Source organism: Streptomyces sp. MA5143a (assembly GCF_900290235.1).
In the GTDB taxonomy this organism is placed as follows: domain Bacteria; phylum Actinomycetota; class Actinomycetes; order Streptomycetales; family Streptomycetaceae; genus Streptomyces.
Map to the genome: position 1 here is coordinate 1 of NZ_OLMK01000036.1, position 57,671 is coordinate 57,671.

Annotated in this window: 42 protein-coding genes (1 of these 42 running past the window's edge); 13 read left to right on the top strand and 29 right to left on the bottom strand. The window is 70.9% G+C overall.

Annotated features, from left to right (window positions below; translation table 11 throughout):
* Both SMA5143A_RS17910 and SMA5143A_RS17915 read right to left on the bottom strand, forming a co-directional pair.
* Positions 1-1,599, bottom strand: a 1,599-nt coding sequence (locus SMA5143A_RS17910; RefSeq protein WP_146193913.1) for a TULIP family P47-like protein, incomplete at its 3' end; no start/stop codon positions are given.
* A gap of 148 nt (positions 1,600-1,747) precedes the next feature.
* Positions 1,748-3,442: a TULIP family P47-like protein gene (locus SMA5143A_RS17915; protein WP_181361909.1), complete on the bottom strand. Its 1,695-nt coding sequence runs from the start codon at positions 3,440-3,442 to the stop codon at positions 1,748-1,750.
* A gap of 543 nt (positions 3,443-3,985) precedes the next feature.
* On the opposite strand from SMA5143A_RS17915, the gene SMA5143A_RS17920 reads away from it, so the two are divergent.
* Together SMA5143A_RS17920 and SMA5143A_RS44575 are read left to right on the top strand one after the other, a co-directional pair.
* Entirely contained in the window at positions 3,986-4,969 is a 984-nt protein-coding gene (locus tag SMA5143A_RS17920; protein WP_181361910.1) for a Vps62-related protein, read from the top strand.
* Between the two features lie 168 nt (positions 4,970-5,137).
* A complete protein-coding gene (locus tag SMA5143A_RS44575) occupies positions 5,138-8,647 on the top strand; it encodes a BTAD domain-containing putative transcriptional regulator (protein ID WP_107463926.1) in 3,510 nt (1,169 codons plus the stop codon).
* 97 nt (positions 8,648-8,744) lie between these two features.
* Here SMA5143A_RS44575 and SMA5143A_RS17930 read toward each other — a convergent pair whose 3' ends face one another.
* The 7 genes from SMA5143A_RS17930 to SMA5143A_RS17960 form a co-directional block, all read right to left on the bottom strand.
* Positions 8,745-9,872 (bottom strand): ABC transporter ATP-binding protein, encoded by a 1,128-nt coding sequence (locus SMA5143A_RS17930; protein WP_107463927.1) that lies wholly within the window; start codon positions 9,870-9,872, stop codon positions 8,745-8,747.
* Positions 9,865-11,682 carry an ABC transporter permease gene (locus SMA5143A_RS17935; protein ID WP_258193587.1) on the bottom strand — a complete coding sequence of 606 codons (1,818 nt, stop codon included), beginning with the start codon at positions 11,680-11,682 and terminating at the stop codon, positions 9,865-9,867. The genes SMA5143A_RS17930 and SMA5143A_RS17935 overlap by 8 nt, the downstream gene beginning before the upstream one ends.
* Before the next feature lie 32 nt (positions 11,683-11,714).
* Complete coding sequence (locus SMA5143A_RS17940; protein WP_107463928.1) at positions 11,715-12,917, bottom strand: ABC transporter substrate-binding protein; 1,203 nt, start codon at positions 12,915-12,917, stop codon at positions 11,715-11,717.
* Positions 12,918-13,181: 264 nt separating this feature from the next.
* Entirely contained in the window at positions 13,182-13,967 is a 786-nt protein-coding gene (locus tag SMA5143A_RS17945) for an IclR family transcriptional regulator (RefSeq protein ID WP_107463929.1), read from the bottom strand.
* Between the two features lie 65 nt (positions 13,968-14,032).
* Complete coding sequence (locus tag SMA5143A_RS17950) at positions 14,033-14,875, bottom strand: fumarylacetoacetate hydrolase family protein (protein ID WP_107463930.1); 843 nt, start codon at positions 14,873-14,875, stop codon at positions 14,033-14,035.
* Positions 14,872-16,548 (bottom strand): bifunctional 3-(3-hydroxy-phenyl)propionate/3-hydroxycinnamic acid hydroxylase, encoded by a 1,677-nt coding sequence (locus SMA5143A_RS17955; protein ID WP_107463931.1) that lies wholly within the window; start codon positions 16,546-16,548, stop codon positions 14,872-14,874. Before SMA5143A_RS17955 ends, SMA5143A_RS17950 begins: the two co-directional genes overlap by 4 nt.
* Before the next feature lie 5 nt (positions 16,549-16,553).
* Positions 16,554-17,048: a VOC family protein gene (locus tag SMA5143A_RS17960; protein WP_107463932.1), complete on the bottom strand. Its 495-nt coding sequence runs from the start codon at positions 17,046-17,048 to the stop codon at positions 16,554-16,556.
* A gap of 221 nt (positions 17,049-17,269) precedes the next feature.
* On the opposite strand from SMA5143A_RS17960, the gene SMA5143A_RS17965 reads away from it, so the two are divergent.
* The 4 genes from SMA5143A_RS17965 (at position 17,270) to SMA5143A_RS17980 (ending at position 22,548) form a co-directional block, all read left to right on the top strand.
* Positions 17,270-18,898, top strand: a complete 1,629-nt coding sequence (locus tag SMA5143A_RS17965; protein WP_107463933.1) for an MFS transporter — start codon at positions 17,270-17,272, stop codon at positions 18,896-18,898.
* A gap of 204 nt (positions 18,899-19,102) precedes the next feature.
* Positions 19,103-19,534 (top strand): DoxX family protein, encoded by a 432-nt coding sequence (locus SMA5143A_RS17970; protein WP_107463934.1) that lies wholly within the window; start codon positions 19,103-19,105, stop codon positions 19,532-19,534.
* Positions 19,479-20,948: an aldehyde dehydrogenase family protein gene (locus SMA5143A_RS17975; RefSeq protein ID WP_107463935.1), complete on the top strand. Its 1,470-nt coding sequence runs from the start codon at positions 19,479-19,481 to the stop codon at positions 20,946-20,948. The genes SMA5143A_RS17970 and SMA5143A_RS17975 overlap by 56 nt, the downstream gene beginning before the upstream one ends.
* Before the next feature lie 40 nt (positions 20,949-20,988).
* Positions 20,989-22,548, top strand: a complete 1,560-nt coding sequence (locus SMA5143A_RS17980) for a carotenoid oxygenase family protein (RefSeq protein WP_258193588.1) — start codon at positions 20,989-20,991, stop codon at positions 22,546-22,548.
* A gap of 413 nt (positions 22,549-22,961) precedes the next feature.
* Here SMA5143A_RS17980 and SMA5143A_RS17985 read toward each other — a convergent pair whose 3' ends face one another.
* The 13 genes from SMA5143A_RS17985 to SMA5143A_RS18045 form a co-directional block, all read right to left on the bottom strand.
* The gene (locus SMA5143A_RS17985; protein WP_107463937.1) at positions 22,962-23,420 is read right to left on the bottom strand and encodes a PPOX class F420-dependent oxidoreductase; all 459 of its coding nucleotides are present in this window, start codon (positions 23,418-23,420) and stop codon (positions 22,962-22,964) included.
* A 33-nt stretch (positions 23,421-23,453) separates the two neighbouring features.
* Positions 23,454-24,854 carry a DUF6177 family protein gene (locus tag SMA5143A_RS17990; protein ID WP_107463938.1) on the bottom strand — a complete coding sequence of 467 codons (1,401 nt, stop codon included), beginning with the start codon at positions 24,852-24,854 and terminating at the stop codon, positions 23,454-23,456.
* Positions 24,855-25,128: 274 nt separating this feature from the next.
* Complete coding sequence (gene eccCa, locus SMA5143A_RS17995) at positions 25,129-29,124, bottom strand: type VII secretion protein EccCa (protein WP_107463939.1); 3,996 nt, start codon at positions 29,122-29,124, stop codon at positions 25,129-25,131.
* 145 nt (positions 29,125-29,269) lie between these two features.
* The gene (locus SMA5143A_RS18000; RefSeq protein ID WP_258193589.1) at positions 29,270-30,175 is read right to left on the bottom strand and encodes a type VII secretion protein; all 906 of its coding nucleotides are present in this window, start codon (positions 30,173-30,175) and stop codon (positions 29,270-29,272) included.
* A gap of 600 nt (positions 30,176-30,775) precedes the next feature.
* On the bottom strand, positions 30,776-32,158 hold the full coding sequence (eccD, locus tag SMA5143A_RS18005) for a type VII secretion integral membrane protein EccD (protein WP_107463941.1): 1,383 nt from the start codon (positions 32,156-32,158) through the stop codon (positions 30,776-30,778).
* A gap of 16 nt (positions 32,159-32,174) precedes the next feature.
* Positions 32,175-32,480, bottom strand: coding sequence for a hypothetical protein (locus tag SMA5143A_RS18010; protein ID WP_107463942.1), 306 nt, complete (start codon positions 32,478-32,480; stop codon positions 32,175-32,177).
* Between the two features lie 89 nt (positions 32,481-32,569).
* Positions 32,570-32,881, bottom strand: coding sequence for a pore-forming ESAT-6 family protein (locus SMA5143A_RS18015; RefSeq protein ID WP_055521555.1), 312 nt, complete (start codon positions 32,879-32,881; stop codon positions 32,570-32,572).
* A gap of 85 nt (positions 32,882-32,966) precedes the next feature.
* Positions 32,967-33,299, bottom strand: a complete 333-nt coding sequence (locus SMA5143A_RS18020; RefSeq protein ID WP_055521554.1) for a hypothetical protein — start codon at positions 33,297-33,299, stop codon at positions 32,967-32,969.
* 387 nt (positions 33,300-33,686) lie between these two features.
* Positions 33,687-34,076 carry a D-ribose pyranase gene (rbsD, locus tag SMA5143A_RS18025; RefSeq protein ID WP_107463943.1) on the bottom strand — a complete coding sequence of 130 codons (390 nt, stop codon included), beginning with the start codon at positions 34,074-34,076 and terminating at the stop codon, positions 33,687-33,689.
* Positions 34,073-34,987 carry a ribokinase gene (locus SMA5143A_RS18030; RefSeq protein ID WP_107463944.1) on the bottom strand — a complete coding sequence of 305 codons (915 nt, stop codon included), beginning with the start codon at positions 34,985-34,987 and terminating at the stop codon, positions 34,073-34,075. Before SMA5143A_RS18030 ends, rbsD begins: the two co-directional genes overlap by 4 nt.
* 107 nt (positions 34,988-35,094) lie before the next feature.
* Positions 35,095-37,047 (bottom strand): ABC transporter permease/substrate-binding protein, encoded by a 1,953-nt coding sequence (locus SMA5143A_RS18035; protein WP_107463945.1) that lies wholly within the window; start codon positions 37,045-37,047, stop codon positions 35,095-35,097.
* Positions 37,037-38,566 carry a sugar ABC transporter ATP-binding protein gene (locus tag SMA5143A_RS18040; RefSeq protein ID WP_107463946.1) on the bottom strand — a complete coding sequence of 510 codons (1,530 nt, stop codon included), beginning with the start codon at positions 38,564-38,566 and terminating at the stop codon, positions 37,037-37,039. The genes SMA5143A_RS18035 and SMA5143A_RS18040 overlap by 11 nt, the downstream gene beginning before the upstream one ends.
* Positions 38,563-39,582, bottom strand: a complete 1,020-nt coding sequence (locus SMA5143A_RS18045) for a LacI family DNA-binding transcriptional regulator (RefSeq protein ID WP_107463947.1) — start codon at positions 39,580-39,582, stop codon at positions 38,563-38,565. Before SMA5143A_RS18045 ends, SMA5143A_RS18040 begins: the two co-directional genes overlap by 4 nt.
* 270 nt (positions 39,583-39,852) lie before the next feature.
* On the opposite strand from SMA5143A_RS18045, the gene SMA5143A_RS18050 reads away from it, so the two are divergent.
* Complete coding sequence (locus SMA5143A_RS18050; RefSeq protein WP_107463948.1) at positions 39,853-40,650, top strand: SDR family oxidoreductase; 798 nt, start codon at positions 39,853-39,855, stop codon at positions 40,648-40,650.
* A 54-nt stretch (positions 40,651-40,704) separates the two neighbouring features.
* On the opposite strand, the gene SMA5143A_RS18055 is transcribed toward SMA5143A_RS18050, so the two are convergent.
* The gene (locus SMA5143A_RS18055) at positions 40,705-41,142 is read right to left on the bottom strand and encodes a glutaredoxin domain-containing protein (RefSeq protein ID WP_107463949.1); all 438 of its coding nucleotides are present in this window, start codon (positions 41,140-41,142) and stop codon (positions 40,705-40,707) included.
* A gap of 51 nt (positions 41,143-41,193) precedes the next feature.
* Positions 41,194-41,598 (bottom strand): ATP-binding protein, encoded by a 405-nt coding sequence (locus SMA5143A_RS18060; protein ID WP_107463950.1) that lies wholly within the window; start codon positions 41,596-41,598, stop codon positions 41,194-41,196.
* 180 nt (positions 41,599-41,778) lie between these two features.
* On the opposite strand from SMA5143A_RS18060, the gene SMA5143A_RS18065 reads away from it, so the two are divergent.
* Positions 41,779-42,618 carry a helix-turn-helix domain-containing protein gene (locus SMA5143A_RS18065; RefSeq protein ID WP_107463951.1) on the top strand — a complete coding sequence of 280 codons (840 nt, stop codon included), beginning with the start codon at positions 41,779-41,781 and terminating at the stop codon, positions 42,616-42,618.
* Positions 42,619-42,626: 8 nt separating this feature from the next.
* Positions 42,627-42,812, top strand: a complete 186-nt coding sequence (locus SMA5143A_RS18070) for a DUF397 domain-containing protein (protein WP_107463952.1) — start codon at positions 42,627-42,629, stop codon at positions 42,810-42,812.
* 79 nt (positions 42,813-42,891) lie between these two features.
* Here SMA5143A_RS18070 and SMA5143A_RS18075 read toward each other — a convergent pair whose 3' ends face one another.
* The gene (locus SMA5143A_RS18075) at positions 42,892-45,912 is read right to left on the bottom strand and encodes an MGH1-like glycoside hydrolase domain-containing protein (RefSeq protein WP_107463953.1); all 3,021 of its coding nucleotides are present in this window, start codon (positions 45,910-45,912) and stop codon (positions 42,892-42,894) included.
* A gap of 163 nt (positions 45,913-46,075) precedes the next feature.
* On the opposite strand from SMA5143A_RS18075, the gene recD2 reads away from it, so the two are divergent.
* Both recD2 and SMA5143A_RS18085 read left to right on the top strand, forming a co-directional pair.
* The gene (gene recD2, locus SMA5143A_RS18080) at positions 46,076-48,334 is read left to right on the top strand and encodes an SF1B family DNA helicase RecD2 (protein ID WP_107463954.1); all 2,259 of its coding nucleotides are present in this window, start codon (positions 46,076-46,078) and stop codon (positions 48,332-48,334) included.
* A gap of 271 nt (positions 48,335-48,605) precedes the next feature.
* Entirely contained in the window at positions 48,606-49,895 is a 1,290-nt protein-coding gene (locus SMA5143A_RS18085) for a citrate synthase (RefSeq protein ID WP_055540764.1), read from the top strand.
* 592 nt (positions 49,896-50,487) lie between these two features.
* On the opposite strand, the gene SMA5143A_RS18090 is transcribed toward SMA5143A_RS18085, so the two are convergent.
* The 3 genes from SMA5143A_RS18090 to SMA5143A_RS18100 all read right to left on the bottom strand — a co-directional run bounded on the left by SMA5143A_RS18090 (position 50,488) and on the right by SMA5143A_RS18100 (position 53,880).
* A complete protein-coding gene (locus SMA5143A_RS18090) occupies positions 50,488-52,761 on the bottom strand; it encodes a heavy metal translocating P-type ATPase (protein ID WP_107463955.1) in 2,274 nt (757 codons plus the stop codon).
* Positions 52,762-52,837: 76 nt separating this feature from the next.
* Positions 52,838-53,077, bottom strand: coding sequence for a heavy-metal-associated domain-containing protein (locus SMA5143A_RS18095; protein WP_107463956.1), 240 nt, complete (start codon positions 53,075-53,077; stop codon positions 52,838-52,840).
* A gap of 134 nt (positions 53,078-53,211) precedes the next feature.
* The gene (locus SMA5143A_RS18100; RefSeq protein WP_107463957.1) at positions 53,212-53,880 is read right to left on the bottom strand and encodes a TetR/AcrR family transcriptional regulator; all 669 of its coding nucleotides are present in this window, start codon (positions 53,878-53,880) and stop codon (positions 53,212-53,214) included.
* 160 nt (positions 53,881-54,040) lie between these two features.
* On the opposite strand from SMA5143A_RS18100, the gene SMA5143A_RS18105 reads away from it, so the two are divergent.
* Together SMA5143A_RS18105 and SMA5143A_RS18110 are read left to right on the top strand one after the other, a co-directional pair.
* Complete coding sequence (locus SMA5143A_RS18105) at positions 54,041-56,404, top strand: MMPL family transporter (protein ID WP_181361912.1); 2,364 nt, start codon at positions 54,041-54,043, stop codon at positions 56,402-56,404.
* Positions 56,405-56,520: 116 nt separating this feature from the next.
* A complete protein-coding gene (locus SMA5143A_RS18110; protein ID WP_107463958.1) occupies positions 56,521-57,573 on the top strand; it encodes a zinc-dependent alcohol dehydrogenase family protein in 1,053 nt (350 codons plus the stop codon).
* Positions 57,574-57,593: 20 nt separating this feature from the next.
* Here SMA5143A_RS18110 and SMA5143A_RS18115 read toward each other — a convergent pair whose 3' ends face one another.
* A protein-coding gene (locus SMA5143A_RS18115; protein ID WP_107463959.1) for a GNAT family N-acetyltransferase crosses the window boundary here: on the bottom strand, positions 57,594-57,671 show its 3' portion. Its footprint extends 513 nt past the window's final position; 78 of the gene's 591 nt are visible here — the last part of the coding sequence; its start codon lies off the right edge, out of view; its stop codon occupies positions 57,594-57,596.

Consider the following 57,671-nt stretch of genomic DNA (forward strand, 5'->3'; position numbering starts at 1 on the left):
GAGCTGGAAGGCTCCGTTGTGCAGCCGCACCTGCGCGGGCTTGAGCACATCGGCGTTGGTCCATGCGATCGGGAGCGTCGCGTCCTGCGCGAACGAGTCGGCGGTGGGCAGGTGGTCGAGGGCCTTGTTGACGTCCATCCCTTCCAGCCCGTCCATGAGGGCGAACACGCCGCCGAAGAGGATGCTGCCCAGCACCTTGAGCCCGATGTCACCCACCACACTGCGCAGCATGCCGCCGAGCCCGTCGGCGATCTTCCCGAGCCAGAGTTCGAAGTCGCCGAAGATGCCGTCGGTCGTCGTCCATTGACTGAGGTCCTGCTGAACCACCCTGTACGTCACACACGCCTGGCCCTTGGAGTTCTGGCCGAGCGTCGGCTGTATGGCGTACTCGATCTTGGCGTAGCCGTCGATGTGGCTGTTCACGGGGATGTGGAGCTGCATGTGCGTGGTGATCCTGTCGTAGTCCACGGAGACCGAGAACAGGGTCGCCACCGGCTGGTAGCTGTCGCCGTCGACGTCGATCTCGGCCATGCGGAACTCCGATGCCGCGGTGAACACTCCGTTCTTGACGGTGAGTTTTGCGTCCGGGAAGTGGTGCTGGAGCCCCGGCAGCACCATCTTGTGCATGAAACGGTCCTTCGAGACGGTGAATCCGGACCATTTCTGCTGGTCGCCCAGCATGGCACCCGGCGCGAGTTCCTGTGGTGCGTTGCCGGGGTCGCGGTTCTCGGTCATGCACAGCACGCCGAGGTAGGAGTCGTCCTCGTTCGTGCCGTTGATGTAGGCGTAGCTGGTGTGGGTGGGGACGAGCCAGGCCAGGTCGCCCATCGCCTCAGCCGAGTTGAGGTCGACGGCGGTGAAGACGTGCTGGAACTGGCCCAGGTTGGCCGGGGCGTTGAGCCATTGTTCGAGCAGGTACTTGAGAGTCTTGTTCAGCCATTCCCGGTCTTCGTCCGGCATGTCCCCGGCGGCCGGCTGAGCGAACGCCACGTCGGTGACCAGGGCCAGCTTTCCGTCGTCCGGGAGGGTGTCCACCCTCAGCTGCTGTGCGGGGTCGAACGCGAGGTCGACCTCGACCCCGGCGGTTCCTCCCTTGACGACGTAGTCCGTCTTGTCCTCGCCGTCGACGATCACCACCTCGGCGCTGAACGGGATCTTCATGATGACTTTGCTGCCGGTTCCCCCGGTGGTGAGGGTCCATGGCTCGAACTGTCCGGAGAGGGCGACCTCGGGACTGAACTTCGTTCTGCGGACAGTGCCGTCCCACGCGTGGGGCGAGGTGCCGTACTTGGCGATGGCGTTGTTGACGTCCGTCAGCGCGACGGCGGAGATGGTGTCCCAGCCGAGGGTGGTGAAGTCGTCCGTCGAGGGCGGGGTGTCCCCCAGCAGCCGGGTGGTCTTCAGCTTGTGCGCCGAGTCGGCGTCCACGTAGGACAGGTGAAGATGCTTGCCGCCGGGAATGGCCGGCAGCAGGGAGGGGGCGGCGGCCGCCCCCTCCGGCGGGGTGGCGGCACGGGCGGTCGCGGGGACGCCGAGAGCGGCGGCGGAGCCGAAGACGGCGCTCAGCGCGCCGCGACGGGAGAGAGCGGAGTGATCCATCGGAGATCCCTTTCCGGGGCGGGAGCGGGGCGGTGGGTGGCGCGTTCGCGCGCGGGCGCGCCAGGGTCCGGCCCGCCACCTGGGACGGGTGCGAGGCGTACGGGCGGGGTGCGGGACGTACAGGACGAGGTGCGAGGCCCCGGTGTGGCTACTGGCTGAAACAGTCTCCGCCGACCTGCAGACCACCGTTGATCATGGCTGCCTTGGGGTTGAAGGTCTTGGCGTCGGCCCATGTGATGGGAGCCGTCACCGCGTTCACCATCGCCAGGATGCCGGGCAGGTCGCCGAGCGCCTTGTCGGCGTTGAACAGCGGGATCTGTTCGAATATCGCCGGGAGAGTGGCGACGAGAGCCACGGCGGTCGCGATGACGACCTTCACGATCAGGCTCGCACCCTTGGCGGCCAGGGCGCCGGCAACGGAGGCCAGCACGAGGACGATGATGTCCACCGCGATCTCCACTCCCTCGAGCCAGTCCGCGACCGTGTGCCAGTGCTGGGAGGATTCTTCAACGACTTCGTACGCCAGGTTGGGCTCGCCCTTGTTGTTGTGCGACATCGTCGGCTGTACGCGGTACTTCATGGTGGCGTAGCCGTCGATCCCCGGCGAGATGGGGATGTGTACGTCCATCTCCACTTGGAGTGTCTGCCCGATGACGGAGAAATGGAAGGACGTCACCTTCGGGTGGTACTTGAGGCCACCCGCCTCGACGGTGTCGAGCGAGAACTCCCCCTTGGACACGATCTCTCCCGCCGTGAGGACGAAAGTGCCGTCAGGGAAACTGTGTTGCACCGCCGGCATGATCATCTTGTTGAGCACACGGTCGATGGAGATGGTGAACGTGGCCTCCGCTCCGGGGATGATGGCACCCGGCGCGAGTTCCTGTGCCGCCATGCCGGGGTCGCGGTTCTCGGTCATGCAGAGCACGCCGAGGTAGGAGGAGTTGGCGTCCTTGCCGTTGATGTAGGCGTACTCCCGGGTCGTGGGAGTGAGCCAGCTGAGCTCGCCCTGCGCCTCGGCTGTGTTCAGATCGATGGTGGCGAACACGTGGTCGAACCTGCCGAGGTTCGACATGTCGCCGGAGTCCCTGGCGTTGAGCCACTGTCCGAGCAGGGCAGTCAGGCTCCGGACCACCGCGGCCTTCTCGTCGGGGTTCTTGATGCCCGGCTTCTCGAAATCCAGATGGGTGATCATCGCGAGCGGCTTCGCGTCGTCGCCGTCCTGGTCCTCCTTGCCGCTGTCGCCGGGCGACGACTGGAGCTTCAGCTCCTTCACGTTGCCGTCCTTCGAGGAGGTGTGGTACTCCAGGTAGACCTCGACGTTCGCGCTACCGCCCTGGATGTCGTAGACGGCCTGGTCCTTGCCCGGGTTCACGACCAGGGTGGCGTGGAACGGGATCTTCATGAGGACGTTGCCGCCGGTGCCGCCGGGCGTCAGGCGCCAGGCGTCGAACCCTCCGGACGCCTCGACCGGAGAGCTGAAGGTCGAGCCCGGGATCTTGGCGCTCCACTCCTTGGGCGTGGTGGCGTTGTTGAGAATGGCCCGGTTCACATCCGTCAGCCTGACGGCGGAGACCGTGTCCCAGCCCATGGTCTCGTTGGGAATCGCTTTGTCGTCCGTCAGCCGGACTTCTCTCGTGGACCCCAGCGGCCGGTGGGCATGCTCGGAGTCCACCAGGGCGACCCGGAGAACCTTGCCCTTCGGGATGTCCGGCATGGGCTGACCGCCTGTTGCGGCACCGGCCTTCGAGGTGCTCGCGTGAGCCGTCACCGGGACGGCGAGTGCGGCGGTGCTGGCCATGGCGGCTGTCAGCGCGCCGCGTCGGGTGAGCGGAGAACGGTCCATTCTGTGCCCTTTCAGAGAACGCCGGGCATGCGTCCGGCAGGCGGCAGGCCGTGTACGGGAGTGCCGGGCCTCCGCTCGCGGTGCGGCCACGCTCCGCATGGTCACCGGAGCGCCTTCCGGCCCGATGGCCTGACTGTAGGGACAGAGGCGCAACGAAACTCTGTACCGTTTCTGGATCGCCGACCCGGGTCCGTTCCGCCTGGCTCAACCCGCTCCGACCTGCGGAAAGGCGTAACACTTCGGTGCCGGTGCGGACTTGCGGAGTCACCGTGCTGCCGGTCGTGTGCCGGTCGGCGCGTACTGCTGCCGGTTCTTGCCGGGTCGTCGTGTTCCCGGAGCCCGACGAGGAGTCTTTGCGCAGGTCGGGAAGATCAGCGGACTGAATCGGCGGACATGGAACCACTCCAGGGTTTCTTCCCCGGCGGTTCCTAGGGTGTGAGGCGCTGACTTCCGAACTCCGCATGAGGGGACCCGCGCATGTTCTCTTTACCCAGTGGTCGGTCGTTCTCGATCCGAAGATGGGGAGCCGGACTGATCGCGACGGTGTCTGCCGTCGCTCTCCTTCCGGTCCTGGCCGCCCGTCCGGCCGCCGCGCAGGGCGGCACGGCCTCGGCCGCGTCACTGTCGGCGCAGGATGCCGAACTCGCGCGCCGGTACGCTCCGTTGGTCCGCCTCGAACGCGACGAGGAGTACTTCCCGTCCGACGTCGAGAGTTTCCTGAGCAACACCCATGTCGAGACGCATCGTGAGGGCGACAACCCGAACCGGCAGTTCCGCGTGAGCAACCAACCGCTGGGCTGCGACTCCTGCACCGAGCCGGCGTTCCTCAGCGGATGGCCCGACAGGGCGACCCTCGACCAGGTGCCCGCCTACGCCGAAATCGTCCACCGCACCGACAACGGCAGCGCGACCGACATCACCGACATCAACTACTGGATGTTCTATCCCTACAACCGCGGCAAGCGCGTGTGCATGACCGTGTTCATCGCGAACAGGTGCCTGGGGGGCCTCTACTCCACGTTCGGCCATCACGTCGGCGACTGGGAGCACGTCACCCTGCGCCTCGTCGACAACGAGCCGCACCAGGTCTCCATGAGCCAGCACAACAGCGGGCAGACCGTCGCCTACGGCAGGGAGATCGCCGTGGACGGCACCCAGCCGCTGGTCTACGCGGCCTGGGGATCCCACGGCCTGTACCCCGCCCCCGGAGACCACACCTACCTGCGTCTCCCCAATGGCCACAGCCTCGTGGACCGGACGAGCAACGGCCCGCTCTGGGACACCCGCAAGGCCCTCAAGGTGTTCTCCTGGCAGCCCGCGGGCAGCTACACCGGCGATCTGTCCTGGCTGAACTACACCGGCCGGTGGGGCAATCCGAAGTCCGGCTGCGCCGTGGTCGAAGCCGTCAGCGGGGAGTGCATGCTGAACGCCGGCCCCGAGGGCCCGAACCTCAAGGAGGTGTTCGGGCCGCGGACGCAGCCCCTGGACAACGCGCCCGACCGTTCGGGCGGATCGGTCGCCGAGTGAAGGAGGGCGGCCCGCGCGCCCCGTGGGCCGATCTTTTCCGGCCGCCTGTTGGCGGACAATGATCTCTCCAGGCCACGATCCGGTCACGTACTGTGATGCCCTCGCATCAGCAGATCATGACCAGGTGAGGCCGACGCCGCAGTTCCGGCGACGGAGAATCGAGACACGTTGGGGCGTACGCCTGAGCAGTTCGGGGCCTGGATCCGTGGCCGACGGACAGGGCTGGGGCTGAGCCAGTCCCAACTCGCCCAACGTGCCGGAGTCAGTGTCCGCGGTATCCGCGAGATCGAGCACGGCCGGATCCCGTCGCCGGACAACCCCTCGGTGCTCCGGCTGAAAGCGGTACTGGGGCTGGACACCGAACCGGAACCCCGACCCGAGGCCGAGCCCGGCCGAGCACCACGGCTCCGGCTCGACATCCTCGGCCCGCTCACCCTCCACGTGGCGGGACGGCGGACCCAGCCCGGCGCGACGAAGCAGAGCAGCCTGCTGGCCCTGCTCGCCCTCCACCCCAACACGCCCGTGTCCCTGGAGGAGATCGTCGACATCCTGTGGGAGGACCACCCACCCGCCAGCTCCCTGAACATGATCCACACCTACGTGACCCGGCTGCGCCGCCTGCTCGCACCCGCGGCCCGCCCCGGAGAGCCGTCCGGCGGCGTACTGCTGCGCACCCGCGCCGGCTATCTGCTGGATCTGGCCGGGGGCGGACATGAGTCGGACGCGGCCCGGTTCACCACCCTGGCCTCCCTTCCCGAGGACGCGAATGAGGCGTACGCCCAGGCCGAGTCGGCGCTGCGGCTGTGGCGCGGCGCCGTCCTCCAGGACATGCCGTCCCGGCTGCGCGAGCACCCCTCGGCCGTCACCCTCACCCGGCTGCGGCTGACGGTGCTCCAGGCGTACGCCGACAGCGCCCTGGCCCGGGGCACGACGGACAACGCCGTCCACGAACTGCGTAGGACGGCCGATCTGGAGCCCCTGCACGAAGGGGTGCACGCCCGGCTGATGCTGGCGCTCGCGGCCTCGGGCGAACAGGCAGCCGCCCTGAGCCTGTACACGGCCCTGCGCGACCGCCTCGACGACCAGCTCGGCGTCCGTCCCGGTCCCGAGCTGACCGACGCCCATCTGCGGGTCCTGCGCGGGGACCTCCCACCACCCGCCACCGCCCGTACGACCGTGTCCCCGGCACCGGCACCCTCCACCCCGCAGGTCGTCCCCGCGCTCCTGCCCTACGACGCCGCGTACTTCACCGGACGTGCCGATCACCTGGCCCGGCTGGACGCCCTGCTGCCCGCTGCCGGGGAGGGTCCCGCCGGGGGGAGCGGGGTCTGTGCGCTGACCGGTGCCGGGGGAGCGGGCAAGACCGCTCTCGCCGTGCACTGGGCGCACCGGGTGCGCGACCGCTTCCCCGACGGCCAGCTCTTCGTGGACCTGCGCGGCCACTCGCCGGAGGGCCCGGTGCGCCCGGTGGAGGCGCTGACCCGGTTCCTGCTGGCGCTGGGTGTGGCCGCGGAGGCCGTTCCGGGGACGCCGGAGACCGCCGCCGACCTGTACCGGACGCTGGCCGCCAAGCGGCGGCTGCTGGTCGTGCTGGACAACGCCGTGGACGCGGAGCAGGTCCGGCCGCTGCTGCCCGGCGGCCCCGGCTGTCTGGTGCTGGTCACCAGCCGTGACCGGTTGGCCGGGCTGGCGGCCCGCGACGGCGCCCGGCGGATCGGGGTGGATGTGCTCAGCCCCGCCGAATCACGGCTCCTGCTGCATCGCACCCTCGGCGCGGAGCGTGTGGACGCCGACCCCCGGGCGGCTGCCGAGCTCGCCCATGCCTGCGGGCACCTTCCCCTGGCGCTGCGGATCGCCGCCGCCAACCTCGACCACACCCCCTGGCGCACGCTGGAGGAGCAGGCCGCCGAACTGCGTGACGGCGACCGGCTGTCCGCGCTGGCCGTGACCGGTGACGCGACCACCGCCGTACGGAGCGCCTTCGATCTCTCGTACCACGCCCTCGACGCCCCGGCCCGGCGGATGTTCCGGCTGCTCGCCCTGGTGCCCGGCCCGGAGACGGGTCTCGACGCCGCCGCGGTCGTCGCGGGCGTCGCCCCCGCGGAGGCCGCCGCGCTGCTGGAACGGCTCACCGCCGCCCATATGCTGCGGGAACACCGGGCGGGCCGGTACCGCCGCCACGACCTGGTCGCGCTGTACGCGGCCGAGCGGTTGCGTCTGGAGGAGACCGCCGCCGACCGCCGCGCGGCCTCCGAGGCCCTGTACACCTGGCTCCTGACGGCGACGGGCCACTGCGCCCGGCTGCTGTACCCCGGCCAGCCACCCCTGCCTCCCACCGGCACCGACGGCGACGGCGACGGCGGCCGCGCTGACGCCGTGCCCCCGCCCCGCATCCCCGACGCCGCCGCGGCGATCCGCTGGCTCGACGACGAACTGCCCAACCTCGCCGCCGCCGTCCAGCAGGCCGCCGCCGAGCGCCACCCCGCCTCCTGGCGGCTCGCCGACGCTCTGCGCGGCCACTCCTGGACCCGCAAGACCGCCGTGGACTGGGCGGCACTCGGCCGGGCCGCCCTGGACGCCGCCCGTGCCGCAGACGAGCCCGTTGCCCAGGCCGCCATGCACAACCTGCTCGGCGCCACGGAACTCCACCAGAGCCTCCCCTATGCGGCCATCCCCCACTTCGAGCAGACGCTCGCCCTCTCCGAGGTGGGCGGCTGGCCGGAGGGTACGGCTGTGGCGCTCACCAACCTCGCCAGTGTGAACTGGCTCGTCGGCCGGCTGACACGCGGTGCGGAGTACCTGGAGAAGGCCACGGAGATCGACCGGCGCAACGGCATGCCGGACGGCCACCCGGTCGTCCTGCTCACGCTCGGGATCACGCTGCGCGATCTGGGCCGGCTGACCGAGTCGCTGGACCGTCTGCGGTGGGCCGAGCGTGCTCCGCGCAACCTCGACTCCCAGCACAACCGGATCCTGACCCACGCCAACCTGGGACGCACCCTGTACCTCCTCGGGGAGCCCGCGCGGGCGACGCACCACCTGGCGACCGCCCTGACGATGGTCCGGGAGAGCGGCGAACAGGGCAGCGAGGCGTACGTGCTGCGCTTCCAGTCCTCCGTCCACCGCGACACCGGTGACCTCACCACCGCCCTGGACATGGCGACGACCGCCACGCGTCTCTTCGACGAGGACGGCGAGGAGTACTACCGCGCGGACGCCCGCATCGCCCTCGGCAGCGTCCTGCTCGCCCTCGACCGCCCCGACGAGGCGGAGGTCGTCTACCGGGAAGCGCTCAAGTTGGCCGAGGAACGTGGCGCGGACGAACTGCGGGCCCGCGCCCTGCTCGGCCTGGCCGCCGTGACGGACCCGCCCGACCGGGAACAGGTCTGCCGCGCGCTGGACATCGCCCGCGGCACGGAACACCTGCTGGTGGAGGCGGAGGCCCTGACCGCCCTGGCCGGTGCCGAACTGCGGCACGGCGAGGCGGCCACCGCCGCCGCCCACGCCCGCGAGGCCTTGGCGGTGCACCGTGGCACCGGCCACCGCAAGGCCCAGGCCGAGGCCCTCGACATCCTCGGCCGCGCCGTCGCCGCGACCGGGGAGGAGGACCCGGCCCCGTACCGTCAGGAGGCCGGCGAGATCTTCCGGGCCCTCGGCATCCCGGTTCAGCGGCACTGACCGGGCCGCCCCGCCGGGGAGGGGGCTTTCCGGCTCACCGCCGCCTCTCCTCCCTGGGGGAGGGGAGACGGCTTCAGAAGCCGGCCTTACCCGACCGTCATGACGCGACGGTCAGCAGGTCCCGCTGATCCTCCGGCAGTTCCACCCGATCCGCGTACAGCAGCGCCTGCCCCGGCTCGAAGACCAGCGCCACCTCGCCCGCCAGGCCCCCGTTGCCGCTCAGCACCTGGACCACCTGGTCGCCGAGGCGGACGTCGTACTCGTAGCGGGAGCCGACGTAGGAGCTGGTGATGACCTCGGTGGTGAGGCGGTTGACGCCCGCCGGGGGCTCGGCGGACGCCACCACCTCCAGGCGCTCGGGGCGGACCGCCACCGTGACCGACTCGCCGACCCCGACCCGGCGTTCGCTGTCGACCCGCACCACCTCGCCGCTCGCGTCGAGGCGTACGCCGTGCCGGGTGCCGTCCAGTCCGACCACCTTGCCGGTGAGGAAGTTGCAGCGGCCGACGAAGGCCGCCACCGCCGGGGCGGCGGGCTGCTCGTAGATCTCGTGCGGCGTGCCGACCTGGATCATGTTGCCGCCCTCCATCACGGCGATTCGGTCGCTCAGCGCGAGGGCCTCGTCCTGGTCGTGCGTCACGTACACCGTCGTGATGCCCAGTTCCTCCTGGAGCCGCTTCAGCCAGGCGCGGGCCTGCTCGCGCAGCTTCGCGTCCAGGTTGGACAGCGGCTCGTCGAGGAGCAGGACCGTCGGCGAGTACACCAACGCCCGTGCCAGCGCGACCCGTTGCTGCTGACCGCCGGAGAGCTGGTGCGGGTAGCGGCCCGCCAGCGCGGCCAGCCCCACCTTGTCCAGCGCGTCGTGGATGAGGGTCTTCTGCCTGTCCTTGGGCACCTTGCGGATGTTCAGCGGCAGCGCGAGGTTCTTCGCGATGGTCATGTGCGGCCACAGCGCGTACGACTGGAAGACCATGCCGAGGTTGCGCTCCTCGGGCGGGAGGAAGACACCGGCCGACGCGTCCACGAAGGTCCTGCCGCCCACCGCGATCGAGCCCTGCGTCGGCTGCTCCAGACCCGCGATGCAGTTCAGCGTCGTGGACTTGCCGCAGCCGCTCGCGCCGAGCAGCGTGAAGAACTCGCCGTCCCTGATGGTGAAGGTGACGTCACGCAGGACGGAGTTGTCGCCGAACGTCTTCGCCAGGTTCTTGACGGTCACCTCAGGCATGGTGCTTTCCCTTCATAAGCAGTCCCGCCAGGGCGACGAAGACAGCGGTGATGCCGATCTGGAGGGTCGCCAGCGCGGCGACGGACCCGGCCCTGCCCTGCGTCCACAGGCTGAGCATGGTGGTGCCGAGGATGTTGTTGTCGGCCGAGCTGAGGAAGACGGCCGGGGAGTACTCCTTGAGCATGATCACGAAGGTGAGCACGAGGGCTCCGGCGAACGCCGGGGTGATCAACGCCCGCAGGACCCGGAAGAACGTCATCAGCCAGTCGGCGCCCGAGACGCGGGCCGCGTTGTCCAGCTCCCCGCCGATCTGCATGATCGCGGGGGCGACCGACCCGAACGCGCTGGGCAGGGCCCGCATGCCGAAGGCGATGATGACGGCGTAGACCGTGCCCTGGAGGACGGACCCCATGCCGAACGGGGCGAGCGCGAACGCCCAGAAGAAGCCGATACCGATGATGATGCCGGGCAGCGACTGCGGGATGAGCGCCAGGTACTCCACCGCACGGCCGAAGCGGAACGTGGAGCGCCGGGCCACCATCACCGCGCACACGGCGAGCGCGGACACGACCACCGAGCCGACACCGGCCACGATCAGGCTGTTCCACAGCGACTGCACATAGTTGTCGGAGTCGAGGACCAGCTCGTAGTTCTTCGTCGTCACCGTCCGCAGCGGCGACTGGAGCGGTGTGAAGACCAGGGTGAAGGACCGCATCACCAGGCCCGCGATCGGGATCAGGGCGCCGACGACGACGTACAGCCAGATGAACGCGATGCTCACCCACTTCAGCCAGCCCAGGTCCAGCTTGCGCGGGCGGGTGACCTTGCCGCGTACGGAGACGAACCGGGCCGCGTCCTTCAGCAGCTTCGCCTGCACGGCGACCAGGCTCAGGGTGACGACGAGGATGACCGTGGAGGCGGCGCCCAGCATCGTGTAGTCGGGATCCACCGACTGAAGTCCGTTGTGGTACAGGAACGTCGAGAACACGTCGATGTCGACGGGCTGCCCGTACAGCAGCGGCACGCTCAGCGTCTCGATGGAGACGGAGAAGACGAGGATCGCGCTGTAGACGACCGGGGGCCGCAGCAGCGGCACGATCACCTGGGCGAGGATCCGGAAGGGGCCCGCCCCGCACACCTGGGCCGCCGATTCGAGCGACGCGTCCGACTGGCGCAGCGCGTTGGCGCAGAACACGTACGCGATCGGCGCGAGCGCCACGGCCTCGGTGAGCGCCATGCCGGGGATCGAGTACAGGTTCCAGGGCACACTGCCGAGGAGCTGCTGCACCTTGACGCTGACGAACCCGGCGGGGCCGTACATGATGATCCAGCCGAAGCCCAGGATCAGCGACGAGATGAAGAACGGCCACTGCATGGCGAGGGCGACCAGCCGCCCTCCGGGCAGCTTGGTCCGGACGACCACGATGGCCATCGGGATGGCGATGGCGAGGCTCAGGACCGTGGTGAGTGACGCGAACAGCAGGGTGTTCAGGGCGACTTCACCGAAGCCGGCCTTGGTGAAGAGGTCGGTGTAGCCGCTGAGGGTGAAGGCGCCGCCCGCCTCGTAGAGCGGGCGGTTGCGGATGCTCTGGTAGAGGGTCGGGACGATCGGGGCCAGCACCAGGACGGCGAGGAACGCCAGGACCGCGTACTGGACCACCGTGTCCCGCCCGACGCCGAGCGGGCGCCGGTAGCGCGGCGGTGCGAACGACTCCGCGGGTGACGCCCCGCCCGGTGTCCCGGGCGCTTTCGGCATCCCCGGTGTGCCGGGCGGCTGGGGTGCCCCGGGCGGCTGGGTGAGGGTTGACATCTGCTCTGACTCCGATCGTCCCTGACCCGCGCCTACTTGCGCAGTCCGTCGAAGCGATCCAGCCAGGCCGCGGCGTCGTCCTTGGCGACCTGCTCGTACTTGACGTGGATGATGTTGTCCTCGCCGACCGCGTCGACGACCTCCTGGTAGGTGTGCAGGCCCTCGCCCTTCACGCCCTCGCGGTACGAGGCGAGACCGCCCTCGGCGACCGCGCGCTGACCCTCGTCGGAGAGCGCGAAGTCCAGGAAGAGCTTCGAGGTCGCCGGGTGCGGGGCCTCGGCGGCGATGCCGATGCCGCGCGGCAGCACGACCGTGCCGTCCTTCGGGAAGACGATCTTCACCAGGCCGGCGCTGTCCTCGACCACCGGGTACGCGGGGGAGGCGCTGATCAGGAAGCCGGCCGAGTACTCACCGGAGACGATCTTCTCCAGCTGGGTGCCGGAGGAGGTCTCCGGGCGGCTCAGCGGGAGGATCCGCTTCAGGTCGTCCCATGCCTCCGGGTTGCCCTCGGTGAGCGCCCGCGTCACCGTGAAGCCGAACGAGCCCTCCGGGTCACGGACCGTCACCTTGTTCTTGAACGTGTCCTCGTCGCCCGTGACGATGTCCGCGAAGTCCGTCAGCGTCGTCGGCGGCTTCTCCATCAGCGAGGTGTTGTACGCGATGGTCATCGGGTCCTGCGACATCGAGTACACGCTCGGCAGCAGCTGCGCGCTGTCACCCAGCTCCTTCAGCTCCGGCGACGTGTACTCCAGCACGGTGTTCTTGCGGGCCGAGAAGTCCGCCCACGCGGTCGCCGCGCTGGAGATCAGCACGTCCGCCGGGGACGAACCGGCCGCGTTCTCGGAGAGCGTCTTCTGGAACAGCTCGTCGCTGTCCAGCTCGTTGACGGAGACGGTCTTGATGAAGCCGTACTTCTTCTTGAAGTCCCGGACGATCGGCGCCATGTTCTCGTCGCCGAGGTTCGAGTAGACGGTGAGCTTGCCGCCCTCCTTCTCCGCCGCCTCGACCAGGTCGGCGTAGTCGGCCGGGTAGTAGTCCGGCACCTTGCCCGCGGAGATCTTGTTCACGGCGACCTTCGGCGCGTCGCTCTCCCCGCCCCCGCAGGCGCCGAGGGTGCCGAGCGCGAGGGTCGCCGCGACCGCGGCCGCCAAGGGGCGCCGGACGGGACGCCGATACGTGACGGCCGTGCCGGTGACGGCGGTGTGTCCGGTACCGAAGTGGCTGGATCTGGCCATGGTTCTCCTCCTGGCGCGTGCCTGCTGGCAGCTGTTGCCGGGAGGTTAGGGACCCAGGTCAGGCCGGTAAATCCTTCACCGGCCAGAGCTCGTACTGCTCGTATTGGTCGTTGTGTACGTGACGCGAGTCACCATCGCTGACCAGGCACGAATGGCTGAGAACAGCACCTCCGTAGGGGGTGTTGTGAAAGTCCCGCACAGCACCCACGGCGCCCGGCACGCTCCCCCAAGCTCCTCGAGCAGGGGGTATCCCCACTCGCCTTCTCACCCGGCGACGACGGCCATCCGGTCGCTGATCTCCCGTGCCGTGGACAGGACCTTCTGGGCGATCTCTCCCTCGGCCTCCGGGTAGATCCGGGAGGCGAGGGCGGCGACGCTCACCGCCGCGACCACCTGCTTGTTCTCGTCCCGGATCGGCGCGGCGAGGCCCACCACATCGGGGTCCAGTTCGCCGCGGGTGACGGAGTAGCCGAGGCGGCGAATGCGGGCGAGGCGTTCCACCAGAGCGTCGACGTCGGTGAGGGTGGCCGGGGTGAAGCGGCGCAGTTCGGCGTGCTCCAGCAGGCGGCGGGCCTCGTCGTCGGGGCTCCAGGCGAGCAGGACGAGGGCGGAGGCGCCGGCGTTGATCGGCAGGGCGCTGCCACGCTCGTAGGAGATGCGTACCGCGCGGGTGCTCTCCGCGCGGTCCACGCACACCACCAGGTCCCCGGCCCGGCGGGTCAGCAGCACGGTTTCGTGCACGTCCTCGGCGAGCGCCTCCATCGACGGCACGGCGATCTCGGAGAGGCCGTAGCTGCGGCGGGCCAGCCGGGCGATCTCCAGCACGCGCAGGCCGAGCCGGAAGCCGCCGCCGGGGGCTTCTTCGAGGTAGCGCCCGGCCACCAGGCTCTGGAGGTAGCGGTAGGCGGTGGAGCGGGCGACGCCGAGCCGCTCGGCCACGGCGGTTCCGGAGACGACGAGCTGGGTGTCGTCGAACATGGTCAGGATGTCGAGTGCCCGGTCGGCGGTGGAGTTGCGGTCGCGGTAGCTGGGGGACGTGTTTCCTGACATGCGAGACACTGTAGCGGGTGGGCGCGGCCCGGTGGAGGCCACGCCCGGCTGCCCGCCCGCCCGGTCTACAGCTGGTCCTTGACGACGGTGTTGCGCAGTTCCCCGATGCCTTCCAGGGTGGTGACGAGTTCCTGTCCGGGGCGCAGGAAGACTTTGGGGTCGCGGCCGGCGCCGACGCCGCCCGGGGTGCCGGTGAGGATCAGGTCGCCGGGCAGCAGCGTGATGATGGTGCTGATGTAGGTGATGGTGTCGGCCACGTCGAAGAGCAGGTCGGCGGTGTTGGACTTCTGCATGGTGTGGCCGTCGACGCTGCAGGAGATGTCCAAGCCGGAGGCACCGGGCGGGAGTTCGTCGGGGGTGACGAGGGAGGGGCCGATCGGGGTGGTGGCCTCGAACGTCTTACCGGAGAGGAACTCGCGGGTGCGGTGCTGCCAGTCGCGGACGGTGACGTCGTTGGTGACCGTGTAGCCGGCGACGTGCTGAAGGGCTTTCTCGCGCGGCACGTGGCGGCCGCGGTGTCCGATGACGACCGCCAGCTCGGCCTCCCAGTCGAGGTCTTCGCTGACCGGTGGCATGTGGATGTGGTCATGGGCGCCGATGAGGGAGCCGTCGTACTTGGCGAAGAGGGTGGGGTGGGCGGGGGTGGGGCGGCCCATCTCCTTGATGTGGCCGGCGTAGTTGAGGCCCAGGCAGATGATCTTGTTGGGGTGGGGGACAAGCGGGGCGAGTGACGCCTCGGCCACGGGTAGGCGCTCGCCGTCGGCGGAGGCCGCCCGTTCTTGCCAGTTGTCGCCGGCGGACAGCAGTGCGCCGACGTCGGAGAAGGGCAACAGGACGAGTTCGTCGCCTTTCTGGCGGGCGGCGGCGGTCTGGGTGCCGTCGGCGATACGGACGGTGCTGAGTCTCATCGGGGTACTCCTGGGGAGGCGTGTTGGATCTCGGCGTCGGCGTCGGCGTCGGCAGGGACGGTGGCCGTGAGGGGGCGGGCGGCGCAGCGCCGCAGCTCCGTGCCGACGAGCCCGGCCCGGTCGGGGGTGAAGACGGCGGCCACCAGGCGGTCGGGGCGCACGAGGACGAAGGATCCGGTCAGCCTGGTGAGGAGGGCGTCGAGCCGGCCGTCGGCGTCGGCGATCCCCACTCGGCCGGCCCGGTCACGCGGGGCGCGGTCGTCCAGGAAGACGTCCACAGCGGTGGCGTCCGGGATGCCCGTCCGCCCTACGGCCGACCAGTCGGCGTCGGTCACGCCGATCCCGAGCAGGCTCCACCCGGCGCCGAGGACGTCGTCCAGCCGCGTGAGGCGATGATCCTGCTCGCGCAGCACCCGCGGCTGCGGCAGCATGGTGCCGACCAGCTCACGGCCCGGACCCTCCGTACGGACGACGGCTCCCGCCCGTACGCGGGTGTCGGGGCGGTAGCGCATCTCGGTGAGGTAGCGCCGTCCCGGCGGCGTGCGCATGGCCGTACGTACCAGCAGGTCCCGCAGCAGGGCACGGGGGCGGCTGGTGGTCATGACGATCCGTCCGAGCCGTACTGACAGGTCGATCACCGCCCGGGCCTGGGGGCGCCGCTCGCTGTCGTAGGTGTCGAGCAGCGCGTCGTCGGCCCGGCCCGCCAGGACCTCGGCGATCTTCCAGCAGAGGTTGGCGGCGTCGCGGACACCGGAGTTGAGGCCCTGGCCGGCGAACGGCGGCATCATGTGCGCCGCGTCGCCGAGCAGGAAGCAGCGGCCGTCGCGCAGGCGGTCGGCCAGCAGCGCGTGGAAGCTGTAAGCGACCGCGCGCTCGACCTGCTCGGGGGTGATCTCCCGGTAGGGCTCCAGGAGTTCGCGCACCAACGCGAACGGGGGATGGGCGCCCGCGTCGCACTCGCCGGGCTTGAGGCGGAACTCGTAGCGGCACCGGCCGTCCCGGCCCGGGACGATGACGACGGGCCGGTCGGGGTCGCCGTGGTGCATGCCGTAGCGCTGGTCGTGCGGGTCCTGGAGGGTGTCGGCCACCAGCCACACGTCAGGGAAGGTGCGCCCCCGCATGGGGATGTCCAGCAGGTCGCGGACGGTGCTGCGGCCGCCGTCGCAGCCCAGGACGTACGAGACGTCCAACTCCTCGACCGGCCCGTCCTCTCCGCCCGTGCGCAGCGACACGCTCACCCGGTCGGGGTTCTGGGTGACGAGGGCTGTCAGCCGGGTGTCGAAGCGTACGTCGACGCAGGGCAAGCGGCACAGCTGTTCGCGCAGCACGCGTTCCAGGTCGGGCTGGGCGAAGGGGTTCTTGAACGGATGCCCGTGGCGCTGGTCGCCGGTGCCGCGAGCGTGGAAGAGCGTTCGTCCGCCGATGCCGAAGTACTTCGTTCCGGTGCCCGGCACCAGGATCGGGTACACGGCCTCGTCGAGGCCCCCGGCCGACTGCAGAGTGCGCAGGGACTCGTCGTCGAGGCTGATCGCCTTGGCGGCGTCGCTGGTCGTGGCGTTGCGTTCCACCAGCAGCACCCGTATGCCCCTGGAGCCCAGCAGATGGGCGGCCGTCAGCCCGGTCGGGCCTGCGCCGACGACCAGGACCGACGGCGGCGCGGATGTCGTAGGCACGGCGGTTACTGGACCGGCTGGTAGGCCGGGCCGCCCTCGGTCAGCAGCCGCTCGACCTCGGCCATGATCTCCTCGGGGGACAGGTCCAGATCCAGGCTCTTGCGGAACGGCTGGCGCACGTCACGCTCCAGGCGGAGGTAAACCTCGTTGCGGTTGCCCTCGGGGTCGAAGAAGTAGATGCCGATCGCGTTGCCGTGGGTGACTTCCTGCTGGACCTCGATGCCCTCGGCGCGGAACCGGCGGTGGAAGTCGATGATCGACTCCAGGGAGTCCACGCGCCACGACACCTGGTGGGTGAGCTTGGCGCCCGCAGGGGCGGTGCGGCCCTGCTGGAGGACGAACTCGTGGTGCTCCTCCTCGGGACGCGCGGAGAAGAACACGATGCCCTGCTCCGGGTCCTCATCGGTGACGGTCAGACCCAGGACGCGGGAGTAGAAGTCGCGCATCTTCTCCAGGTCGTCGACCCAGAAGCCGGTGTGGCCGAGTCCAGTGATCGCCATGCGTGTCTCCTATTGCAGGACTGCTGTTCTGTTTAATAGGACGCTAGATCGCTGACTGGGTCGACGTCAACGGTGGATCTCGGTGAGTCGGACCTCTTGACTGGACAAGCGCTGGGGGTGCAACGTCCTGTATGACGGTACAAGCGTCCGAGTATGCGGGACATCGGTCGAGCTCTGTCGGGCCACCGGGAACCGCTCAAGCCGCTACTGGAGACACCCTCATGAACCATTCCGCTGCGGAGGACCCGCCCTCGCTGGGCCTCGGCACCTTGATCGCCGCCTGCCTGGCCATCAGCGTGGCCCAGATCGGCATCCCGCTCTCGTCCCCGATCATCGGAGAGATCCAGCGGGACCTGGGGGCGTCTGCCGCCGCCCTCGCCTGGATCCCGGCCGCGTTCATCCTCCCGACGGCCATCCTGGAGCTGAACTTCGGTGTCCTCGGTGACCTCTTCGGGCGCAAGCGTCTGCTCGTTCTCGGAGGACTCCTGATCACGGTCGGCTCCCTGGTCGTCGCGACGTCGGGCACACTGACCCAGCTCATCGCCGGCCAGGCCGTCGCCGGACTCGGCGCCGCGGCGATCTTCCCCTCGTCGCTGGCCGTGATCGTCGCGGGCACCCCGGAGCCCGCCGCCCGCGCGCGGGCCCTGTCGTACTGGGCCGTCAGCCTGGCTTTCGGCGCCATGATCGCGCCGCTGATCAGCGGGTTCATCGCCGAGCACACCGACTGGCACTGGGCCTTCGCACCTCTGACGGTGCTCGGCCTGGTGACCGCCGCCGTCAACCTCCGCTGGATCACCGATTCCCGCGAGCCGGCCGGGCGCGGACTCGACTGGCCGGGCCAGGTCACCATCGCCGTCGCCCTGCTGGCGCTGCTCTACGCCGTCATCGAGGGCGCCGTCGACGGCTACACCGCCCCGCACATCGTGCTTGCTTTCGTGCTGTCCCTGGCCGCCCTTGTGGGCTTCTTCATCGCGGAGCGCAGGTCGCGGACGCCGATGCTGCGGCTGGAGCTCTTCCGGAACCCCTCCTTCGCCGCGGCTGCCGCCATTGGACTGCTCGCCATGTTCGGCTTCATCGGCACCGCGTACGCGCTGAGCATCAAGCTGGAGGCCGTCCACCACCTCTCCCCACTGAACGCCGCCCTGCCCTTCGCCCTCATCCAGGCGATCCCGCTGCTGCTCACACCCGTCCTGCCGAGGCTGCTTCAGCGTGTGCACCCCCGGGTACTGCTCGTCGGCGGTCTGCTGTCCCTCGCCACCGGTGAGGTCTGGATGGCACTGCTGCCGGGTGACGCCACGGATCTGGCGGCGATGGCCGGATCGATCCTGCTGCTGGGGGTGGGCTTCATCACGATGTTCTCCGCGCTGACGGCCGTCGCGGTCGGCACCGTGGACATCCGCCACGCCGGTATGGCCAGCGCGGTCACCAGCCTCGTCCGCGAGACCGGGCAGGCTCTGGGTCCCGCGATCGTCAGCGCCGTCGCCCTCGGTACGGCGAGCAGCGCCCTCGCAGCGAAGCTCGGCGCCGCGAAGCTTCCCGCCGAGGCCGTGGGCGTGGCCCAGGGAGTCAACGCGGAGGGCGGCGCGATCGCGGTCGCCAACGCCGATCTCGGCGAGCTGTCGCGCACGCTTGCCCCGCTGGCCCGCGAAACCCTGGAAGCAGGCCTCGACCTCGGCCTCTATCTCTGCGCCGGTGCCAGCCTGCTCGCCGCATTCATCGCCGTACTCGCCCTGCGGCACACGACAGCCGCGAATGCGCCCGGCTCGGGCGGTAGGGAGGCGGTCGGCCTGTCCACCCCGCCGCAGGACATCGACTCGGCAGCCCCGGCCCAGGCGCTGCCCAGCCACTGACCCGCTTTACCGGACCACCTCACCCCGAGGGTCTCACCGTGATCCACTTCTACCGCGATGTCACCTCCCGGACGAACGGGTTGCACGGGGCCGCACTCCTGGTGCTGCGCGTCGGCGGCGGCTGGCTGTTCATCCTGCACGGCCTCGCCAAGTGCGACGCCGGCACGCCGGGCTTCGACTTCGGCGTGCTGAAAGCCTCTCGGACTGCCCGCGACCGGGCTGCTGAGCGTGCTCATACCCACCTTCGAGACAGCCGCCGGGGCCTTCCTCATCGCCGGACTCCTGACCCGGGCGGTCGCCCTTCTCCTCTCCGCACTGATGTTGACGACCGGGTTCTGGATCAAGTTGAGCGTCTGGCACACCGGCATCCTCGGCCCGAATGGCGTGGGTGGAGCCGAAGTCGACTTCCTCTGTCTCGTGGTGTGCCTGATGCTCTTCGCCGCCGGTCCGTGCCTGCAGGCGGCCGACCCCGGGCTCGGCCTGGAGCGGCCTCGCAGGAGGCCGGAAAGCCCACACCTCCCCACCTTCGCGACACCACACATGATCTTCGCGCCACGACGCACTACCGAATCGGGACACCATGACGTTCTTGGACAGCAGCACCTGGGAAGGCCGCATCTTCTCCGGATCGGGTGAGTGGATCAGCGGCTCCGGCGAGGGGTACGACGCCGTCGAGCCCGCCACCGGCAAGACATTGGGCCGCGTCGGCTCCGCCACGCCCGCCGACGTGGACAGGGCGGTGGAGCGGGCGGTGCGGGCCCAGCGGGAGTGGGCCGCGCGGCCGTATTCCGACCGTGCCGCTGTCCTGCGCCGCGCCGCGCGTCTCTTCGAGGAGCACCAGCGGGAGATCGAGAGCTGGCTGGTACGGGAGTCCGGTGCGATTCGGCCGTTCGCCGCCCTGCAGGTCAGCAGCGGCGGTGCGGAGGAGTGCCACGAGGCCGCCGCCCTCGCCGGGGCACCCTACGGCGAGCTCCTGCGTTCCGGACAGGAGCGGCTGTCCTTCTCCCGCCGCGGCCCGGTCGGGGTCGTCGGCGTCATCGCCCCCTTCAACGTGCCGATCATCCTGGCCATGCGAGCGGTGGCCCCGGCACTCGCCCTCGGCAACGCGGTCGTCCTCAAGCCGGATCCCCGAACCGCGATCAGCGGCGGTGTCGTCTTCGCCCGTGTCTTCGAAGAGGCGGGCCTGCCTGCCGGTCTGCTGCATGTCCTGCCCGGCGGGGCGGACCTCGGGGCAGCCGTCGTGGAGCATCCGCAGGTTCCTGTCATCGCGTTCACGGGTTCCACTCGGGCCGGGCGGGCCATCGGTATCGCCGCGGCCCGGCACCTCAAGCGGGTCCACCTGGAACTGGGCGGGAACTCCGCGCTCGTCGTGATGGACGACGTCGACCTGGAGCAGGCTGCCTCGGTGGGTGCCTGGGGCTCTTTCGTCCACGCCGGCCAGATCTGCATGGCCAGTAGCCGTCACCTCGTCCACGCGTCGGTCGCCGACGACTACACCGCCCTGCTCGCCCAGCACGCCGACGCGCTCCGGGTGGGCGACCCGGCCACCGAGGACGTCGCCGTCGGACCGCTCATCGACAGCGCTCAGCGCGACAACGTCCACCGCATCGTCACGGAGACGGTGGAGGCCGGTGCCCGGCTGGCCGCGGGCGGCGGTTTCGAGGGGTTGTTCTACCGGCCGACCGTGCTCACCGGCGTACCGCTCACGGCGCCCGCCTACGCCGAGGAGATCTTCGGGCCGGTGGCGCCCGTCGTCCCCTTCCGGGACTTGGACGAGGCGGCCGTACTCGCCGCGGGTACCGAGTACGGGCTGTCTTTGGGCGTTCTCACCCGTGACGTCATGAAGGGCCTCGCCCTGGCGGAGCGCGTGCCGTCCGGTCTCGTGCACATCAACGACCAGACCGTCAACGACGAGCCGCTCATCCCCTTCGGCGGCGTCGGCGACTCCGGCACCGGATCCCGCCACGGTGGCCCGGCCGCCAACCTCGAAGCCTTCACCGAGCAGCAGTGGGTCACCGTACGCGGCGAACTCCCGCGCTACCCCTTCTGACGACCCCGTCCCGCCTCCCTACAGATCCACGGAGAGCCGCATGTCCCCGACCCCCATGACCCCTCTCACCCCCACGACTCCCATGACCCCTGTGACCGTCGTCCCCCGCCAGGCCGGACAGACCGCATCCCCTTCCGACGCCGGAGCCGACTGGCCCACCGACAACAAGTTCCTCACCGGCCCCTTCGCGCCCTGGACGGAGGAAAGCGAGGGATACGACCTGGAAGTGAATGGAGAGATACCCGCCGACCTCGCGGGCGCGCTGTTCCGCGTCTCCTCCAACCCCCGCTTCCAGCCCCGCAACACCGACCGCTACCACTGGTGGGAGGGCGACGGCATGGTGTGCGGCATCTACCTGCGCGAGGGCCGGGCCGCCTACCGCACCCGCTGGGTCGAGACCGACTCCATGAAGGTCGAGGTGGAGGCCGGGGAGGCGATCTACAGCGGCTTCGTCAACGGCGGTACCCCGGGCCGGCTGCCCGAAGGCGCCCCGCCCGCCAAGAACCTGGCCAACATCAACGCCGGCATCTTCGACGACCACCTGATCGTCTACTTCGAGGGCGGACTGCCGCACGCGCTGGACCCCGAGACCCTGCGCACCCTGGGCACGTACGACTTCCACGGCGGCATCGACGTCCTGTGCACCGGCCACTACAAGACCGACCCGGACACCGGCGACATGCTCTTCTTCGCCGCCGTCGGAGCGACCATCACCTGGTACCGCGCAGACGTGAAGACCGCCGAGATCAAGGACTCGCACTCCTTCGACATCGGTGTGCCGGTCCTCATGCACGACTTCGCGGTCAGCGACACCTACGCCATCTTCTTCGTCACGCCCGCCCAGTTCCGCCTCGACCTGGTGGCCCAGAGCAGGCCCGGCGTCGTCTGGGACGAGAACTCCCTCGAACACGGCGTGCAGATCGTCCTGATGAACCGCCACACTCACGAGCTCACCTGGCACGAACTCGGCGGCCACTGGGCCAACACCCACTTCTTCAACGCCTACGAGCAGGACGGCCAACTCATCATCGATGGCCACCGCATCAGCCGGCTCGGCACCCCCATCGACCGCATCAGCACGCCGGTGGGCTCCCACGAGTGGTTCCCCCCGGCCCAGCCTTACCGCTGGCGCGTCGACCTGGCGACCGGACGGGCGACGGAGGAGGTGATCAGCGGCATCTTCGGAGAGTTCCCCAAGATCAACGACGCGTACACGGGCCGCCCCCACCGCTACGGCTACTTCGTCACCACCCGCGGCCTGGCCGACGACACCATGTCCGACGGACTGGCCCGCCACGACTACCTCCTCGGCACAACCACCGTCGTCGAAGGACCCGACGGCCTCACCAGCCCCGGCGAGCCGGTCTTCGTCGCCCGCGAGAACGCCCGCAGCGAGGACGGCGGCTACCTGCTCTCCCTGTGGTGGAACCGCACCACCGACCTCAGCGAACTGCTCATCCACGACGCGGCCGAACTGAGCCGCACCCCCCTGGCCCGGGTCAAGCTCCCCAGCCGGGTGCCCTTCGGCTTCCACGGCAGCTGGGCCGACCACCACACCCTGGACCGGGCCATCGCGGCGCATCGCGACAACGGCCGGTAGGGCCGGCGACTTTGTTCTGACCGGGTTCTGCGGGTCATGGACAGGTCACGACTCCATCCACGTATTCACCGCTCCTCTGCCCGACCAGCGGAAACGCAGCGATCACGTCCGGCAGGACAACAGCTTCTCAGCTTGGCGATCAACGTTTCACGTCACTCGACCTGCTGAGATCCCTTGCAATGCGCGGCACGTGAGGCGGCCGTTCGTCACGCTTCGAGCCGCGTTGGACTGGGCCGGATGGAGCCGACGCGGTGCGCCGCGCGCAGCCTGCCTGCCGCTGTCGAGGGCGGCCGACGGGCGCCTCGCCCGGCTCCCGGCCGTGTTGCGGTGGCGGCGCGTTCGACGAGACGAGCACCACAACCCGGCTGTCTGGAAATCGCCGGATACACGGGCAGACCAGGTGAAAACGACCTCTAACCGTCGATGTCGAGCGCCGTCCCGTACAGACGGTCCACCTTCAGCCGGACGACCACCCGGCGCTCGGCGACCAGCTGCCGCAGAAACGCGCCTTCGTCCTCCGGCTTCGCCGCTCGCGGGATCAGCTGGAGGAGTTCACGCCCGACGGCGTCGCCGGGAACGGTCGTGGGCTCGGAGACCTCCGCCTCGCCCTCGGCGACGGCGAACGACCACACGTCGCCACCCTGCACATGAAGCGCCGCACGCGGGTCGCGCCGCAGATGCCCGACCTTGACCCGGTCGGCCGTCGTCGAGAACCGCACGGTGCGGGCTTCGGGGTCCCAGCTGTACAGCATGGTGGTCAGGTGGGGGTGGCCATCGCGCTTGACGGTGGCGAGTGTGCCGAACTGCTGCTTGCCCAGCAGACTGGAGAGGGCTTCGTCCGTCAGTGGGCGCGGTGCCGGTCCTTGGTTCATGACGTGATCAACGCCCTTGTCGGCCCGGCTATTTCATCCCGACACCGTCGGCGCCCCGAGGTGTTGCGTGAGCTTCTGGAGTCGTTCCCAGGACGTCGGGTCCCCGCCGTCGCCGAGGGTGTAGTGCAGGGCCGGGCGGGCCGTCGGGCCGAGGACTGTGGGGGGCTGGTCGAGCGGGGGGCGGCGGGCGTGGTCGCGGCCGATGGAGTGGACGTCGTCGGGGCCCAGGGTGAAGGCGGCCGGCAGCGGCGGGCCCTCCAGGCGCGGGGCGGTCGCGAGGTCGGCGGGGGCCACCTGCACGGAGGTCAGCATGGTCCGCAGGGAGTGCTTCGTGACCAGCTCCTCCGCCAGGGCCCGTACGCGGTCCAGAGGCGGTTCCTCGTCCCGCGCGTACCCGACGGTCAGGACCATGTCCTCCTCGACGCCCTTCGTCGTCCGCGTCACCCGCAGCGTCGCCATGGCCGGGCGTTCGGGCCGCCCCACCACGATCAGCTGTGACGGCTCGGGCATCCGCTCCCGCGCCAGGTCCGTCAACTGCCTCGGCGACCAGGGGAGGTTGACGGGCTCCGCGGTGCCCCAGCCGGCGGGCGCCGAGCCGGTCAGGGTCTCCCAGGCCGTCTCCAGCGCGCCGCCCAGCAGGAGCCGTTCGTCGGGCCGGTGCGCCGTACGCATCGCGACGACCAGCCGGCGGCCCGGCGCCTCCTCCGCGCGGCGCGTGAACGCGGCGGCCACCGTCGCCGTGCCGTCCTCGGACAGCGCGGGCGAGAACGCCCCGTCCTGCCAGCGCAGCACCGCCCCCGACAGCCCGTCGTAGTAGCCGCACTCCGGGTCCCGCACCACCCACCGGTTGGGCACCCGGGCGAGCGTGGTGCGGGCCGGGGCGCTCAGGCGGACCTCGGGCGGGGTGACGATCTGGAGGGACCGCCGGGACGCCACGGCCGTCCGCATGATCTCGGCGAGCCAGCTGGTCAGCGCCACCACCGGGCGGTCGATGAGGACGACCGCCGCGTTCTCGGTGACGACGTCCACGGCGGGCTGCCCGGCCCCCGCCGACGGCACGGCCGACACATCGACCGCCTCCGTGCGCGCGGCCCCGGCCGGCCAGGTCGTGCCGCCCAGCAGCGTGTTGAGCCGGCCGCACACCACCCCGGCCAGCTTCTCCGCCTCCGGTACGGCCGTGGAGGCCCGTGCCTCCGTCCACCAGTAGGGGGCCTCGGCGCTCTGCCCGAGCAACCGCTCCGCCTCGCCCGGCACCCGCACCAGCAGCGGCGACTCCACGGACACCAGGGGGCGCCCGCCGGGGCCGTGCAGCTGGACGACCGCGCCGTCGGCCGCCGCCGACAGGTCCAGGTCGGAGCCGCCCGCGTACAGACTCGCCATGAGCGCCCACACGTCGGGCATCGTCGGGGTGAGAGCGATGACGTCCTTGGTCACGTGCGGTCGTCCTTCTCGGTGGTCGCGGCGGGCCGCCCTGGGGAGGCGGGCCCGGGTCGTCGTGCTCCCGTCGGGGCGGGCGCGGGTGCGGGTGCGGGCGCTGCTGTCGGGGCGGGTGCGGGTGCGGGTGCTGCTGTCGGGGCCGGCATGGGTGCGGGTGCTTCCGACGGGTCGGGTGCGGGTGGGCGTGATCGCGTCGGGGTGGGCACGGTTCGGCGTGCTGCCCTCGCTCCCCTCGGGGCGGTCGTGGGCGGGCGTCGTGCCGGGTCAGCCGTCACCTGGGCGTGGCCTCCTCGCCGGACAGCGCGGTCTGGATCAGCTGGTGGGCGCGGCCCCGGCGCACCAGGGTGCCCCGGCCGGGCGGCTGCGCGGACGGGTACAGGCCGGGGAAGAGCTGGCCCTCGCTCCGCTCGCCGGTCATGAGCAGCGCCGCCGTCCCCGTCTCGCGGAGCGTCTGGAGCAGCGGCTCGTAGACGGCCCGTGAGGCGCCCGCCGTCCGCCGCGCGATCACGAAGTGCAGGCCGATGTCCTGCGCCGACGACACATACGGCAGGAACGGCGCCAGCGGCTGCTGCCCGGCGGTGGTGAGGATGTCGTAGTCGTCGACGAGGATCACGATGCGCGGCCCCTCGAAGGCGGGCTCGTCGGTCACCGCGTCCGGGTCGGCGCTCTGAGGCATCCGCTTCTCCAGCTCGGTCGCGATCCCGGACGCCAGCCCGACGGCGAGCTTCGCGTTGTGCGCGTAACCGCCCCGGTACGGCTCCGGGACCACGCCCCGCAGCCCGCGCCGCGGGTCGAACACGCCGAAGACCAGCTCCTCCTCGGAGTACCGCTCCACCAGCCGGTCCACGATCAGCTTCAGCAGGTTCGTCTTGCCGCACTCGTTGTCGCCGAGGACCAGCAGATGCTGGTCGGAGCCGAACAGGTCGAGGAGCACCGGCGCGAGGGCGTCCTGGTCGACGCCGATCGGGACGCGGCCCGGCTCGGCGACCTGCGACGGCAGCCGGTCGGCGGGCAACCGGGTCGGCAACACCCGGACCGGAGGCGCCAGTTCGCCGTGCCAGGTGGAGCGGATCGTCCGGGCCGCGTCCTCCAGCGCCGGACCGAGGTCGCCCGTCGACGGCCGGCCGTCCAGGCGGGGCAGCGCGACCTGCGCGAACAGCTTGCCGTCGGTGAGGGCCCGCCCCGGCGTGTCGGGCGACAGGGTCTGGGAGAGCTTGCGGTCGACGCTGGAATCGCTCGGGTCGTTGAGCCGCAGCTCGATCCGGGTGCCGAACATCGACTGCGTCGCGATCCGCACGTCGTTCCAGCGGAGCATGCCGCCGACGACGTGGATGCCGTAGCCGCCGCCCCGCTTGAGGAGGTCCACGACCGTGTCGTCCAGCTCGGCGAACTCGTCGCGCAGCGCCCCGAACCCGTCGATGAGCAGCACGATGTCGGTGGAGCCCAGCTCCCGCAGCTCGCCCCGGGCGCGGAGGCGGCGGAGCTGGTCGACGGAGTCGATGCCGTGCTCGCGGAACAGCTCCTCCCGCTCGATCAGCATCGTCCGCACCTCGGCGACCGTCCGCGCCGCCCGCTCCCGGTCGGCCCGCCCGGCGATCCCGCCGACGTGCGGCAGCCCGGCCAGGGCGGACAGGCCGCCGCCGACCAGGTCGAGGCCGTAGACGGCGACCTCGGCGGGCGTGTGGGTCGCCGCCAGCGACAGCGCGAGGGTCCGCAGCAGCGTCGTCTTGCCGGACTGCGGGCCGCCGATCACCGCCGCGTGCCCGCCCGCGACCGTCAGATCGAGCACCCAGTGGCCCTGCCACTGCTTCGCCGGATCGTCCAGCACCCCGAGCGGCACCCGCAACGGCCCCCGCCGGGCGGCGAGTCGCAGCCCGCGCTCGTCCACGCCCACCGGCCCGGCCGCCGCGTCCAGCGTGATCGCGTCCGGCAGCGGCGGCAGCCAGATCCGCCGCACCGGCCGCGCGGCCCCGGCGAGCCGGTCGACCATCACCGACATCACCGTCGGCCCGGTCTCCCGCTTGGTCGCCCTGGGCTCCTCGGCCGCGCCGCCCGCCGCCGGTGTACCGCCGAGCGTGTTGTACGCCGGGTACGGCCACGCGAGCGGCGTGTCGTCGTCCTCCCGCGCGGCGAGCGCCGGACCCCGGTAGGCGCCGGACACGTACCCCGCCTTGAACCGCTCGTACGTCGAGGTGTCCACCTTGAGGTAGCCGAAGCCCGGCAGCGGCGGCAGATGGAAGGCGTCGGTGGTGTCGAGGACGGTCCGCGACTCGTCGGCGGAGAACGTCCTGAGGCCCAGCCGGTACGACAGATAGGTGTCGAGGCCCTTGAGCTTGCCGCCCTCGATGCGCTGGCTGGACAGCAGCAGATGCACACCGATGGAGCGCCCGATGCGGCCTATGGAGAGGAACAGGTCGATGAAGTCCGGCTTGGCGGTGAGCAGTTCACCGAACTCGTCGATCACGACGAACAGGTGCGGCAGCGGTTCCAGGTCCGGGCGGCTGCTCGCCCGCAGGGCCGCGTAGTGCCCGATGTCGGCGACGTTCCCCGCGTCCTTCAGCACCTGCTGCCGCCGCTTGACCTCACCGGCGAGGCTGGAGTGCACGCGTTCGACGAGCCCCGCCTGGTTCTCCAGGTTGGTGATCACCCCGGCCACGTGCGGCAGCCCGGTGAACGGGGCGAAGGTGGCGCCGCCCTTGTAGTCGACCAGGACGAGCGCCAGGTCCTCGGGCGGGTGGGTGGCGGCGAGCGCCAGCACCAGGGTGCGCAGCAGCTCGCTCTTTCCGGACCCGGTCGCGCCCACGCACAGACCGTGCGGGCCCATGCCCAGCTCGGAGGACTCCTTCAGGTCCAGCAGCACCGGCTCATGACGGTCGGTCAGTCCGATCGGCACACGCAGGAACTCCCGCTCACCGCGCGGCGCCCACAGCCGCTCCAGGTCCAGTACGGCCGGGTCGTCGACGCCGAGCAGTACGGGGAAGTCGACGGGCCCGGTGACCGGGGTGCCCTCGGCCGCCGACTCCGCCGACAGCCGCAGCGGCGCGAGCAGCCGGGCGAGGCCCTCGGCCCCGGCGGCGGTCACGTCGTCGGAGGAGCCCCGGGCGAGCGCGTGGGCCCCCTCCCGGAGGTCCTCGACGACGACCTGATCACCCCGGACGGTGATCCGCACCGACACCTGGTCCGGCTCGTGCACCTGCCGCTCCAGCAGATGCAGCACCGTCACACCCATGTCGCCGAGCCCCACCGCCGTGTCCGGCAGCGGCAGTTCGGCGGCCGTCTCCCCGTACTCGTCGCTCACCACCAGCATGCGGGACGCCAGCCGCAGCGCGCCCCGGTCGGCCAGGCCGCGCCGCACCTCCGCCGCGTACGAGGCGCGCCGCCCCAGCTCATGGCGGAAGTGCCGGGCCAGCTGCGCCAGGCTCGGCGCGATCCGCCGGGCGGGCACCGGCCCGTCGTGCTCCTGGCCGTCCAGCACATGCGGCAGCCACTTCGCCCACTCCCAGTCCGGCAGCCGCTCCCCGGGCACCCCGAGCGCCACGGCCACGTCGTCCGGCGCGTGCGCCACGGCGACCTGGACGAGGAGCGCCCGCGCCACCCGCAGTACACCCTCCCGGTCGCCGACGACACTGACGTTGCCCGCGCGGTCCAGAGGCACGGTGATCGGGCAGTCGTCGGCCACCGCGTAACGGGCCAGCAGGGCACGCGCCTCGTTCAGCATGAACGGGTCCGGCGGCGTCATCACACCGCCCTGGTTCTGCCCGATGGCCAGCTCCGCCACCGGCACGTCACCGGTGCCGACCCGCACCCGCAGGAAGTCCGCGTCCCGCCGCCGGCGCTCCCACAGCCGCGCCGGGTCCCGCGCGAGGTCGTACAGCGCCTCCGGGGGCGGATCGAGCACCCGGGCCAGGGTCCGCCGCTCGCGTTCCTTCGCGCCCAACTCCTCCCGCAGCTCCTCCAGATACTCCAGATACCGCTCCCGCTGCGCCCGCCGGGTGCGCTGCGCCTTGCCGCGCTGCGACAGGAACAGGGCGACCGCGCCGAGCAGCGCGAAGACCAGCACGACCGCGCCGAGCGCCGCGAACTGACTGCTGCGGATCACGGTCATCATCACGACGGAGCCCATGACCCCCGCCATCGGCAGCAGCGCCGTCGCCGCCGAACCCGCCTTGCCCTCCGGGAGGTTGGGCGGCGGTTCGATGGTGCGGGGTTCGGCCGCCCCGAGCGGGCGGGTGCTGCGCGCGGGCCGATGGACCAACTGCTGGGTCACGGACGGACCCCTTCTTCCCATGAGTGCTGAGGGCGGTCGTGTGTAGCGGTGTGGCGAGGGCGGTCGTGCGTAGCGGTGTGGCGAGGGCGGGCGTACGTCGCGGTGTGCTGAGGGCGGGCGTACGTCGCGGAGCCGGGTCGGCCGCTCATCGCATCCTCACCGCCCGGGTCATCGCCTCCGCCGCCAGCGTCACGGCCGCCTCCCGCGTGGCCTGGCCCAGCAGGGCGGTGCGGATCGGGCCGCCCTGGGCGAGGTGCCGGTCGTAGGGGACGGTGACGACGTGGACGCCGGACTCCTTCAGGTGCGCGACCGCCGTCTTCCGGTCCAGGGTGACGTCGGGCGAGTTCGCGGTGAGCGCCACGACCGTCGAGGCCAGCGCGGAGTGCGGCAACTGGCCCAGCCAGTCCAGGACCTGCCGGGTGCCGTTGACACCCTCGGCGGTCATCGGGGCGACGACCACGCGCGCGTGCGCCGTGTCCATCGCCGTACGGGCCACCTCGCCCGGCAGCGTCTCGCAGTCCACCACGGTCACCGCGAAGTAGCGCCGCAGCGCGAGGGTCACCGTGCGGTACGTCCTGATGTCCAGCGGGGCTCCCACGCGGCCCTGGCTGGCCGGCAGCAGCCAGCCGCCGTCCGACACGGGCACCAGGTAGCCGGTGACGTCGGTGAGCTGCATCGCCGGGTTGAGGATCCGCGCGAGGTCGGCCGCCGCCCAGCGCACCGAGTCGGCGCCCATCCGCACCGGGAGCGTGCCGAGCGCGGCGTCCGCCTCCAGGGTGAGCACCGGGTCGTGCCGGTAGTGGTTGAACGTCCGCCCCAGCAGCGCCGCCACCGTCGACTTGCCGACGCCGCCCCGGATCGACGTCACGGCGATCACCCGCCCCGTCGTCACCGGCTGCTGCAACTCCCGCGCGATGCGCGTCTCCTCCGCTACGTCCTGCGCGGCGGACGCCGTCAGCTTCTTGATCGAACGCCCCGTACGCCGGGCCACGGAGTCCCCGTGCTGCGGCCGCCCCAGCGCGTGCGCCAGCCGGGGATCGATCGTCGGCACCGACTCCGGAGTGTGCGCCGGCGACTGCGGCACCCGCGAACCACGCGGCGCGGGGGCGGCCGGGGGAGCGGAGCGGGGGGCGGGGTGTCGAGGCTCGGACTGAACCGACGGCTGGACGACAGGGGTCGGCTGAACGGGTTGTGCGGGCTGCACGGGCTGCACGGGCTGCACGGGCTGCACGGGCTGCACGGGCTGTACGGGCTGCATGGGCTGTACGGGCTGCTGAACCGGCTGAGCGGTTACGGGGTTCACGGGCACCGGGCCCACGGGCATCCCGTGCCCCGGTCCCGACCCCAGCGGCGCGGCCTCGGCCGGTTCGGCGGACTCGGACCGCTCGACCGCCTCGGACGGAACCGAGCGCACCAACCGCAGCGTCGGCTCGGCCCGCCGCCCGGTGCCGGAAGGCACACCCCCGGCACCCGCCGCACCCGTCGTAGCGGTCCCATCCGTCGCGCTGGACGCCGCACCGGCCCCGGACCGCTCCGGACCGGACGCGGCTCCCGCGCCCGCCCCCGTCCGGGCCCCCGCACCGTCCTGCCCCAGCTCGCGCAGCACGTCCCGCTGCCAGTCCTCTGCCTGCGCCATGTGCGCCCCCAGCTCCTAAGCGAAGGTGTCGAGCAGTCGCCCGTACACGCCGAACACCCCGATGAGCAGCGGGAACAGGGTGATGACGCCGATGGACTCCAGCGTGTCGCCGAGGCGGCGGAGCCGGACCCGGACATGTTCGGCCGGCTGCACGGCGAGCACCAGCAGCGGCAGGACGGCCAGCAGCACGAGCACGGCGAGCGGACCGGCCGCGTCACCGGACCGCTCCACCCAGACCGCGATCAGCCGCGCCGCGAGGACCGCCGCCGCGCCCAGCAGCACCACGACCTCGGCGACCAGCGGGAACGCCCGGGCGCGCAGCGCGAGGACGACCATGGTGACGGCGGCCAGCAGCACGGTCCACTTGGTGGGCGCGCGCAGCGCGAACACCCCGGCGGCGGTGGCCGAGACGGCCGTCGTCACCGTCGCGAGGACCAGGCCCCGGTGGGTGGCGGTGAGCGCGGCCGCCACCTGGTAGCGGCTCACGGAGGTCCCGGCGGAGCGCCGGTCGTCGAGCCCGGAGAGACCGGACGCCATCAGCGCGAGCCGGGGCAGCAGCCCCAGCACGATCACGGAGACGACGGCGAGCACGGCGCCCACCCGGGCCTGTTCGGCCGCCGGCGACCGCACCGACACGAACGCGGCGACGCCCAGCCAGCACACCGCGGTCCCGGCCAGCGCACCGGCCCCGACCAGCCCGCCCCGCCCGAGCGGGCTGAACAGGCCGAGCAGGGCGAGGGTGACGATCCCCGCCCCGGCCAGCGCCGCGACCCGCGCGGTGCCGGACCAGTCCTGCGCGTCGGCCAGGGTGGAGGCGCCGAGCAGCGCCAGCGCCCCGGCGGTCACCAGGAGCGTCGTGGCGAGCCCGTACCTCCTCAGCCGCCCCAGCAGCGCGCCCGCGAGCGCGGCGACCAGGGCGACGGCGAGCAGCGCGCCCGCGACGGTCCCGGCCGTGTACTCGGCGCGCGCCAGCCATCCGGCGGCCAGCGCCCAGCCGACCGTGGCGAGCCCGGCGGTGACCCGCCGGGCGGCCGGACTCCAGCGCCGGGCACGGGAGTCGAGGTCCTCGGCGGCCTCGTCCGTGACGTCGTGCACGACGGGCGCCGACGGCGCGTCCTCGGCGCGCACCAGACGCAGTACGGCGCCGTCCGGGACGCCGGCCGACTCCAGGGTGCTGTCGTGGGCGAGGGCGCTGCCGTCCGTGGTGAGGAGATGCCGCAACTCCGGCTGTCCGCCGACCTGGTCGTCGAGCAGCCGCATCACCTCGGGCAGCAGCAGCCCGACCGGTTCCCGCGACGGCAGCACGAGATCCACGCGCCGCCGCTCACCGACCAGCGTGACGCGGCTCAGTGCCGTACGACCGCCGGTCATCTCCTGGCCCAGAGCCCCCGTAGACATCACGCGTTCGAACCTATCACCGGGTAGAAGTGCTGGTAGGAGCCGTGGAGGAGGCTCCCGACGGGCTCGCCGAGGGCGTCACGGACGGTTGTACCGAACTCCCGTACGGACTCTTGCCGATGATGCGGTTCGACACGAACGACCACCCCACACATCCCGCGCACAACACCGCCGCGATGACGATCCCGGCGAAGACCTTCCCGACCCGCTCGTCCACCGAGCGCCGCTGCCGCTGCGCCCCGAACAGCAGGGCGTCACGCAGCCGTCGACGGCGCACCGACACCGACTCCAGCAACTGGCTGTCGTAATCCTGCGCCGCCACGGCTGCCTTCCCTCACTCACTGCTCACTGCTCATACGCCCCAAAGCCGACGCCCGACGCGCACAAGCCGATGCCGGACGCCGGTCCGCGTCAGCCGATCTGGTCGACCGCCGCGCGGGCCTTGGCCAGCGTGGACTGGGCGGTGCCGTCGTTCTGTTCCAGCGTGGTGCGCACCAGGCGGATGATCTCGCGGACCTCGCCCGCGGCCTTCTTCCAGCGCTCTTCCTTGCCGTGGTAGTCGTCGGAGACACCGTCGGCCTGGAAGTCGGTCATCGCGGCCTTCACCGCGGCGTCGCGGTCGCTGAGCACCCGCTCCAGCTGGCCCACGATCGTGCCGAGCGAGGTCTGCACCTCGCCCGAGGCACCGGTGTCGTACGAACGGCGGTCCTGGTTCTGCCCCATGGTGAATCTCCCCCTGTGGCTCTCGTGGCTCTCGGGCTCTCGATGAACGGTCCGGTGGTCGCCGACCGGTGGCGGCGGCCGACGGCTAGCGCGCGCCGAAGCGGGCCGCGTCGAAGTTCGCGAGGCCCATGTTCTGGTTGGCGTTGTCCTGGGACTCCACGTCACCGGTGCCGAAGGCGTTGTCCATGCCCGACTGACCGCCCAGGATCGCGGCGAGCGAGCTGTTGAGGTCCGCGGTGATCTCGTCCGCGCGGTTCTTGAACGAGTCGAACGCCAGCTTGCCCGAGCCGTTGAACTTGCCCTCCAGCGGCTCCGCCGCGCTGATCAGCAACTGGATCAGCGTCCCCAGGTCGTCGCTCGAACCGAGCGTGCTCTTGCCGAGGTCCGCCAGAGTCGTCGACCCCATGTCGAACTTCACGTCGTGTCCACCCCCGTGTGTCCGGTTCACCTACGTCCCGCCCATGCTCCCCCACAACCCGTTGCACCCGCAACGCACTTGCCGTCAAAGTGACATGATCGGGACACAACTCGAACAGGCTTGTGGCGCAACCGCGTTCACACGCCGCCCTCGGCGACGGCCCCGAGCTCTGGATATTGGCATACCAAAAAAACTTCAAAAGACCGTGCAACCCTTCCCCCGCCCAGCCGGTCGTACTGAGCGTCGGAACTTCTGGAGGGGGATCTGGGGGGATCGCGGGGGTTCTGACGGGGAGGGGAAAGCCGAGGGGCCCGGTCGTGGACCGGGCCCCTCGAAACATGTCGGACGGCGCGAGAACATCCACGTCCCCTCGGCGGAGCGCACCGCTCAGAAGAACACCCCGCAGCGCAGCAGCACGTTCGCGTACGGCCGCGCCTCCCCGGTGCGGACGACCAGCCGCGCGTCCTCCGACAGTTCCTTCAGCCGCTCGTGCGGGACCAGCTCCAGCGCCGCGAAGCGGTCCGCCAGCAGGGCCGCCGCCTCCGGGTTGGCGTCCCGGACCTCGTGCGCGGCGGTCGCGCCCTCGACCACGAGTTCGTCGAGCAGCCCGTCCAGCACCTCGGCGAACGACGGCACCCCCGCCCGGAACGCCAGGTCGACCACCCGCGGCCCCCGCGGCACCGGCATCCCCGCGTCGCACACCAGCACCCCGTGCCCGTGCCCCAACTCTGCGAGCGCCCCGGCCAGATGACGGTTGAGTATCCCGCCCCGCCTCACCGGCCCCCACCCCCGAGCGCGGCCACCTCGCCGGCCGTCGGGAACGACACCTGCGCCCCGGCCCTGGTGACGGCAGCCGCCCCGACCCGCGCCGCGTACGCGGCGGCCTCGGCCGGCTCCTCGCCCGCGCCGAGCTTCCACGCCAGCGCCGCCGTGAACGCGTCCCCGGCCCCCGTGGTGTCCACCGCCTCCACCTTCAGGGCCGCCACCCGGGCGGTGCCCTCGGCGGTCGCGATCAGCGCGCCCTCCGCGCCCAGCGTCACCACCACCGAGCGCGGCCCGAGCGCCAGCAGCGCCCGCGCCCAGTCCTCCGGCGACCCCGCCAGCTCGCCCCCGGCGATGACCCGCGCCTCGTGCTCGTTGACGATCAGCGGATCGCAGGCCGCCAGCACCTCCCCGGGCAACTCCCGCGGCGGCGACGGGTTCAGCACGAACCGTGTGCCCTCCGGCAGCCGCCGTACGACCTCCACCACCGTCTCCAACGGGATCTCCAACTGAGCCGACACCACCCGGGAACGCCGGAGCAGCGGGTCCGCGGCCCGGACGTCCTCGGGGGTCAGCCTCCCGTTGGCGCCGGGCGACACGACGATGCTGTTGTCGCCCGACGGGTCCACGGTGATCAGGGCGACCCCGGTGGGCGCCCCGCCGACCAGCACCCCCGCCGTGTCGACCCCCGCCTCGCGGAGCGAGTCGAGCAGCAGCCGGCCGTTGCCGTCGTCACCGACCCGGGCGAGCAGCGCCGTACGGGCCCCGAGCCGGGCCGCAGCCACCGCCTGGTTGGCACCCTTGCCACCCGGGTGCACGGCCAGGTCGGAGCCGAGCACCGTCTCACCGGCCCCCGGCCGCCGCTCGACACCGATCACCAGGTCGGCGTTGGCCGATCCCACGACCAGGAGGTCGTAGTCGTACATGAAGCATCTCCCTGTGCTGGGTTGGAGCCGCCCGCCGGCCGGTCGCGCCGGAGGGCGGAGAAGCCGAAGCGGCCGGACGGATCCCCCCGTCCGGCCACCGCATCGTGTCAGCCGCCGAACTCGGCCACGTTCTGCGCCGTGACCACCTTCACCGGCACCATCACCGACTTCTTCACCTTCTCGCCCTCGGCCGCCCGCACCGCGTTGCGCACCGCGATCCTGCCGAGTTCGGCGGGCTGCTGCGCGACCGACGCGTACAGCGTGCCGCCCTCGACGGCCTTCAGACCGTCGGCGGTGCCGTCGAAGCCGATGACCTGGACGGTCTTCCCGGCCTTGGCACCGAGCGCCTTGATCGCGCCGAGCGCCATCTCGTCGTTCTCCGCGAAGACACCGTCGACGTCGGGGTTGGCCTGGAGGAGGTTCGTCATCACGTCGAGACCCTTGGTGCGGTCCCAGTCGGCGGGCTGCCTGGCGAGGACCTTGATGCCCGGGTACGCCTTCAGTCCCTCGGCGAAGCCCGCGCCGCGCTCCCGGCTGGCGGAGGTGCCCGCCTGGCCCTGGAGGACGACGATCTCGCCCTTGCCGCCCAGCTTCTCCGCGAGCGCCTTCGCGGCCAGCTTCCCGCCGCTGACGTTGTCGGAGGCGACGAGGGCCGCCGTGTTCGCGCCGTTGACCGCCCGGTCGACCGCCACCAGCGGGATGTCCGCCTTGTTCACGGCCTTCGCCGCCGGGGTCACCGCGTCGGAGTCCACCGGGTTCACGATGATCGTGCCGAGACCTTCACTGGTGAAGTTCTGCAACTGGTTGGCCTGCTGCGAGGCGTCGTTCTGCGCGTCCGTCACGGACAGGTCGACACCCAGCTTCTTCGCCTCCTCCTGCGCGCCGGCCCGGATCTGCACGAAGAAGGGGTTGTTCAGCGTGGACAGCGACAGCCCGATCTTCTGGCTCTTGGCCGCCGACGAACCGCTGTGCAGGAAGGACGTCGCGCCCACGACCGCCGCCGCGACCACCGCCGCCAGGAGGTAGGTCAGCGCCTGCTTGCCCCGGTCGCCCGAGCCACCGGTCCCGGCCGCCACGGGGGTGGCCCCGGCCTTGCGGCGGACCGTGTCGAGGAGCACCGCCAGCGCGATCACCACACCGATGACGACCTGCTGCCAGAACGCCGACACCGACAGCAGGTTCAGGCCGTTGCGCAGCACCGCCAGGATCAGCGCGCCGATCAGCGTGCCCGAAGCCTTGCCCGTGCCGCCGGCCAGGGAGGCGCCGCCGATGACCACCGCCGCGATCGCGTCCAGCTCGTAGCCCTGCGCGGCCTGCGGCTGCGCGGAGGACAGCCGGGAGGCCAGCACGATGCCCGCCGCCGCGGCGAACAGCCCGGACAGGGCGTAGATCACGAGCTTCTGCCGCTTCACCCGCAGGCCGGACAGCCGGGCCGCCTCCTCGTTGCCGCCGATCGCGTACATGGCCCGCCCGATGTACGTCCGGCCCAGGACCACCGCCGTGATCAGACCCATGACGACCATCACCAGGACGGGCACCGGCAGCCAGCCGCCGAGGTTGTCACCGAGGTGCGACACCGACTCCGGGAACGCGATCGGGCTGCCCTGCGAGATCACCAGCGACAGACCGCGCCCCACCGACAGCATCGCGAGCGTCGCGATGAACGGGGGCAGCTTCCCGTACGAGACGAGGAAACCGTTGACGAGACCGCACGCGATGCCGGTGACGATCGCGAGGAGGACGGCTATCGGGACCGGCACGCCCTCCGACGTGGCGCTCCACGCCAGCACGGTCGCCGACAGGGCCGCCACCGAACCCACCGACAGGTCGATGCCCGCCGAGACGATCACGAAGGTCACACCGAAGGCGAGGATGGCGGTGACGGCCGCCTGGACGCCGATGTTCAGCAGGTTGTCGGCCGTCAGGAAGTCGCCGGACAGCACCGACATCGCGACGACGAGGACGATGAGGGCGCTCAGCGCGCCGTTGTCGAGCAGGATTCTGCGCAGGCCCGAGGGGCCACTCGCGCCCGTCGTGCTCTTGAGCGTGTCAGCGGCCACCGGTGGCCTCCGTTCCGGTCGAGGTGGTGTGCGGGGTGGACACGGCGAGCGCCATCACCGCGTCCTGGGTGGCCTCGGCGGCGGGCAGTTCGCCCGCGATCCGCCCCTGGGCCATGACGATCACCCGGTCGCTCATGCCGAGCACCTCGGGCAGATCGCTGGAGATCATCAGGACGGCGGCGCCGGCGGCCGTCAGCTCGTTGATCAGCTCGTAGATCTCGACCTTCGCGCCGACGTCGATACCGCGCGTCGGCTCGTCGAGGATCAGCACCTTGGTGTCCGCGAGCAGCCACTTGCCGATGACGACCTTCTGCTGGTTGCCGCCGGACAGCGTCCGCACCGACTGGCCGAGCCCCGCCATGCGCACGCCCAGCTGCCCGGCGACCCGCGCCGCGTTCGCCCGCTGCCCCTTGAGGTCGACGAACCCGCCCCGGGTCGCGCCCCGCAGGGTGACCAGACCGAGGTTCTCCCCCACGGACGCGTCCAGCACCAGCCCCTGGCCCTTGCGGTCCTCGGGGACGAGACCGACCCCCGCGGTCATCGCCGCGTTGACGTCATGCTTCGGGACGGGGGCGCCGGAGACCTTCACGGCTCCCTTGTCGTACGGGTCGGCGCCGAACACGGCCCGCACGACCTCCGTACGGCCTGCCCCGACGAGCCCGGCGATGCCGACGACCTCACCGGCCCGCACCTCGAAACTCACGTCGTGGAACACACCGTCCCGCGTGAGCCCCTCGACGGCCAGCAGCGCCTCCCCGGAGTCCGGCCGTCGGCGCGGGTACTGCTGCTCGATCGACCGGCCCACCATGAGCCGTACGAGTTCCTCCTCGGGCGTGGACGCCGGAACCTGCCCGACGCTCTTCCCGTCCCGGATCACCGTCACCCGGTCACCCAGCGCGGCGATCTCCTCCAGGTGGTGCGTGATGAAGACGATCCCGACCCCGTCCTCGCGCAGCCTGCGCACGATCGCGAAGAGCTTCTCGACCTCCTCGGTCGTCAGCACGGCCGTCGGCTCGTCCATGATCAGCACGCGCGCGTCCAGGCTGAGCGCCTTCGCGATCTCGACCATCTGGAGCCGTGCGATACCGAGCTCACGGACCCGCGCGCGGGGTGACACGTCCACGCCGACCCGCTCCAGCAGGACGGCGGCGTCCGCCTCCATCCGCTTGCGGTCGATCATCCCGAAGCGGCGCGGCTGCCGCCCCAGGAAGATGTTCTCGGCGACCGTCAGATCGGGAACGAGGTTGAACTCCTGGTAGATCGTGGCGATCCCGAGGCGCTCGGAGTCCTGCGCGCCGTGGATGCGCACCTCCTCGCCGCCGGCCAGGATCCGCCCGGCGTCGGGCGTGTAGGCACCGGAGAGCATCTTGATGAGCGTGCTCTTGCCGGCACCGTTCTCACCGAGCAGTACGTGCACCTCGCCCCGGCGCAGATCGAAGTCGACGCCGTCCAGCGCGACCACACCGGGGAAGGACTTCCGTATGCCTTCGATGCGCAGCAACTCGTCCGCGTTGCTCACGACGTGCTCCTTTGCACAGGGTTGGGGTTCTCGCCGCACGAGCGGCGTACGACGAGACGGGCGGGGAGGGTGACGGACTGCGGGGGCCGCCCCTCGATGCGGTCGACCAGCGCCCGCACGGCGGCGCGCCCCAGCTCGCCCGTGGGCTGGGCGATCGCCGTGATCGGCGGATCGGTGTGCACGAACCAGGGGATGTCGTCGAAGGCGGCCAGCGCGATGTCGTCCGGAACCCGCATCCCACGCGCGCGTACCGCGTCCAGCGCGCCGAGCGCCATCAGGTTGTCGGCCGCGAACACGACCTCGGGCGGCGTGACCAGGTCGAGGAAGCCCTCGGTGACCCGGCGCCCGCTCTCGGCCTGGAAGTCGCCCTGCCCTATGTAGTCCTCAGGCAGGTCGAGCCCGTACGCGTGCAGCGCCGCGCGGAAGGACGCCACACGCTCCTGGCCGGTCGTGGTCGAAGCCGGGCCCGCGATGATGGCCAGCCGCCGGTGCCCGAGCCCGTACAGATGCGCCACGAGATCCCGCACGGCGGCCTGCCCGTCCGCCCGGACCACCGGCACGTCCACACCCGGGATCCACCGGTCCACGAACACCATCGGCGTGCCCGCCCGCACCGCGTCCAGCATCAGCGGGGAGCCGCCGTCGGTGGGGGAGACGAGCAGCCCGTCGATCCGCCGGTCGAGCAGGTTCCGCACATGGTGGTCCTGGAGGTCCGGCCGCTCGTCGGCGTTCCCGATGATCACGCTGTACCCGAGCGCGCGGGCCTCCTCCTCCACGGAGCGCGCCAGCTCCGTGAAGTACGGGTTCATCACGTCGCTGATGACCAGGCCGAGGGTGTGGGTCTGGTCGGTGCGCAGGGAGCGGGCGACGGCGTTCGGGCGGTAGCCCAGCGTCTCGACGGCGGCCAGCACCCGCGCGCGGGCGTCGGCACTGACCGACGGATGGTCGTTGAGGACCCGCGACACCGTGGCGACGGAGACCCCCGCCTCGGCAGCGACGTCCTTGATGCTCGCCATCGCCGCTCCACCTCCTCGTGGAATCGATTACATCGACGTGTACGGAGGATTGGAATCGATTACACAGACGGAAACAAGAGCGTGGGGGTGGCCGAAATTCAATCGTGACCGAGGGGGCGTGACCGACACCGCGAGGCGCAAGGCCCGAGCTCGGGCGCTCCTGCGCGGCGACACGGCCGGCTCGGCTCCGTCACCCTCGTCGATAGCCCGCCCCGGTGATCTGACACCGTGAAGGAATCGAGTTGCCACGCTCGCATCGCAGCCCGAACGATGGCGCCTGTGACGACTACGGGAGAACTGCCGCCAGGTGATGCCGTCAGGCCGGTCGCGCTGGTGACCGGGGTCGGCCGGTCCGTCGGCATCGGCGCGGGCATCGCTCACCGGCTGGCCGAGGCGGGTTGGGATGTCGCCTTCACGTACTGGACGCCGTACGACGCCCGCATGGCCTGGGGTGCCGAGGCCGGCGCCGCGGACACCATCGCCGAGGCGTTGGCCGAACGAGGCGCCGACGTGGTGGCGGTCGAGGCGGACCTCGCCGACCCGGAGGCGGCTGAGCGTGTCTTCGATGCCGCCGAGCGTCGCCTGGGCGGCATCACCGCCCTGGTGATGTGCCACTGCGAGTCGGTCGACTCCGGTCTGCTCGACACCACGCTGGAGAGCTTCGACCGCCACTTCGCGGTCAACGCCCGCGCCACCTGGCTGCTGATCCGCGAGTACGGCCGCCGCTTCCAGGGCCCCCCGGGAACCGGACGCGTCATCAGCCTCACCAGCGACCACACCGTCGGCAACCTGCCCTACGGAGCAAGCAAGGGCGCACTCGACCGCATCACCCTGGCGGCCGCCCACGAACTCTCCCACCTCGGGATCACCGCCAACGTGATCAACCCGGGCCCGGTGGACACGGGTTGGATGACCGAGGACATCCGGGAGCACGTACTGGGCCGGACGCCCCTGGGCCGTCTGGGCAGCCCGCAGGACACCGCCCATCTCGTTGCATTCCTGTGCTCACCGCAGGGTCAGTGGATCAACGGGCAGCTCCTGAAGAGCAACGGTGGCTTCGCCGGCTGATCGCCCGACCGGCGGAGGCGGCGTCGTCGTGCTCGACCAGGACACCGTTGCCGATCAAACGGCCCGAGAGAGCTGTTCGCGCACCCAGCCGGGGTCGGGGTTGGTGTGGGACCGGCCCGCCACGACGACGGTCGGCACGGTCTCGTTGCCGTCGTTGGCCGCCCGCACCGCCGCGGCACCCGCCGCGTCACGCCAGATGTTCACCCAGTACGCCCGCCCGGCGTCGCGGCCCAGCCGGAGGCGAAGTCGCATGCAGTACGTACAGCCCGGCCGCCAGAACACGACGGGCCGACCGTCGACCGCGCTGCGACGTTGCGCCTCCTGCGCACCGATGGACTTCGGGAAGATCAGGGGCGAGTTCACGCCGGCGAGCAGCAGGAACACCAGCAGGAGTACCGCGGCCGTACCGACATCCCCCTTGACGATCTGCGCGGCCGCGACGACCGAGCCGCAGAGCACGAGCAGTATCGGCAGGATCCACGCGCGCATCATGATCCCGCAGCCTAGCGATGAGTCGAACTGTTTCTCGCTTCCCGGAACGCCCTACGCCGCCGCCAGCTCGCACCACACGTACTTGCCCGGACTGCCGAACCTGGCGGACGGCATCCATCCCCAGTACTGCGTACAGGCCGCGACGAGCCCCAGCCCCCGCCCGCCCTCCTGCTCACCCACCAGCTCCAACCCCCGTGGTGGTTCCGGCGGTTCGGGGTCGGCGTCCCAGGCCCCGATCCACACCGTCCCCTCCGGTGACCTCCGCACCCGGAGCGCGGCGGGTCCCTTCGTGTGCAGTACAGCATTGGAGACCAGTTCGGTCGCGAGAAGTTCGGCGGTGTCCACGAGGTTGACGAGGCCGTGCAGGGTGAGGATCAGCCGCAGGGTGCGGCGGCAGATGGTCACGGCTCTGGGGTCGTTGGGGATGTGGAGGGTGTAGTCCCAGGTTTCGGGCATGGGTCATCAACTCCGGGGAGAGGAAGGAGGGTTCGCACACGGTGGCATTGCCGAAGCCGTCATGGCGCGACGGAGCGGTGCGCTTCCGTAGTGTGTTCGTCGTGTCACAGACGGTAGGGGTAACCTGTAACCCCAGGCAAGCCGGATGTGGATTCCGCCCCCGAAAGAGGAGAGCAACGCATGGTCCAGAGGCGTGAACCAACGGCTCGGCAGGTGCGGCTGGGCATCGAACTGCGCAGGCTCCGCGAAGCCGCCGGCCTGACAGCAGTCCAGTCGGCGGCGCTTCTCGGTGCGAACAGGGTGCAGATCAGCCACATCGAGTCGGGGCTCATCGGTGTGAGCGAGGAACGGTTGCGCCGTCTCGCGTCCCACTATGCCTGCACTGACGAGGAGTTCGTCAACGCCCTGGTCGCGATGGCCGCGGACCGGACGCAGGGCTGGTGGGAGGAGTACCGGGGGAGGTTGCCGACACCCTTCCTGGACTTGTCGGAGCTCGATCACCACGCGGCGTACCAACGGGATGTGGCCGTCCTGTATGTCCCCGGCCTCCTCCAGACCGAGGACTATGCCCGTGCGGTCTTCGCGTCACGAGTTCCTGAACTCACCCAGGAGGAACTCGACCTGCGCGTACGCCATCGTATGGCCAGGCAGGGGAAGGTCGCCTTCCCGCACGAGATCGTGATCCATGAGGCCGCGCTCCGCATCAGGGTCGGCGACCGGGCTGCCGCCAGGGCCCAACTCACCCGGCTGGTGGGGCTGTCGGAGACGGACCGGATCACCTTGCGCGTCATCCCCTTCGACCTCGACGGCTTCGCCAGGGCCTCCAGTGTGATGACCTACGTCGGTGGTCCGGTCGCCAAGCTGGACACGGTGGTACGCGACGCCCCTCACGGCTCGATGCTCATCGACTCCGAAGCTCAACTCGCCAGCTATCGAACGCGCTTCCGTAAGGTGGAGGCGGTGTCACTCGCACCGGACAGGTCGCGTGACTTCATCAACCGGCTGGCGAAAGAGTTGTGAGGCCCCCGATGAGCAACTGGCGCAAGTCGTCCCACTCCGGCGAAGGCGACGGTGATAACTGCGTGGAGATAGCCACCTCCCCCACCCACATAGCCGTCCGCGACTCCAAAACCCCCACCGCCCGCACCCTCACCTTCCCCGTCGCCGCCTTCGCCCCCTTCCTCGAAGCCCTGAAGGCGCGCCCCCGCCGCTGACCGTTCCCGGGGCGCAGCCGGAAAACGGCCGAGGCCCGCCGCACCCCCCAGGGGGCCTCGGCGGACCTCGACGGTCGGCTCAGGACGTGAACGGCGTGGACCCGTCCTCCGCCGTGATGCTCCACAGATGGTCGGCGGTCCCGTTGTCGTCCCATTGCAGGGCCGGAGCCCCGGACGCCTTGGACATCCCGTCGATCCCCAGCACCAGCCCGCTGTTCTTGTTGACGATCTTGGCGTAGCCACCGCCCGCGTCGACGATCGACCACAGATGGTCGGGGGTCAGCGTGTCCCCCCACTGCAACGCCGCCGCGCCGGCGGTCTTGGACGCGTCCTTGACGCCGAGGACCTGACCGCTGTTGGTGTTGAAGATCTTGTAGTAGCCGTTCTCGGCCGGAACGATCCTCCACCAGTGGTTGGCGCTGTCACTGGCGCTCTGCTGCTGGACGGCGCCACCGGCGGCGATCGAGGAACCGGCGATCCCGAGCTCCAGGACGCTGTTCTTGTTGACGATCTTCACCCGCGGTGTCTCCGGGTACCAGGACTCCAACTCGGTGACGCCGACGAACTTGCCCGCCTGCGGGGTGAAGACCACCCGGAACTGGGAGGTCGTGATCGTCGGGAAGGTCACCTCGTTGGCGTTGTTCGCGGCCGGGGTCGCCGGACTCTTCGTCTGGCCCGGGACGTTCACCCACGCCCCGTCCTTGAGGTACTGGACGGTGTAGCTCGCCGGGACGCGGATGTTCGCGCCGTCGTCGTAGGTGTAGAACTTCACCTCGTTGATCTTGCGGGGCGCCCCGAAGTCGACGCCGAGGTGGTCGGTGGCGTTCGGCGAGCCGGAGTTGGTCCACCGGTCGTCGGGGATCTTGTCGTAGCGGATCCAGCCGTCCGTGGCCCGCAGCGGCGCGTCGAACGTGGTGGGCTTGCAGGTCTGGCCACTGTGGCAGTGCGGGCCGTTGGAGACGGTGTTGGTGTAGGAGGCGAAGGCCTTCGGGTAGGGCTGGGTGATGGCGCGGCCCAGCCAGTCCTGCTCGGCCGTGAGCGGGTTGGCCGCCACGTTCATCAGCCGCGGGGGCTGCGCCGGGGTGACGGGGGCGGCCACGTTCACGGTGGTGTTGCCGACCGTCGAGGACTGGTGGATGCGGACGCCGTCCTGGAAGATCTGGAGCCCGCTGCCCTTGCCGTAGTGCGAGCCGTCCCGGTCCCAGCGGATCGAGTAGGTGTGGCCGTGGTACGGGAGGCTCTCCACCGCGAAGTAGTCCCAGCCCGACGGGACCAGCGGCTTCAGCACCAGCGTGTTGTTCGCCTGCGGCTTGATGCCCAGCAGACCGGTGAGCACCAGGTCGTTGAAGCTGGAGTGGTTGTAGTTCTCGCTGAAGTTGAACCCGTCGTAGATCCACTCGCCGGTGTCACCGTTGGCGGCCTCGGCGATGTAGGGCTTGCCGTCCTTGTGCTGGAGGTCGGCGAACTGGGCCAGCATCGTCTGGTAGTCGCTCTTGGTGACGAAGCTCTGCGCGGGATAGTCCTGGAGCAGGTTCGCGAGACCCGTCAGGACCTGGCTGGTCTGGAACGGCCAGCTCGGACCGTTCCAGTGGCAGCAGTTGGCGTCGTCGCGCTTCTGCTGGGCGGGTATCGCCTGGTAGTTGAAGTACGGGTTCGCGGTGATCCGGTCGATCTCGGCGAAGCTCGTGCCCTTGGCGAACTTCAGCGTGTTGGCCCCGGCCTTCATGGGGACCTGCACGGTCACGGACTGTGTCTCGGAGAACTTCTGCCAGGCCCCGGTGGGTGCGTAGCCGACCGTGATCGGGTTCGCGGTGTCGTCGTTCACGATCAGCTTGTGGGTCGACGTGCCGGACGTGCCGTTGGCGTAGTGCACGGTCACGGGGTACGTCCCGGCGCCGGGCGCGTTCACGGTGAAGGCGACGTAACTGTCGTCGAAGTCGATCTGGCCGACGTACTTGCCGTTGGAGGCCGTGGACCCGTTGAAGATGTTCGCGTGGTTGACGGTGGCCTGCTCGGCCTCGAAGTCGTGCACCCGCTCCAGCGTCGTGGGCCCGAACGGCGCCTTGAACCGCTTGGGATCGTTCAGGTACTTCCACGCCGACGAGTACTGGGCGTCGGGCAGGTTGAACGCCCAGGGGGCGTAGCCCATCAGCTCCCGCCAGGTCGTCCTGGTCTGCTTCAGGGTGCCGTTGGTGCTGTCCGTGTTGTAGACCTGCATGAAGAAGTTGCGCTGCGGGTCCCACAGCGAGTTCTGCACGGCCGACTTGAGCTGTGCGGCCTTGGCGTCGTAGTCGTCCGCGGTCGCCGTGTCGCCGTTCATGGCGGCGATCTTGCTGATCGCCTGGGCGGCGGCGTACATGTACGCGTTGATGGTGGGCCGGTAGCCACGGCCTCCGCTGAACCAGTTGCTGCTGTGCATCGACGTCTCGGTGTACTCCGTGGCGTCGGACAGCGGGCTCTGGTGGAAGAGGTCGCTGGTGGACTGCGTGCCGTCGACCGTGATGTCGTTGTTGAAGTTGGAGTCCCACCGCTTGTACAGCGCGATGAGGTGGGGGAGCGCGGACTTGATCTGCGCGGCGTCCCCGGTGACGAGGTACCGCTGGTACGCGGCACTCGTGATCCACTCGCTGAAGTTGCGTACGCCCGAGTTGCCCGCCCCGCGCAGCCAGAAGTCCAGGTAGTCACCCGCGTAGTCCCGGTTGTGCAGCCAGCGGCCGTCCAGCAGGTGGTAGCCGGTGGCGTCCGGGAGCGCGGTGTACGGGTTCCCGGCGTAGCCGATCGGGACGTCGTACTCGGTCGACACGTACCCGGTGCCCGGCACCGTGTAGCGCAGCGCGCGCTTGAAGGTGCTCCACCGGTAGTAGTAGACGTCGTCGATGTCGTTGTCGGGGGTGTCGAGGAACGGGATGTTGTCCTTGTACCACTGGGGCTCGTCGAGCTGGTTGGCCGCGAGGATCGCGTCCTTGTCCAGCGCGACGGCGTCGGGGTCGTCGGCGGCCTGCGCGGACGTCGCGCCCGGCCCGGCGGACAGCAGACTGATGGACAGCACCGAGCCGCACAGGGCGGCGAGGGCGCGGCTGCGTCTGAGGCGGTAACGCACAGAGAGTCCTCCGTCGGGCACTCATGCGGCGGTTCGAAATGTTCGATATGACGAACGCTGTTCGAAATTCTGCGAGACCGTAGTGACAGGCCGGAAGGAAAGTCAATAGGGGTGTTCGCGGTGAGCCAACCGCGTTGTCGGACCCGGGCGGTAGCGTCGGATCATGGTGGCGAATCAGACGGGGACCGGCGAACGCCGGCTCGCCGTGCTCGAAGGCGTGCTGGAGCGCATCACGTACGCCAACGAGGAGAACGGCTACACGGTCGCCCGCGTGGACACCGGCCGCGGCGGCGGTGATCTGCTGACCGTCGTCGGCGCGCTCCTCGGCGCCCAGGTCGGCGAGTCGCTGCGCATGGAGGGCCGTTGGGGCTCCCACCCGCAGTACGGCAAGCAGTTCACCGTGGAGAACTACACCACCGTCCTGCCGGCCACCGTCCAGGGCATCCGCAGATACCTCGGCTCCGGCCTGGTCAAGGGCATCGGGCCCGTCTTCGCCGACCGCATCACCCAGCACTTCGGCCTGGACACGCTCCAGATCATCGAGGAGGAGCCGAAGCGCCTCATCGAGGTACCCGGTCTCGGACCCAAGCGCACGAAGAAGATCGCCGACGCCTGGGAGGAGCAGAAGGCGATCAAGGAGGTGATGCTGTTCCTCCAGACGGTCGAGGTGTCCACGTCCATCGCCGTGCGCATCTACAAGAAGTATGGCGACGCCTCGATCGGAGTCGTGAAGAACCAGCCGTACCGCCTCGCCGCCGACGTCTGGGGCATCGGCTTCCTCACCGCCGACAAGATCGCCCAGTCCGTCGGCATACCGCACGACAGCCCGGAGCGCGTCAAGGCGGGCCTCCAGTACGCCCTGTCGCAGTCCACCGACCAGGGCCACTGCTTCCTCCCCGAGGAGCGGCTGATCGCCGACGCGGTCAAGCTCCTCCAGGTCGACACGGGCCTCGTCATCGAGTGCCTGGCCGAACTCGCCCAGCCGGACGAGGAGTCGGGCGAGCCCGGAGTCGTACGGGAGAAGGTCCCCGGCCCCGACCCCGGCTCGGACCCGGTCACCGCCATCTACCTGGTCCCCTTCCACCGCGCCGAACTCTCCCTGTCCGCCCAGGTGTCGCGCCTGCTGCGCACGGACGAGGACCGCATGCCCGGCTTCCGTGACGTGGCGTGGGACAAGGCGCTGTCCTGGCTCCAGGGCCGTACGGGCGCGGAGCTGGCCCCCGAGCAGGAGGCCGCCGTCCGGCTCGCGCTCACCGAGAAGGTGGCCGTGCTGACCGGCGGCCCCGGCTGCGGCAAGTCCTTCACGGTCCGCTCGATCGTGGAGCTCGCCCGCGCCAAGAAGGCCAAGGTCGTTCTCGCCGCCCCCACCGGCCGCGCCGCCAAACGCCTCGCCGAACTGACCGGCGCCGAGGCGTCCACCGTCCACCGCCTGCTGGAGCTGAAGCCCGGCGGCGACGCGGCCTACGACAGGGACCGTCCCCTCGACGCGGACCTGGTGGTCGTCGACGAGGCGTCCATGCTGGACCTCCTCCTCGCCAACAAGCTGGTCAAGGCGGTGCCCCCGGGCGCGCACCTGCTGTTCGTCGGGGACGTCGACCAGTTGCCCAGTGTCGGCGCCGGCGAGGTCCTGCGCGATCTGCTCGCCGACGGCAGTCCCGTGCCCGCGGTGCGCCTCACCAAGGTGTTCCGGCAGGCCCAGCAGTCCGGTGTGGTGACCAACGCGCACCGGATCAACTCCGGGCACCACCCGGTCACCGACGGCATGAAGGACTTCTTCCTCTTCGTCGAGGAGGACACGGAGGCCGCCGGGCGGCTCACGGTGGATGTGGCGGCCCGTCGGATTCCGGCCAAGTTCGGTCTGGACCCCCGGCGGGACGTCCAGGTGCTCGCGCCGATGCACCGGGGCCCGGCCGGCGCCGGCACCCTCAACGGCCTGTTGCAGCAGGCCATCACCCCGGCCCGCCCCGACCTGCCCGAGAAGCGGTTCGGCGGCCGGGTCTTCCGCGTCGGCGACAAGGTCACCCAGATCCGCAACAACTACGAGAAGGGCGCCAACGGCGTCTTCAACGGCACCGTCGGCGTGGTCACCGCGCTCGACCCGGTCGACCAGCGGCTGACGGTCCTCACCGACGAGGACGAGGAGGTGCCGTACGACTTCGACGAGCTGGACGAACTGGCGCACGCCTACGCGGTGACCATCCACCGCTCCCAGGGCAGCGAGTACCCGGCGGTGGTCGTCCCCGTCACCACCGGCGCCTGGATGATGCTCCAGCGCAATCTGCTCTACACAGCGGTGACCCGGGCGAAGAAACTGGTCGTCCTCGTCGGCTCCCGCAAGGCCCTCGGCCAGGCGGTGCGCACGGTGTCCGCGGGCCGGCGGTATACGGCCCTCGACTTCCGGCTCGCGCCCCGGGCCCTGTAGCCCCCAGGATCTAGGGAGGGGACCGATCGAAGGGCCCTCTCGCGACTCCCCGGCGTCACGTGAGTGAAATTTGATCGATCAAATGAGTCGCAAAGGTCACACAGCCCTTCCAGATGCCGGACGGAGCGGGCAGGATGAGCAAGTTGGCGGCACTCAGTGCCGCCGATAGGCCCGATGGTCGACCCCGAGTGCACTCTCCTGAGCCAATTGGGGGATGGTAGAGACAGTCAGGGCACCTCGAAGATGAGGCACTACGTCGGTGAGGGAAGACGTGAGCGACAACTCTGTAGTACTGCGGTACGGCGACGGCGAGTACACCTACCCGGTGATCGACAGCACCGTCGGCGACAAGGGCTTCGACATCGGGAAGCTCCGGGCCCATACCGGTCTGGTCACCCTGGACAGCGGTTACGGGAACACCGCCGCCTATAAATCCGCCATCACGTATCTGGACGGCGAGGCGGGCATCCTCCGCTACCGCGGCTACCCGATCGAGCAGCTGGCCGAGCGCTCCACCTTCCTGGAGGTCGCCTATCTGCTGATCAACGGCGAGCTCCCGACGGTCGACGAGCTCTCCACCTTCAAGAACGAGATCACCCAGCACACGCTGCTGCACGAGGACGTCAAGAACTTCTACCGGGGCTTTCCCCGGGACGCCCACCCGATGGCGATGCTGTCCTCCGTGGTCAGCGCCCTGTCGACGTTCTACCAGGACAGCCACAACCCGTTCGACGAGCGGCAGCGCAACCTCTCCACGATCCGTCTGCTCGCGAAGCTCCCGACGATCGCGGCCTACGCGTACAAGAAGTCGATCGGTCACCCGTTCGTCTACCCGCGCAACGACCTGGGCTACGTCGAGAACTTCCTGCGCATGACCTTCTCGGTCCCCGCCCAGGAGTACGAGCTCGACCCGGTCGTGGTCTCGGCCCTCGACAAGCTGCTCATCCTCCACGCGGACCACGAGCAGAACTGTTCGACCTCCACGGTCCGCCTGGTCGGCTCCTCGCAGGCGAACATGTTCGCCTCGATCTCCGCCGGTATCTCCGCGCTGTGGGGTCCGCTGCACGGCGGGGCCAACCAGTCCGTGCTGGAGATGCTGGAGGGCATCCGCGACGCCGGCGGCGACGTCGACTCCTTCATCCGCAAGGTGAAGAACAAGGAGGACGGCGTCCGGCTGATGGGCTTCGGCCACCGGGTCTACAAGAACTTCGACCCGCGCGCCAAGATCATCAAGGCCGCCGCGCACGATGTCCTCTCCGCGCTCGGCAAGTCCGACGAGCTGCTGGACATCGCCCTGAAGCTGGAGGAGCACGCGCTCTCCGACGACTACTTCGTCTCGCGCAGCCTCTACCCGAACGTGGACTTCTACACGGGTCTGATCTACCGCGCGATGGGCTTCCCGACCGAGATGTTCACGGTCCTGTTCGCCCTCGGCCGGCTGCCCGGCTGGATCGCCCAGTGGCACGAGATGATCAAGGAGCCGGGTTCCCGGATCGGTCGTCCGCGCCAGATCTACACGGGCGTCGTCGAGCGCGACTTCGTTCCGGTCGAGGCCCGCTAGGGGCTCTCCGGAGGCCGTTCTCCGTCGTGGGGTGTGTGGGAGCCGTTCACCCGGTTCCCCGCGCCCCTTTCGGCTGCTCCGGCACAGAAAAGAAGGCGCCCTGCGCCGCTGGTCCCCCCACGGGCCGGCGAGCAGGGCGCCTTCCCATGTCCCGGTGCGGATTCCCCCCACGGGATCCGGCCGGGCGTCTGGTGGACCAGCGCCTGAATCGCTGAGCAGGACGGGTCCGTCCTGCGTATATGAAGTTGTCGTGCGGTGAGGTGCGGTCTGCCGGGACGCGTACGTACGGGAGGGCCGCTCAAAGCTCCCCGGGTACGTGCCCCGGCAACGCAATTCCGGGAACGTCCCCCAAGACATCCCCAGATGCCAGTCGCGCCCCCCAAGACGCTTCTGACATCGCCAACTTAGACTCACGAACCCCTTCGTTGGTTACGTTCGCGCCACTGTGATCTGCGTCTCTTGCCTTATGTCCTGAAGATGCGCAAGAGACCCGATACGGCGACCGAGGCCCCAGCGTAAGGAACATGCGCGAGCCTTGTGAAGAGCTTATGTGAGGCTGCTTCCGGACTCTAGAGGGACTTTTACCCGGTCGTCACGCAAATGCCCTGAGTCGCAAGCTGTTCGTGACCACGAAAACGGACGAAAAGGCCATTGCGGCCCCCGCGATCATCGGATTCAGCAGTCCGGCGGCGGCCAGCGGCAGCGCGGCCACGTTGTAACCGAAGGCCCACACCAGGTTTCCCTTGATGGTGGCCAGGGTGCGGCGGGACAGCCGGATGGCGTCCGCGGCCACCCGCAGGTCGCCGCGGACCAGCGTCAGGTCGCTCGCCTCGATCGCCGCGTCCGTGCCCGTCCCCATGGCGAGCCCCAGATCGGCGGTGGCGAGCGCGGCGGCGTCGTTGACCCCGTCCCCGACCATCGCGACCGTACGGCCCTCGCCCTGGAGCCGCCGTACGACGTCGACCTTGTCCTGCGGCAGCACCTCCGCGATCACCTGGTCGGGGGCGATGCCGACGGCGTCGGCCACGGACCGGGCCACCCGTGTGTTGTCGCCGGTCAGCAGGACCGGGGTCAGTCCGAGCGCCCGCAGCCGCCGGACGGCCTCGGCGCTGGTGTCCTTGACCGCGTCGGCGACGGTGAGGACACCGACCGCCGTGCCGTCGCGGACCACCACGACCGCCGTGTGCCCCTCGTCCTCCGCGGCCTCCTTGGCGGCGCTGAGCGCCTCGGGGAGGAGCCCGTCGTGGATCCGGCCCACCTGCACGTCGTGGCCCGTCACGCGGCCGTGTACGCCCTTTCCGGGCTCGTTCCGGAAACGCTCGACCGGCGGCAGGGGGCCGAGGCGCTCCTCGGCGCCCGCGGCGACCGCCCGCGCGACCGGGTGTTCGGAGGCGTGTTCGACGGCGCCCGCGAGGCGCAGGACGTCCTCCTCGGGGACGCCCTCGGCGGCGTACACCTTCCGGAGGGTCATCCGGCCGGTGGTGACCGTGCCGGTCTTGTCCAGGACGACCGTGTCGACGCGGCGGGTGGACTCCAGCACCTCCGGGCCCCGGATGAGGATGCCGAGCTGGGCGCCGCGGCCGGTGCCGACCATGAGGGCGGTCGGTGTGGCCAGGCCCAGCGCGCAGGGGCAGGCGATGATCAGCACCGCGACGGCCGCGGTGAAGGCCGCGGTCGGGTCGCCGGTGACGCCGAGCCACCCGCCGAACGTGGCCACCGCGATCAGGAGGACGACGGGCACGAACACGGCGGAGATCCGGTCGGCCAGCCGCTGCACCTCCGCCTTGCCGTTCTGCGCGTCCTCCACCAGCCGCGCCATCCGTGCCAACTGGGTGTCCGCTCCCACGCGGGTCGCCTCGACGACGAGCCGGCCACCCGCGTTCACCGTCGCGCCCGCGACGGCGTCGCCCGCGCCCACGTCCACCGGCACGGACTCGCCGGTCAGCAGGGACGCGTCGACGGCGGAGGCGCCCTCGACCACGGTGCCGTCGGTGGCGAACTTCTCCCCTGGCCGGACGACGAACCGGTCGCCGACCACCAGCCGCTCCACCGGGATCCGGGTCTCGCGGCCCTCGCGCAGCACCGAGACGTCCTTGGCGCCCAGGTGCAGCAGCGCCTTGAGGGCGGCGCCCGCCCGGCGCTTGGAGCGGGCCTCCAGATAGCGGCCCAGCAGGATGAACGCCACGACCCCGGCGGCCACCTCCAGGTAGATCGTCGAGGAGCCCGCCGTGCGGGACACGCCGAACTCGAAGCCGTGCCGCATGCCCGGCATGCCCGCGTGCCCCCGGAACAGGGCCCACAGGGACCAGCCGAAGGCCGCGAGTGTGCCGAGCGAGACCAGGGTGTCCATCGTGGCCGCGCCGTGCCGGAGGTTGGTGAGGGCGGCCCGGTGGAAGGGCAGCCCGCCCCATACGACGACCGGCGCGGCCAGTGTCAGGGAGAGCCACTGCCAGTTGTCGAACTGGAGGGCCGGGACCATGGACATGAGGACCACCGGGGCGGCCAGCAGCGCCGAGACGGTGAGCCGCTGCCGCAGGGCGGCGAGCTCGGGGTCCTCCGCCGGGGAGTCCGCGCCCGGCTCCCGGTCCGCCTCGGGGTCCGCCGCCGGGGGCGCGGGCGGCGGCGGTTCCTCGGCCGTGTAGCCCGTCTTCACCACCGTGGCGATGAGATCGGCGACCTCGACCCCCGAGGGGTAGGCGATCTTCGCCTTCTCCGTGGCGTAGTTCACCGTGGCGGTCACACCGTCCATGCGGTTGAGCTTCTTCTCGACGCGGGCCGCGCAGGAGGCGCAGGTCATCCCGCCGATCATCAGTTCGACCTCATGGGCCGACTCGTCCGCGGGGGTGACTTCGGTGGTGCTGGTCATGTCCGTGTCCGTGCTTCGGGGAACGTGCGCGGGTGCGGCCCGGGGCGGGGCGGGGCCCCGCCTGGGCGGGCGGTTCTCAGACGGTGCCGACCAGCTCGAAGCCGGCCTCGTCGACGGCGGCGCGCACGGCCTCCTCGTCGAGCGGGGCGGCCGAGACCACGGTGACCTCGCCGTTGGAGGCGACGGCCTTCACCGAGGAGACACCGGCGATCCCGGAGATCTCACCGGAGACGGCGCCTTCGCAGTGGCCGCAGCTCATGCCGCTCACCTTGTAGACGGCGGTGACGGAGCCGGGAGTGTCGGTCTGGGCGGTCATGTCGTTGCTCCTCGTCGGGGTGTCTGGGATACGGGTAACCCTTCGGATCCCCTACCCTATACCCCTAGGGGGTATGAATCCAAGAGAGGTCTGACGCTCGGGGTGGGGCGCGCGGGGGTCAGGGGGCCCCGGGGTCAGCGGGCCGGGGTGGAGGCCGAGGCCGCCTGTGCGTCGCGGAGGCGGTCGCCCACCAGCGGGTCGAGGTAGCGGAACAGCACGTCCTTCAGCTCCTGGACGTACGCCTCGCGGTCGTCGCCCTCGCTGGCGAGGATCAGTTCGAGGCCCGCCATGTAGAGCGCCATGCAGACGTGCGCGATGCGGGTGACGGCGACGGCCGGCCGGTCCGGCAGGAGCGGTGAGAGCAGGTCCTCGACCCGGGTGATCAGGGTGTTGTGGAGGGCGTCGTGCTCCTCCGCCATCCGGCCGGGGACGTCCGGGCCGTGCATGAGGGTGAAGAACACCGGGTTGTGGCAGTTGAAGTCGATGAACCGGTCGACGGCGGCCGCCACGGCCTGCTCCAGCGGGGTCGCGGGATCGATCGGTGCGAGCGCCTCGCCGTACGCCGTCCGCATGTCGGCCATCAGCCGCTGGCCCAGCTCGATCGCGATCGCCTCTTTGTTCGGGAAGAACTGGTACAGCGTGCCCGGCGAGACGCCCGCCTCGCGGGCGATCGCGTTGGTGCTCGCGGACGCGTACCCGGTCGACGTGAACACCGAGGCCGCGGCTTCGAGGAGTTGGGCGATGCGGCGCTCGCCGCGGGCCTGGCGGCGGCGCGGCTGCTCCTGCTCCTGGTGAGTGGGCATGCGGTTGTCCCCAGCTTCTCGGACCTGATTGACAAACACGAGTCGTCGCTCGCATTCTGATGAAACGCGAGCGAGGTCTCGTGTTTGCCAGTTTATGGCGTGGCGCGTCCGCCCGCCCGGCTGCGCACGGCACGGATCAGAGTGAAGGGGACACCGCACCATGACCGAAGTCAACAGGCCACCCCGAGCGGGAGGCTGGACCAGACTGGTGACCGCCCGTCCCCGGCTCTCCCTGCTCGTGGCCCTGCTGATCACCGCCCTCGCGGTCGTCGCGGGCAGCGATGTCGCCGACCGTCTGACCAGCGGCGGCTGGGAGGACCCCAAGGCCGAGTCCACCTACGCGACCAAGGCGCTCCAGCGCGAGTTCCCGAACTCCCAGCCGAACCTGCTGCTGATGGTCGACGCGGGCGACACCCCGGTCGACGATCCGGCGGTCGCCGCCGAGGCGAAGCGGCTGGCCGAGCGGCTCGCCGCGGAGAAGGGCGTCACGGGCGTCGGCTCCTACTGGCAGACCGGTGCCCCCACCCTCCGCGCCGAGGACGGCCGCCAGGCGCTGATAGCGGCCCGCCTGACCGGCGACGAGACCACGATGAACGCGACGCTGGACCGCATCACGCCGGAGTTCCGCGGCACGCACGGCCCGGTCGAGGTCAAGATCGGCGGCATAGTCGCCGTGCGCCACGAGATGCAGACGGTCATCCAGGAGGACCTCCTGCGGGCCGAGCTGATCGCCCTGCCCGTGACCCTGGTCCTGCTGGTGATGGCCTTCGGCAGCGCGGTCGCCGCCCTGCTGCCGCTCGTCGTGGGCGTCGTCGCCATCCTCGGCACCAACGCGATCCTGCGCGGCCTCACCGAGGTGACCGACGTCTCGATCTTCGCGCTGAACCTCACCACGGCCATGGGCCTCGGCCTCGCGATCGACTACGCCCTGTTCATCGTGCGCCGCTTCCGGGAGGAGCTGTCCGCCGGCGCCGACCCCCGGGCCGCCGTGGCCACCACCCTGCGCACCGCCGGGCGGACGGTCCTCTTCTCCGCGCTCACGGTCGCCGTCTCGCTCGCCGCGATGGCGGTCTTCCCCCAGGCGTTCCTGAAGTCCATCGCCTACGCGGGCATCGCGGTCGTCCTGCTCGCCGCGGCGGCGGCCCTGATCGTGCTCCCGGCGGCCCTCGTGCTGCTCGGGGAGCGGGTCAACGCCCTCGACCTGCGCAAGCTGTTCAGGCGCCGCAGGGCCGAGGGGGCTCCCGCCCGCGAGGAGGGTGCCGCCTGGGGCCGCACGGCCGGCTTCGTCATGCGCCGCGCCCCCTTCTTCGCCATCGCCACCACCGCCGGCCTGGTCCTCCTCGGCCTGCCCTTCCTCGGTGTGAAGTTCGGCTCGGCCGACGACCGTCAGCTCCCGGCCTCCGCCGAGTCCCGGGTCGTCCAGCAGCACATCCGGGAGGACTTCCCGGGCACCCCCGGCGGCGGTCTGGAGATCCTCGCCGAGGGCCGGGCGACCGAGGCCCAGTACACCGCCTACAAGGACGAGATCGCCGCCCTGCCCGATGTGCTCCGGGTGGACGGCCCCGTGGTGAGCGGCGACGCGGCCTACTTCGCCGTGCAGCCGAAGGGCGACGTGGTCGACGAGGCCGCGCAGGACCTGGTCCACGACATACGGGCCGAGGCGGCCGACGCCCCGTTCAAGACGTCGGTGACGGGTGCGGGAGCGGTCCTGGTCGACACCAAGGAGGCGATAGGCGGCGGCCTGCCGCTGGCCCTCTCCTTCATCGCCGTGGTCACCCTCCTGCTGGTCTTCCTGCTCACCGGCAGTGTGCTGGTCCCCCTCCAGGCGGTCCTGCTGAACGCGCTCAGCCTCACCGCGATGTTCGGCGCGATGATCTGGGTCTTCCAGGACGGTCATCTCTCCGGCCTGCTGGGCTTCACCAGTTCCGGCTCCATCGAGACGACCCTGCCGGTGCTGATGTTCTGCGTGGCCTTCGGCCTCTCCATGGACTACGGCGTCTTCCTGCTCTCCCGCATCAAGGAGGAGTACGACCACACCGGCGACCACACGGCCGCCGTCCGCCACGGCCTCCAGCGCACCGGCGGCCTCATCACCGCCGCCGCCGTCATCCTGGCCGTCGTGATGATCGCCATAGGCACCTCACGGGTCACGAACACCAAGATGCTCGGCCTGGGCCTCGCTCTCGCCGTGCTCATGGACGCGATGATCGTGCGCAGCCTGCTCGTCCCGGCCTTCATGCGGCTCACCGGCCGCGCCACCTGGTGGGCCCCGGCCCCGCTGCGCAGGTTCCACGAGCGGTTCGGCCTGAGCGAGGGCGAGTCGGCCCCGCGCGCCACCGCGACCGGGAGCGCGACGGAGACCGCAGCCGATGGCGAGGAGAGCGACCGGGACAAGGGGAGCGGCGCCGACAGCGACCGCCACGAGGAGAGCGGCGCCGACCAGGAGAGCGACCGCCAGGAGGAGAGTGGCGCCGGCGACCACGACAGGCAGAGCGACCACGACAAGGTGGAGATCTCTGGCTAGCGTTCACCGGAAAGGATCTCCGACAGGTCGGTGGGCAGGCCGGCCGTGAGCTCGGCCGGCCGGAAGGCAGACGGCGCGGCCGACCTGTCGGGCGGTGAGGGCGAGGGCGAGGGCGTATGCGCGCGGTGGTGTTCGAGCGGTTCGGTGAGCCGGCCGAGGTACGGGACGTGCCGGACCCGACTGCGGCGGTCCACGGCGTGGTCGTCCGCGTCGAGGCCACGGGCCTGTGCCGCAGCGACTGGCACGCCTGGATGGGCCACGACCCCGACATCACCCCGCCGCACGTCCCCGGCCATGAGCTCGCCGGGGTGGTGGAGGAGACCGGCGCCGGGGTGACCCGCTGGCAGCCGGGCGACCGGGTCACCGTCCCGTTCGTGTGCGCCTGCGGCGGCTGCGCCGCCTGCGCGGCCGGGGACCAGCAGGTGTGCGAGCGGCAGACCCAGCCGGGGTTCACTCACTGGGGCTCGTTCGCCCAGTACGTGGCCCTGGACCACGCCGACGTGAACCTGGTGGCGCTGCCGGAGGGGCTGTCGTACGGCACGGCGGCCTCCCTGGGTTGCCGGTTCGCCACGGCGTTCCGGGCGGTGGTGGCGCAGGGCAGGGTCGCGGCCGGCGAGTGGGTGGCCGTGCACGGCTGCGGGGGAGTGGGCCTGTCGGCGGTGATGATCGCGGCGGCCTCCGGCGCCCGGGTCGTCGCCGTCGACGTCTCGCCCCGGGCCCTGGAGCTGGCGCGGACGTTCGGCGCTGCGGCCTGTGTGGACGCCTCGGCGGTCCAGGACACGGCCGAGGCGGTACGGGACCTCACCGGCGGCGGCGCCCATCTGTCGCTGGACGCGCTGGGCTCCCCGGTCACCTGCGCGGCGTCGGTCGGCAGCCTCCGCCGCCGGGGCCGCCACGTCCAGGTGGGCCTGCTGCCGTCGCCGACCGGCACGACCCCCGTCCCCATGGCCCGCGCGATCGCCCTGGAACTGGAACTCCTCGGCAGCCACGGCATGGCGGCCCACGCCTACCCGCCCATGCTGGAACTGGTCCGCTCGGGCGTCCTGCGCCCCGACCTCCTGGTGACGTCGACGATCCCCCTGGACGCCGTCCCGGAGGCCCTCGCCGCGCTGGGCACGGCACCGGGCAGCGGCGTGACGGTCATCGAACCGTGGAGGGACCGGCCATGACGGTCAGCCGGCCCTGATGGTCACGTGTGCGTGAGGTCGGGCGGGCCGGTCTCCGGGCGTCCGCGGTGCGCCGCCCACTCGGGGGCGAGGATCGACAT

What these genes read in the sequence shown, in the direction of transcription:
- SMA5143A_RS17930 (WP_107463927.1), bottom strand. Translation starts at nt 9,872, where the DNA reads ATGCCTGAGGTGACCGTCAAGAACCTGGCGAAGACGTTCGGCGACAAC.
- SMA5143A_RS17940 (WP_107463928.1), bottom strand. Translation starts at nt 12,917, where the DNA reads ATGGCCAGATCCAGCCACTTCGGTACCGGACACACCGCCGTCACCGGC.
- SMA5143A_RS17975 (WP_107463935.1), top strand. Translation starts at nt 19,479, where the DNA reads ATGACGTTCTTGGACAGCAGCACCTGGGAAGGCCGCATCTTCTCCGGA.
- recD2 (WP_107463954.1), top strand. Translation starts at nt 46,076, where the DNA reads ATGGTGGCGAATCAGACGGGGACCGGCGAACGCCGGCTCGCCGTGCTC.
- SMA5143A_RS18110 (WP_107463958.1), top strand. Translation starts at nt 56,521, where the DNA reads ATGCGCGCGGTGGTGTTCGAGCGGTTCGGTGAGCCGGCCGAGGTACGG.
- SMA5143A_RS18060 (WP_107463950.1), bottom strand. Translation starts at nt 41,598, where the DNA reads ATGCCCGAAACCTGGGACTACACCCTCCACATCCCCAACGACCCCAGA.
- SMA5143A_RS17985 (WP_107463937.1), bottom strand. Translation starts at nt 23,420, where the DNA reads ATGAACCAAGGACCGGCACCGCGCCCACTGACGGACGAAGCCCTCTCC.
- SMA5143A_RS18045 (WP_107463947.1), bottom strand. Translation starts at nt 39,582, where the DNA reads ATGGCGAGCATCAAGGACGTCGCTGCCGAGGCGGGGGTCTCCGTCGCC.
- SMA5143A_RS17915 (WP_181361909.1), bottom strand. Translation starts at nt 3,442, where the DNA reads ATGGACCGTTCTCCGCTCACCCGACGCGGCGCGCTGACAGCCGCCATG.
- SMA5143A_RS18015 (WP_055521555.1), bottom strand. Translation starts at nt 32,881, where the DNA reads ATGGGGCAGAACCAGGACCGCCGTTCGTACGACACCGGTGCCTCGGGC.
- SMA5143A_RS18050 (WP_107463948.1), top strand. Translation starts at nt 39,853, where the DNA reads ATGGCGCCTGTGACGACTACGGGAGAACTGCCGCCAGGTGATGCCGTC.
- SMA5143A_RS17960 (WP_107463932.1), bottom strand. Translation starts at nt 17,048, where the DNA reads ATGGCGATCACTGGACTCGGCCACACCGGCTTCTGGGTCGACGACCTG.
- SMA5143A_RS18030 (WP_107463944.1), bottom strand. Translation starts at nt 34,987, where the DNA reads ATGTACGACTACGACCTCCTGGTCGTGGGATCGGCCAACGCCGACCTG.
- SMA5143A_RS18105 (WP_181361912.1), top strand. Translation starts at nt 54,041, where the DNA reads ATGACCGAAGTCAACAGGCCACCCCGAGCGGGAGGCTGGACCAGACTG.
- SMA5143A_RS18070 (WP_107463952.1), top strand. Translation starts at nt 42,627, where the DNA reads ATGAGCAACTGGCGCAAGTCGTCCCACTCCGGCGAAGGCGACGGTGAT.
- SMA5143A_RS17950 (WP_107463930.1), bottom strand. Translation starts at nt 14,875, where the DNA reads ATGAGACTCAGCACCGTCCGTATCGCCGACGGCACCCAGACCGCCGCC.
- SMA5143A_RS18100 (WP_107463957.1), bottom strand. Translation starts at nt 53,880, where the DNA reads ATGCCCACTCACCAGGAGCAGGAGCAGCCGCGCCGCCGCCAGGCCCGC.
- eccD (WP_107463941.1), bottom strand. Translation starts at nt 32,158, where the DNA reads ATGTCTACGGGGGCTCTGGGCCAGGAGATGACCGGCGGTCGTACGGCA.
- SMA5143A_RS17945 (WP_107463929.1), bottom strand. Translation starts at nt 13,967, where the DNA reads ATGTCAGGAAACACGTCCCCCAGCTACCGCGACCGCAACTCCACCGCC.
- SMA5143A_RS18065 (WP_107463951.1), top strand. Translation starts at nt 41,779, where the DNA reads ATGGTCCAGAGGCGTGAACCAACGGCTCGGCAGGTGCGGCTGGGCATC.
- SMA5143A_RS18095 (WP_107463956.1), bottom strand. Translation starts at nt 53,077, where the DNA reads ATGACCGCCCAGACCGACACTCCCGGCTCCGTCACCGCCGTCTACAAG.
- SMA5143A_RS18090 (WP_107463955.1), bottom strand. Translation starts at nt 52,761, where the DNA reads ATGACCAGCACCACCGAAGTCACCCCCGCGGACGAGTCGGCCCATGAG.
- SMA5143A_RS17980 (WP_258193588.1), top strand. Translation starts at nt 20,989, where the DNA reads ATGTCCCCGACCCCCATGACCCCTCTCACCCCCACGACTCCCATGACC.
- SMA5143A_RS17935 (WP_258193587.1), bottom strand. Translation starts at nt 11,682, where the DNA reads ATGTCAACCCTCACCCAGCCGCCCGGGGCACCCCAGCCGCCCGGCACA.
- SMA5143A_RS17965 (WP_107463933.1), top strand. Translation starts at nt 17,270, where the DNA reads ATGAACCATTCCGCTGCGGAGGACCCGCCCTCGCTGGGCCTCGGCACC.
- SMA5143A_RS18055 (WP_107463949.1), bottom strand. Translation starts at nt 41,142, where the DNA reads ATGATGCGCGCGTGGATCCTGCCGATACTGCTCGTGCTCTGCGGCTCG.